The 57265-nt window shown below is 54.3% G+C and carries 53 protein-coding genes (2 of these 53 running past the window's edge); 25 read left to right on the top strand and 28 right to left on the bottom strand.

Going from position 1 to position 57265, the window contains the following annotated elements:
- On the top strand, positions 1-10 hold the 3' portion of the coding sequence (locus tag L103DPR2_RS12625; RefSeq protein WP_082466907.1) for an SCO family protein. 569 nt of this gene lie to the left of the window's left edge; 10 of the gene's 579 nt are visible here — the last part of the coding sequence; its start codon lies off the left edge, out of view; it ends in the stop codon at positions 8-10.
- A gap of 47 nt (positions 11-57) precedes the next feature.
- Here the strand turns inward: L103DPR2_RS12625 and rpoH are convergent, their stop codons facing one another.
- The 6 genes from rpoH to L103DPR2_RS12595 all read right to left on the bottom strand — a co-directional run bounded on the left by rpoH (position 58) and on the right by L103DPR2_RS12595 (position 5866).
- Positions 58-1002, bottom strand: a complete 945-nt coding sequence (gene rpoH, locus L103DPR2_RS12620; protein WP_055361395.1) for an RNA polymerase sigma factor RpoH — start codon at positions 1000-1002, stop codon at positions 58-60.
- 89 nt (positions 1003-1091) lie between these two features.
- Entirely contained in the window at positions 1092-2045 is a 954-nt protein-coding gene (locus tag L103DPR2_RS12615) for a sugar kinase (protein ID WP_231717642.1), read from the bottom strand.
- A gap of 16 nt (positions 2046-2061) precedes the next feature.
- The gene (locus tag L103DPR2_RS12610) at positions 2062-2886 is read right to left on the bottom strand and encodes an NAD-dependent epimerase/dehydratase family protein (RefSeq protein WP_055361393.1); all 825 of its coding nucleotides are present in this window, start codon (positions 2884-2886) and stop codon (positions 2062-2064) included.
- 25 nt (positions 2887-2911) lie between these two features.
- The gene (locus L103DPR2_RS12605) at positions 2912-3676 is read right to left on the bottom strand and encodes an HpcH/HpaI aldolase family protein (RefSeq protein WP_055361392.1); all 765 of its coding nucleotides are present in this window, start codon (positions 3674-3676) and stop codon (positions 2912-2914) included.
- Positions 3677-3708: 32 nt separating this feature from the next.
- Positions 3709-5046, bottom strand: coding sequence for an enolase C-terminal domain-like protein (locus L103DPR2_RS12600; protein WP_055361391.1), 1338 nt, complete (start codon positions 5044-5046; stop codon positions 3709-3711).
- A gap of 82 nt (positions 5047-5128) precedes the next feature.
- A complete protein-coding gene (locus tag L103DPR2_RS12595) occupies positions 5129-5866 on the bottom strand; it encodes a FadR/GntR family transcriptional regulator (protein WP_055361390.1) in 738 nt (245 codons plus the stop codon).
- A gap of 103 nt (positions 5867-5969) precedes the next feature.
- Here L103DPR2_RS12595 and garD point away from each other — a divergent pair, with 103 nt between their 5' ends.
- The 4 genes from garD to L103DPR2_RS12575 all read left to right on the top strand — a co-directional run bounded on the left by garD (position 5970) and on the right by L103DPR2_RS12575 (position 11407).
- Positions 5970-7517 carry a galactarate dehydratase gene (gene garD / locus L103DPR2_RS12590; protein ID WP_055362041.1) on the top strand — a complete coding sequence of 516 codons (1548 nt, stop codon included), beginning with the start codon at positions 5970-5972 and terminating at the stop codon, positions 7515-7517.
- A gap of 17 nt (positions 7518-7534) precedes the next feature.
- Entirely contained in the window at positions 7535-8488 is a 954-nt protein-coding gene (locus tag L103DPR2_RS12585) for a Bug family tripartite tricarboxylate transporter substrate binding protein (protein ID WP_055361389.1), read from the top strand.
- Between the two features lie 74 nt (positions 8489-8562).
- The gene (locus L103DPR2_RS12580; protein WP_082466906.1) at positions 8563-9540 is read left to right on the top strand and encodes a Bug family tripartite tricarboxylate transporter substrate binding protein; all 978 of its coding nucleotides are present in this window, start codon (positions 8563-8565) and stop codon (positions 9538-9540) included.
- Between the two features lie 175 nt (positions 9541-9715).
- On the top strand, positions 9716-11407 hold the full coding sequence (locus L103DPR2_RS12575; protein ID WP_055361388.1) for a sulfatase-like hydrolase/transferase: 1692 nt from the start codon (positions 9716-9718) through the stop codon (positions 11405-11407).
- 12 nt (positions 11408-11419) lie between these two features.
- On the opposite strand, the gene L103DPR2_RS12570 is transcribed toward L103DPR2_RS12575, so the two are convergent.
- The 7 genes from L103DPR2_RS12570 to L103DPR2_RS12540 are packed head-to-tail and all read right to left on the bottom strand — an operon-like array spanning position 11420 to position 19628.
- The gene (locus L103DPR2_RS12570) at positions 11420-12331 is read right to left on the bottom strand and encodes a haloalkane dehalogenase (RefSeq protein ID WP_055361387.1); all 912 of its coding nucleotides are present in this window, start codon (positions 12329-12331) and stop codon (positions 11420-11422) included.
- A gap of 8 nt (positions 12332-12339) precedes the next feature.
- Entirely contained in the window at positions 12340-13413 is a 1074-nt protein-coding gene (locus L103DPR2_RS12565) for an MBL fold metallo-hydrolase (RefSeq protein WP_082466819.1), read from the bottom strand.
- 2 nt (positions 13414-13415) lie between these two features.
- A complete protein-coding gene (locus L103DPR2_RS12560) occupies positions 13416-14207 on the bottom strand; it encodes an SDR family oxidoreductase (RefSeq protein WP_055361386.1) in 792 nt (263 codons plus the stop codon).
- A complete protein-coding gene (locus tag L103DPR2_RS12555; protein ID WP_055361385.1) occupies positions 14200-15486 on the bottom strand; it encodes a hypothetical protein in 1287 nt (428 codons plus the stop codon). Before L103DPR2_RS12555 ends, L103DPR2_RS12560 begins: the two co-directional genes overlap by 8 nt.
- Entirely contained in the window at positions 15468-17243 is a 1776-nt protein-coding gene (locus L103DPR2_RS12550) for an arylsulfatase (RefSeq protein WP_082466818.1), read from the bottom strand. Before L103DPR2_RS12550 ends, L103DPR2_RS12555 begins: the two co-directional genes overlap by 19 nt.
- Positions 17244-17246: 3 nt before the next feature.
- On the bottom strand, positions 17247-18452 hold the full coding sequence (locus L103DPR2_RS12545) for a DsbA family protein (protein ID WP_055361384.1): 1206 nt from the start codon (positions 18450-18452) through the stop codon (positions 17247-17249).
- Positions 18453-18473: 21 nt separating this feature from the next.
- Positions 18474-19628, bottom strand: coding sequence for a SphA family protein (locus L103DPR2_RS12540; protein WP_055361383.1), 1155 nt, complete (start codon positions 19626-19628; stop codon positions 18474-18476).
- A gap of 172 nt (positions 19629-19800) precedes the next feature.
- Here L103DPR2_RS12540 and L103DPR2_RS12535 point away from each other — a divergent pair, with 172 nt between their 5' ends.
- Positions 19801-20400 (top strand): TetR/AcrR family transcriptional regulator, encoded by a 600-nt coding sequence (locus tag L103DPR2_RS12535; RefSeq protein ID WP_055361382.1) that lies wholly within the window; start codon positions 19801-19803, stop codon positions 20398-20400.
- An 18-nt stretch (positions 20401-20418) separates the two neighbouring features.
- On the opposite strand, the gene L103DPR2_RS12530 is transcribed toward L103DPR2_RS12535, so the two are convergent.
- Together L103DPR2_RS12530 and L103DPR2_RS12525 are read right to left on the bottom strand one after the other, a co-directional pair.
- Positions 20419-21792 (bottom strand): DUF1254 domain-containing protein, encoded by a 1374-nt coding sequence (locus tag L103DPR2_RS12530; RefSeq protein ID WP_055361381.1) that lies wholly within the window; start codon positions 21790-21792, stop codon positions 20419-20421.
- A gap of 16 nt (positions 21793-21808) precedes the next feature.
- The gene (locus L103DPR2_RS12525) at positions 21809-22840 is read right to left on the bottom strand and encodes a formylglycine-generating enzyme family protein (protein ID WP_055361380.1); all 1032 of its coding nucleotides are present in this window, start codon (positions 22838-22840) and stop codon (positions 21809-21811) included.
- Between the two features lie 130 nt (positions 22841-22970).
- Here L103DPR2_RS12525 and L103DPR2_RS12520 point away from each other — a divergent pair, with 130 nt between their 5' ends.
- On the top strand, positions 22971-24254 hold the full coding sequence (locus tag L103DPR2_RS12520; protein ID WP_055361379.1) for an NAD(P)/FAD-dependent oxidoreductase: 1284 nt from the start codon (positions 22971-22973) through the stop codon (positions 24252-24254).
- Here L103DPR2_RS12520 and ftsY read toward each other — a convergent pair.
- Positions 24247-25269 (bottom strand): signal recognition particle-docking protein FtsY, encoded by a 1023-nt coding sequence (gene ftsY / locus L103DPR2_RS12515; RefSeq protein WP_055361378.1) that lies wholly within the window; start codon positions 25267-25269, stop codon positions 24247-24249. The two genes, L103DPR2_RS12520 and ftsY, sit on opposite strands and share 8 nt — an antisense overlap.
- 135 nt (positions 25270-25404) lie before the next feature.
- Between ftsY and rsmD the strand changes: the two genes are divergently transcribed.
- Both rsmD and coaD read left to right on the top strand, forming a co-directional pair.
- Positions 25405-26022, top strand: coding sequence for a 16S rRNA (guanine(966)-N(2))-methyltransferase RsmD (gene rsmD, locus L103DPR2_RS12510; RefSeq protein WP_055362037.1), 618 nt, complete (start codon positions 25405-25407; stop codon positions 26020-26022).
- Between the two features lie 24 nt (positions 26023-26046).
- A complete protein-coding gene (gene coaD, locus L103DPR2_RS12505; protein WP_055361377.1) occupies positions 26047-26529 on the top strand; it encodes a pantetheine-phosphate adenylyltransferase in 483 nt (160 codons plus the stop codon).
- On the opposite strand, the gene recJ is transcribed toward coaD, so the two are convergent.
- Both recJ and L103DPR2_RS12495 read right to left on the bottom strand, forming a co-directional pair.
- Positions 26526-28235: a single-stranded-DNA-specific exonuclease RecJ gene (recJ, locus tag L103DPR2_RS12500; RefSeq protein ID WP_055362036.1), complete on the bottom strand. Its 1710-nt coding sequence runs from the start codon at positions 28233-28235 to the stop codon at positions 26526-26528. The genes coaD and recJ overlap by 4 nt on opposite strands.
- 2 nt (positions 28236-28237) lie before the next feature.
- Positions 28238-29176 (bottom strand): hypothetical protein, encoded by a 939-nt coding sequence (locus L103DPR2_RS12495; protein WP_055361376.1) that lies wholly within the window; start codon positions 29174-29176, stop codon positions 28238-28240.
- A gap of 71 nt (positions 29177-29247) precedes the next feature.
- Between L103DPR2_RS12495 and L103DPR2_RS12490 the strand changes: the two genes are divergently transcribed.
- The 10 genes from L103DPR2_RS12490 to L103DPR2_RS12445 all read left to right on the top strand — a co-directional run bounded on the left by L103DPR2_RS12490 (position 29248) and on the right by L103DPR2_RS12445 (position 39564).
- Positions 29248-30525: a lipoprotein-releasing ABC transporter permease subunit gene (locus tag L103DPR2_RS12490; RefSeq protein ID WP_055361375.1), complete on the top strand. Its 1278-nt coding sequence runs from the start codon at positions 29248-29250 to the stop codon at positions 30523-30525.
- Positions 30518-31222, top strand: coding sequence for a lipoprotein-releasing ABC transporter ATP-binding protein LolD (lolD, locus tag L103DPR2_RS12485; protein WP_231717641.1), 705 nt, complete (start codon positions 30518-30520; stop codon positions 31220-31222). Before L103DPR2_RS12490 ends, lolD begins: the two co-directional genes overlap by 8 nt.
- A complete protein-coding gene (locus L103DPR2_RS12480) occupies positions 31219-32097 on the top strand; it encodes a TatD family hydrolase (protein WP_055361373.1) in 879 nt (292 codons plus the stop codon). Before lolD ends, L103DPR2_RS12480 begins: the two co-directional genes overlap by 4 nt.
- A gap of 7 nt (positions 32098-32104) precedes the next feature.
- Complete coding sequence (locus L103DPR2_RS12475) at positions 32105-32869, top strand: hypothetical protein (RefSeq protein ID WP_055361372.1); 765 nt, start codon at positions 32105-32107, stop codon at positions 32867-32869.
- A 134-nt stretch (positions 32870-33003) separates the two neighbouring features.
- The gene (locus L103DPR2_RS12470) at positions 33004-33492 is read left to right on the top strand and encodes a tripartite tricarboxylate transporter TctB family protein (protein WP_055361371.1); all 489 of its coding nucleotides are present in this window, start codon (positions 33004-33006) and stop codon (positions 33490-33492) included.
- Between the two features lie 10 nt (positions 33493-33502).
- Positions 33503-35014, top strand: a complete 1512-nt coding sequence (locus L103DPR2_RS12465) for a tripartite tricarboxylate transporter permease (protein WP_055361370.1) — start codon at positions 33503-33505, stop codon at positions 35012-35014.
- A 218-nt stretch (positions 35015-35232) separates the two neighbouring features.
- The gene (locus L103DPR2_RS12460; RefSeq protein WP_231717735.1) at positions 35233-36177 is read left to right on the top strand and encodes a Bug family tripartite tricarboxylate transporter substrate binding protein; all 945 of its coding nucleotides are present in this window, start codon (positions 35233-35235) and stop codon (positions 36175-36177) included.
- A 3-nt stretch (positions 36178-36180) separates the two neighbouring features.
- Positions 36181-37803: a gamma-glutamyltransferase family protein gene (locus L103DPR2_RS12455; RefSeq protein WP_055361369.1), complete on the top strand. Its 1623-nt coding sequence runs from the start codon at positions 36181-36183 to the stop codon at positions 37801-37803.
- A complete protein-coding gene (locus L103DPR2_RS12450) occupies positions 37800-38705 on the top strand; it encodes a DMT family transporter (RefSeq protein WP_055361368.1) in 906 nt (301 codons plus the stop codon). The genes L103DPR2_RS12455 and L103DPR2_RS12450 overlap by 4 nt, the downstream gene beginning before the upstream one ends.
- A 61-nt stretch (positions 38706-38766) precedes the next feature.
- On the top strand, positions 38767-39564 hold the full coding sequence (locus L103DPR2_RS12445; RefSeq protein WP_055361367.1) for an SDR family oxidoreductase: 798 nt from the start codon (positions 38767-38769) through the stop codon (positions 39562-39564).
- Between the two features lie 43 nt (positions 39565-39607).
- Here the strand turns inward: L103DPR2_RS12445 and L103DPR2_RS12440 are convergent, their stop codons facing one another.
- A complete protein-coding gene (locus tag L103DPR2_RS12440; RefSeq protein WP_055361366.1) occupies positions 39608-40513 on the bottom strand; it encodes a DMT family transporter in 906 nt (301 codons plus the stop codon).
- A gap of 131 nt (positions 40514-40644) precedes the next feature.
- Between L103DPR2_RS12440 and L103DPR2_RS12435 the strand changes: the two genes are divergently transcribed.
- Positions 40645-41628 (top strand): quinone oxidoreductase family protein, encoded by a 984-nt coding sequence (locus L103DPR2_RS12435; RefSeq protein WP_055361365.1) that lies wholly within the window; start codon positions 40645-40647, stop codon positions 41626-41628.
- Between the two features lie 40 nt (positions 41629-41668).
- Here the strand turns inward: L103DPR2_RS12435 and lspA are convergent, their stop codons facing one another.
- From lspA to L103DPR2_RS12410, 5 genes are all read right to left on the bottom strand, one after another.
- Positions 41669-42172, bottom strand: a complete 504-nt coding sequence (gene lspA, locus L103DPR2_RS12430) for a signal peptidase II (RefSeq protein ID WP_055361364.1) — start codon at positions 42170-42172, stop codon at positions 41669-41671.
- A gap of 12 nt (positions 42173-42184) precedes the next feature.
- The gene (ileS, locus tag L103DPR2_RS12425; protein WP_055362034.1) at positions 42185-45040 is read right to left on the bottom strand and encodes an isoleucine--tRNA ligase; all 2856 of its coding nucleotides are present in this window, start codon (positions 45038-45040) and stop codon (positions 42185-42187) included.
- Positions 45041-45177: 137 nt separating this feature from the next.
- Entirely contained in the window at positions 45178-46215 is a 1038-nt protein-coding gene (locus L103DPR2_RS12420; protein WP_055361363.1) for a bifunctional riboflavin kinase/FAD synthetase, read from the bottom strand.
- 134 nt (positions 46216-46349) lie between these two features.
- Positions 46350-47465 (bottom strand): acyl-CoA dehydrogenase family protein, encoded by a 1116-nt coding sequence (locus L103DPR2_RS12415; RefSeq protein ID WP_055361362.1) that lies wholly within the window; start codon positions 47463-47465, stop codon positions 46350-46352.
- Between the two features lie 26 nt (positions 47466-47491).
- On the bottom strand, positions 47492-48673 hold the full coding sequence (locus tag L103DPR2_RS12410; RefSeq protein WP_055361361.1) for an acyl-CoA dehydrogenase family protein: 1182 nt from the start codon (positions 48671-48673) through the stop codon (positions 47492-47494).
- A gap of 125 nt (positions 48674-48798) precedes the next feature.
- Here L103DPR2_RS12410 and purN point away from each other — a divergent pair, with 125 nt between their 5' ends.
- Positions 48799-49389 (top strand): phosphoribosylglycinamide formyltransferase, encoded by a 591-nt coding sequence (purN, locus tag L103DPR2_RS12405; RefSeq protein WP_055361360.1) that lies wholly within the window; start codon positions 48799-48801, stop codon positions 49387-49389.
- On the opposite strand, the gene L103DPR2_RS12400 is transcribed toward purN, so the two are convergent.
- A complete protein-coding gene (locus tag L103DPR2_RS12400; protein WP_055361359.1) occupies positions 49379-49633 on the bottom strand; it encodes a DUF1653 domain-containing protein in 255 nt (84 codons plus the stop codon). The genes purN and L103DPR2_RS12400 overlap by 11 nt on opposite strands.
- Before the next feature lie 41 nt (positions 49634-49674).
- Between L103DPR2_RS12400 and L103DPR2_RS12395 the strand changes: the two genes are divergently transcribed.
- Together L103DPR2_RS12395 and L103DPR2_RS12390 are read left to right on the top strand one after the other, a co-directional pair.
- Positions 49675-50931 (top strand): RsmB/NOP family class I SAM-dependent RNA methyltransferase, encoded by a 1257-nt coding sequence (locus tag L103DPR2_RS12395; protein WP_055361358.1) that lies wholly within the window; start codon positions 49675-49677, stop codon positions 50929-50931.
- Between the two features lie 114 nt (positions 50932-51045).
- Entirely contained in the window at positions 51046-52251 is a 1206-nt protein-coding gene (locus tag L103DPR2_RS12390; protein ID WP_055361357.1) for a DesA family fatty acid desaturase, read from the top strand.
- A 223-nt stretch (positions 52252-52474) separates the two neighbouring features.
- On the opposite strand, the gene rpmG is transcribed toward L103DPR2_RS12390, so the two are convergent.
- The 3 genes from rpmG to trxB form a co-directional block, all read right to left on the bottom strand.
- Positions 52475-52645, bottom strand: coding sequence for a 50S ribosomal protein L33 (gene rpmG, locus L103DPR2_RS12385; RefSeq protein WP_019425810.1), 171 nt, complete (start codon positions 52643-52645; stop codon positions 52475-52477).
- A 20-nt stretch (positions 52646-52665) separates the two neighbouring features.
- Positions 52666-52899, bottom strand: a complete 234-nt coding sequence (gene rpmB / locus L103DPR2_RS12380; RefSeq protein ID WP_055361356.1) for a 50S ribosomal protein L28 — start codon at positions 52897-52899, stop codon at positions 52666-52668.
- A gap of 266 nt (positions 52900-53165) precedes the next feature.
- Complete coding sequence (trxB, locus tag L103DPR2_RS12375; RefSeq protein ID WP_055361355.1) at positions 53166-54131, bottom strand: thioredoxin-disulfide reductase; 966 nt, start codon at positions 54129-54131, stop codon at positions 53166-53168.
- A gap of 104 nt (positions 54132-54235) precedes the next feature.
- On the opposite strand from trxB, the gene L103DPR2_RS12370 reads away from it, so the two are divergent.
- Positions 54236-56659 carry a DNA translocase FtsK gene (locus L103DPR2_RS12370; protein ID WP_055361354.1) on the top strand — a complete coding sequence of 808 codons (2424 nt, stop codon included), beginning with the start codon at positions 54236-54238 and terminating at the stop codon, positions 56657-56659.
- Positions 56660-56734: 75 nt separating this feature from the next.
- On the top strand, positions 56735-57265 hold the 5' portion of the coding sequence (gene lolA / locus L103DPR2_RS12365) for an outer membrane lipoprotein chaperone LolA (RefSeq protein WP_055362033.1). Its footprint extends 99 nt past the window's final position; the window shows 531 of its 630 coding nt (coding positions 1-531); it begins with the start codon at positions 56735-56737; the stop codon falls past the right edge of the window.

The following is a 57265-nucleotide window of genomic DNA, read 5'->3' as shown; positions in this document are numbered from 1 at the left end:
GCTTAAATAAAAAAGAGGGCCTAGGCCCTCTTTTTTTAACCTGCTGATTGCAGCTGTTTAAGCTTCAGCGTATTCCGTCAAAGCTGCCTTCATCTTCTTCATGGCCGCCACTTCAATTTGGCGAATGCGCTCGGCACTCACGCCAAACTCATCGGCCAAGTCGTGCAGTGTCATGCCACCTGAGCCATCGTCGTTCACTTTGAGCCAACGCTCTTCCACAATTCTGCGGCTGCGTTCGTCAAGGGACGCCAAAGCAGTGGCAATGCCATCGCTGGCCATCATGTCGCGCTGGTGCGCTTCAATCATGGCGGTGGGTTCGTGGTGTGCATCGGCCAAGTAAGCGATGGGACCGTAGGCCACTTCGCCATCATCTGATGGTGCGGGGTCGAGCAGCACATCGCCGCCTGACATGCGTGTTTCCATTTCCATCACTTCTTCGCGTTTGACATTCAGGTCTTTGGCCATGCTGTCAATTTGCGCAGAGGTGAGGGTGTCGCGGTGCGTGCCTGTGGCTTCATCGGCTTCGGCTTTGAGGCCTTGCTTCATGGAGCGCAAGTTGAAAAACAATTTGCGCTGTGCCTTGGTGGTGGCCACCTTGACCATGCGCCAGTTCTTCAAGATGTACTCGTGAATTTCAGCCTTGATCCAGTGCATGGCGTAGCTCACCAAGCGCACGCCCTGATCGGGGTCGAAACGTTTGACGGCTTTCATCAAACCGATGTTGCCTTCTTGAATCAGGTCGGCATGGGGTAGGCCGTAGCCCAAGTACTGACGTGCCACAGAAACCACCACGCGCAGGTGCGAGAGCACCAACTTACTGGCGGCTTCGATGTCGTTTTCGTTTTTCAGTTTGCGCGCAAACTCTTGCTCCTGCTCGGGGGTGAGCATAGGCATGCGGTTGACCGCAGAGATGTACGCATCAAGGTGCCCCAATGAAGGCACGACGGCCCATGGGTTCTTCAGGGCCAGTGCTGTGTCGGGGGATCCAGTCAGGTGTGTCATTCCAGAACTCCTATCCATAATAGACCGGATTTTAGCACTCTCTTGCGAAGAGTGCTAAATATATAACTTATTGATTTTATTGATATTTATCAATAGACCGGAGGAGAAATGAGGTCTTGTATGGCCTCAAGGGGAATCAGGGCGCCGCGATGCTGAATGACCCTTGCGGCCACTTTGTTGCCAAATTCTGCCGATAAAAGGGCGCTTTCTCCAATGAGGCGGCGGCTCAAAAAGCCTGCGGCAAATGAATCCCCAGCAGCGGTGGTGTCGATCACGCGTTCAACCCGTTCGGTGGCGATGCTTTGCCAAGGGGCGTCTGGCGTCTCACGAACCAAGGTGCTGTCTGCGCCGCGCTTGATCACCAACTCTGGCACTTCGAGTGCCTGTGCATGGCGCAAGGCATCGTCTAAATTGACATGACCAAAGACCGCTTGGTGGTCGTCCAAGGTGAGCATGGCGGTATGGCAAACGTTCAACGCTTCAAGGTAAACCTGCTGGGCCACTTGCAGGCTGGGCCAAAGCTTAGGCCTGAAGTTGTTGTCAAACACCACACGACAGCCTAAAGCGCGAACTTTTTGCAGCATGCTGAAAAGCCGCTTGCGAGAAGCATCGTCCAGAATGGCCAACGAGATGCCACTGAAGTAAATGCAGTCATAGTTGAGCGCGTTTTTTTCCAAGTCAGTTTCGGGTGCTTGAAAGTAAGCGCGAGCGGCGCTGCTTTCTCGCCAAAAGTGAAAACTGCGTTCACCATGGTCGTCCGTTTCAATCAGGTACATGCCTGGCAACTTGCCGTCAATTGATTGAATGGCATTGAGGTTGAGGCCCAAGGCTGTCCATGCCTTCTTCAGTTGTTGGCTGAGCGGATCAACACCTAAGCCTGTGGCATAACTGACTTCAATGGCTTTGGAGGATGCGCAGCGGCGTAAGTAGACCGACGTGTTGAAGGTGTCGCCGCCATAAGACAACACGCAAGGTCCAAAGCCATTGGCTTGAACTTCCAACATGCATTCGCCAATGGCGATGAATTGAAGGGGTTTGCGCACTTCCATCTTTCAGCCGTCACTCGCCGTGGGGTGCGACTTTGACAAAGGCTCCGCCTTGGTACAAAGCGGCCTTGTCATGTCGATCGATGTGTGGCTGTCTTGCTTCCACTTCGTGCCTGAACACATCGGATGAATCCAGCGGACGGTAACCAATGTGTTTGGCATGGGTGTTGTCCCACCAAGAGGTTTGGTTGTCGGACATGCCAAAGATGATGGTGTGGCCCACGATGGGGGCCGTGAGCGCCGCTACGACCAAACGCTCCAGGTCGTCAAAGCTGATCCATGTGGACAACATGCGGCGGTCTTTGGGGGCGGGGAGTGCAGAGCCAATTCGGATGCTGACGGTTTCGATGCCCCACCGGGCCCAATACATTTCGGCCAAGTCTTCGCCAAAGGCTTTGGACAAGCCATAAAAACCATCGGGCTTGGGTGGCATCTTGGTGTCAATGACTTCGTCTTGCTGGTAAAAGCCTGTGACGTGGTTGGAGCTGGCAAAGACAATGCGCTTTGTACCTTGAAGACGTGCGGCTTCGTACAAGTTCACCATGCCCACAATGTTGCTGGCCAAAATGGGTTCCCAGGCTTGCTCGGTGGAGATGCCGCCTAAATGCACAACAGCATCAACGCCTGTGAGCAAGCTTTGCATGTCGGATGCATTGGCCAGATTGGTGATTTGCACTTCTTCGCCAAGTTGCGCCGCGCCCAGATTTTTTTGATCGCTGACACGCAGTACATCGCAATAAGCTTTGAGGCGTGGCCGCATTTCTTGGCCCAATTGCCCCGCGGCACCTGTCAGCAACAATCTTGGAAAAGTGAGTGGGGAAGCTTTGGGCTTGAGCATGATGACGTTTTTGAAATGGAAGTGATCAGTCTTTGAAGCTTTGCGCCAAGGCAGTCGCACTGTCACGCAGCACGTTTTGATCGGCGCCCACCGCGACAAACATGCAGCCTTGCGCCACATAATGTTGAGCCAAGGTCACATCACCCGTGAGGATACCAGCCGCTTTGCCGCAGGATTTGATGCGTGCAATGGCTTGGTCAATCACCTTCAACACGTCAGGGTGCTTTGGGTTGCCCAAATGGCCCAAGGCTGCGGACAAGTCACCGGGGCCAATGAAGACACCATCGACACCTTCTACGTTGGCAATGTCTTCTAAGTTGTCCAAACCTTGCAGTGTTTCGACTTGCAGCAACAAGCAGAGTTCATTGCCATTGAGCTTGGCGTAATCTTTCACGCGGCCGTAGTTGCTGGCGCGTGGCGCGCCTGCATAACCGCGAACACCCTGCGGTGGATAGCGCGTGTAAGAGACCGCATCGCGCGCTTCTTGCGCGGTTTGAATGTAGGGTACCAGCAAGTTTTGAACGCCGATGTCGAGCAGGCGTTTGAAGGTCACCATGTCGTTCCAAGGGGGGCGCACGATGGGCGTGGCTGTGCCGCCTTTCATGGCTTGCAGTTGCGCCAAAATTTCGCTGAGGTCGTTGGGCGAATGTTCCATGTCCAGCAGCAGCCAGTCGTAGCCGCAATGGGCCAAGATTTCAATGCTGATAGGGCTGCACAAATGTGACCACAGGCCAATTTGTTTTTGACCGTTTTGAATGGCGTGCTTGAAGTTGTTGTGAATGCTTTGCATGGTGTGGACTGTTGAGAGTTTGCAAAAATGATTTATCGAACCATGGCTGGCATTTTGGGATTGAAGGTCCAGCCGGGAATGAGGTATTGCATGGCCATGGCATCGTTGCGCGCGCCCAAGCCGTGCTGCAAATAAAGTTGATGAGCCGCCTCCACAGCATCCATGTTGAGCTTGACGCCCAAGCCCGGCGCTGTGGGCACATCAATCATCCCGCCTTTAATTTGCAGCGGCTCTTGTGTGAGGTACTGGCCATCTTGCCAAATCCAATGCGTGTCAATGGCGGTCACTTTGCCGGGTGCGGCCGCCGCGCAGTGCGTGAACATGGCCAATGACACATCAAAGTGGTTGTTGGAATGCGAGCCCCATGTGAGGTCGTACATTTGACACAACTGCGCCACACGCACCGAGCCTTGTAGGGTCCAGAAGTGGGGGTCGGCCAAGGGGATGTCAACAGACTGCAATTGAATGCTGTGTGCCATTTCGCGCCAGTCGGTGGCCACCATGTTGGTGGCCGTGGGCAAGCCTGTGGCGCGTTTGAATTCGGCCATCACTTCGCGACCTGAGAACACACCTTCGGCACCGCAAGGATCTTCGGCATAGGCCATGGTGTTGCGATGATCGCGCAGCAAACGGATGGCGTCTTTGAGCAACCACCCCCCGTTGGGGTCGAGCGTGATGCGCGCATCGGGGAAGGTTTCATGCAAGGCCACAATGGCTTGGACTTCTTCTTCAGCGCGAATCGCGCCTCCTTTGAGTTTGAAGTCTTGAAAGCCATAACGATCTTGTGCAGCTTGTGCCAAACGCACAATGGCCTCTGGCGTCAGGGCAGCTTCGTGGCGCAGGCGTTGCCAGTCGTTGTTGGCATCGGGCTCGCTGTTGTAGGGCAGGTCGGTTTTGTGGCGATCGGCAATGTAGAACAAATAGCCCAAAACTTGAACTTGCGAGCGTTGCTGGCCTTCGCCTAGCAAAGCGGCCACAGGCACCCCTAAATGTTGGCCTAGCAAATCTAGCAAGGCGCTTTCAATGGCTGTGACAGCGTGGATGGCGACCCGCAAGTCAAAGGTTTGGTTGCCGCGGCCACCGGCATCGCGGTCTGCAAATTTTTGTTGAAGGTTGTTGAGTAAGTTTTTGGCATTGCCAATGCTTTGGCCTTCTACCCAAGGGCGAGCGTCTTCAAGTGTTTTGCGAATCTTTTCTCCGCCTGGCACTTCGCCAATGCCAGTGTTACCGCTGGAGTCTGTCAGTATCAGGATGTTGCGTGTGAAGAAAGGTCCGTGGGCGCCACTGAGATTCAACAACATGCTGTCTCGACCCGCCACGGGGATGACGCGTAACTGGGTGATGGTGGGTGTGAGTTTGGCGTGTGTCATGGTGCAAAAAATTCCACTTTAAGTCATCGTACAACTTGCATCGTTGATTCGAAATCGGCAAAACCCTGAATGGGGCAGATGTTCAGTTTGACAGTCGCGCACTTTTCTTCAAGCGATCGCGGCTGTTAGACAAATGTGTACGCATGGCGGCGCGGGCTGCTTCTGGGTCTTGCGCCGCAATAGCGTTGAAAATGCTATCGTGCTCTTGATGCACACGTCGCAAGTAGGCCAGACGATTGGCGTCTACGGGCAAAGTATTTTGCAACCTACCGCGTGGAATGGCACCTGTTCCAAGGGAGTGCATCAGGTCTTGAAAATGTTTGTTGTGCGTAGCGTGCGCAATTTCTTGGTGAAATCTGAAATCGGCCTGGACAGCATCACGGCCCGCTTCAATGGCATTGGCAAATGCCTCCATGGCATCTTGCATTGCTGCCAAATTTTCAGCATTTCGCCTCTGAGCGGCCAAAGCAGAAGCCTCTGTTTCAATGCTGATACGGAACTCTAGCAAGGCAATCACTTCATGCAAAGTGCCAAGTTGATGTGGGCTAATTTGAAATGCTGGCGCGCTGTTTTGTGGCAAGACAAATGTACCAATGCCGTGACGGGTTTCAACCAACTGTGCGGCTTGAAGCTTGGACAAGGCTTCACGCACCACTGTTCGGCTGACGCCAAACTGCTTCATGATTTCTGCCTCACTGGGTAATTTTTCGCCTGCTTGAAGGCGACCCATTCGCATGTCTGCTGTGAGTTTGTCAACCAGATCTAGGCCAAGGCTGCGTGCTTTGCGAGGCTCTTCTAAGGTGGCGATTGTGAAGGTCATCGGGTAAGTACGGAGTCTAATTAGCGTGAAGGATTACATAATTCTACTTGTACGACAAGTTAATATTTACCCTGTGACCACCACGCTGCATCCCACCATTGCCATGCACCCCGCCGATAACGTTGCCATTGTTGTCACAGCGGGTGGTTTGAAGGCGGGCGATCAGGTTCAAAAGGGCCTGAGTACCGATGCGTTGGTATTGCTGAATGCCATACCCCAAGGTCACAAAGTTGCCTTGGTCGATATTGCGGCGGGTCAAGCTGTGCTGCGATACAACGTCAATGTGGGTATCGCCAAAGTCGACATTCCTGCTGGCAGCTGGGTGCACGAGCGTTTGCTTGACATGCCTGCTGCAAGAGACTTCCAAAATTTGCCCATGGCCTCAGCGCCGCAGCCTTCCTTAGAGCCATTAACGGGATACACCTTCGAGGGCTTTCGCAATGCAGACGGCTCTGTGGGGACACGCAACATCTTGGCCGTCACCACCACCGTGCAGTGTGTGGCAGGTGTGGTGTCCCTGGCCGTGCAAAAAATCAAAGAAGAATTGTTGCCTTTGTACCCCAACGTCGAAGACGTGGTGGGCATTGAGCACACCTACGGTTGCGGTGTGGCCATCGATGCACCAGATGCAGTGATCCCTATTCGCACTTTGCGCAACATCAGCCTCAATCCCAATTTTGGCAATGAAGTGTTTGTCATCAGCCTGGGTTGTGAAAAGTTACCACCACAGCGCCTTTTGCCTCCAGGCAGTTTTCCGCTGGTTGATGAGCGCACTAAATCAGATGGGCCCGATACCATTTGCCTCCAAGATGATCAACACGTTGGCTTCATGTCGATGTTGCAACACATCACAGAGGGCGCCAAGCCACACTTAGAACGCCTCAATGCCCGACGCCGTGAAACCGTACCCGCCAGCGAATTGGTGGTGGGTGTGCAATGCGGCGGCAGTGATGCCTTTTCGGGCGTGACCGCCAACCCCATCGTCGGCTTTGCTGCTGATTTGTTGGTGCGAGCAGGTGCCACCATCATGTTCAGCGAAAACACTGAGGTACGCGATGCGGTAGAGCAGTTGACTTCGCGAGCCAAAACAACAGAAGTGGCACAAAGCATTGTGCGAGAACTCGATTGGTACGACCGCTATCTAGAGCGTGGCCAAGCCGATCGCAGCGCCAACACAACGCCTGGCAACAAAGCGGGCGGCTTGTCCAACATTGTTGAAAAAGCCATGGGCTCGATTGTGAAGAGTGGCAGCTTGCCCATTCAGCATGTTTTGTCACCTGGCGAGAAGCTCAAACCTCATCAAAAGGGCTTGGTCTTTGCGGCAACGCCTGCCAGTGATTTCATTTGCGGAACGCTTCAGTTGGCGGCGGGTATGAACGTCCATGTGTTCACCACCGGACGCGGTACGCCATATGGCTTGCAGGCTTGCCCTGTGGTCAAAGTTGCCACACGCACAGACTTGGCCAAGCGCTGGCACGACCTCATGGATTTAAATGCGGGCCGTGTGGCCGATGGCGACATCAGCATTGAAGAGGGCGGCTGGGAGCTGTTCAAGCTACTGCTCGATGTGGCCAGTGGTCGCAAAACATGGGCCGAGCATTGGAAGTTGCACAACGCCTTGGTGCTCTTCAATCCAGCCCCCATTACCTAATTCAGAAGGAGACGACAATGAAAAAATTATTGACAGGGTTGATGACTGCTTTGTGTGTCACAGGCGCGATGGCCTGGCCCGATAAAACAGTTTCTTTGGTGGTACCTTTCCCGCCTGGTGGGTCCACCGACTTGATAGCGCGGACCTTGGCGCCGAAGCTGCAAGAAAAGCTAGGCGGTAACTTCATCATCGACAACAAAGCGGGTGCAACGGGCACCATTGGCGCAGGTTTTGTCACACGGGCGGCACCCGATGGTCACACTTTGTTTGTGTCATCTTTAGGACCTTTTGTCATTGCGCCGCATTTGCTAGCCAAGGTGCCTTATGACGCGCTGAAAGATTTTGACTACATCACCATTGCGGTTCAGGCGCCCAATGTCTTGGTGGTACCGGCCAGTTCTCCGCACAAATCGATGGCCGATGTGATTGCCTTTCACAAGGCCAATCCTAACAAGTTCACCTTGGCCTCTTCGGGCAATGGCAGTAGCGATCACCTCACGGCAGAGTTGTTTTGGCAGCAAACAGGCACCACGGGCATTCATGTGCCCTACAAAGGCGGTGGCCCCGTCATGACCGATTTGTTGGGGGCGCAAGTGGATGGCTCTTTTATGAACATCAATACTGCTATGCCGCAAATATTGGCTGGCAAACTGCGCGCACTGTCTATTACCAGTGCCAAACGTTCACCTTTGTTGCCAGCAGTGCCTTCTTTGGAAGAGTTGGGCATTAAAGAGGCCAATGTGTATTCATGGCAGGCCATTGCGGCACCCAAAGGCATTCCAGCCGATGTCAAAGCCAAGTTGTACGCAGCCATTGTGGCGGGATTAAATGATCCTGCTGTGAAACCTAAATTGTTAGAGTTGGGATTTGAGATTGTGGCAAACACGCCTGAGCAGTTCACCGCGTATCAGGCCTCTGAATTTGCGCGTTGGGCCAAGTTGATTCAATCACGCAATATCAAAGCGGATTGACATCAGTTGTTTAGAAAAATAGAAAGGCCAAGTTCATAATGACCCGCAGTCAATCTCCAGAAAAGTTGTTTGTCATGATTAAAAATTCTTGGGTTGCATTAGCCTCTGCGGCGGCAATGCTGCTTAGCGGAATGGCCATTGCACAACCCGCTGCCAATTTCCCCTCCAAACCCATCAAAATTGTGGTCCCCTTTCCTGCAGGCGGTACCTCCGATGTGTTGGCCCGAATCTTTGGTCAAAAAATCACAGAAAACTGGGGGCAGCCTGTGGTGGTTGAGAACCGTCCCGGTGCCAGCGGCAACTTGGGCGCAGACCAAGTTGCCAAGTCTGCACCCGATGGTTACACCTTGGTCTTGATGGATGTGGGTAACTTGGTGATCAGTCCAGCCTTGTTCAAATTGCCTTTCAATGTCATCAACGATTTTGCGCCAGTGGCCATGGTGGCTTACTCACCACACTTGTTGGCAGTGAGCACCAAAGTGCCTGCCAATACACCTGCTGAGTTGGTGGCCTATGCCAAAGCGCAAAAAGGCAAACTGAATTACGCCGTGGCAGCGGGCATGGGCAGTGCGTCGCATTTGGCAGGTGTGATGTACGCACAGCGCAATGGCATTGAGTGGGGCTATGTACCTTATAAAGGCGGCGCCCAAGCCATCACCGATTTGGTCGGTGGCCAAGTGGATGTGATGTTCAATGGCATGGTGGCAACTTACCCGCATGTCAAAGCCGGCAAGATCAAACTGATTGCGGTGTCGGGTCTCACGCGCAACGCACAAATGCCAGACACCCCCACGGTGGCTGAATCGTTGCCGGGTTTCTTAACCGGTAGCTTTCAGGGCTTGTTGGCGCCCGCTGGTACCCCCAAGCCCATCATCGACAAGCTGCATGCAGAAATTAAGCGCATTGCTGCTTTGCCCGATGTCAAAGAACGCTTGGTGACTTTGGGAGCTGAGCCCTCCGGAATGACGCCCGAGCAATTTGCGCAGTGGGTGAAAACAGAAATTCCAGCCATGGCCAAAATTGTGAAAGATGAGAAGATCACAGTTGAATAAACCAGCAACTGCTTTCTAAGCATTCATGAAAAAAGCCTTTGCTAGAAATTGCAAAGGCTTTTTTCTTGCAACTTGTGAATCAAAAAGCAGGACCGAGGGTTTTGGAGAGCTTTTTGAAAGACCGCATTTTTGCTATATTTCCATACATTGCTGTATTGAATTTTGAGGACCTTTCATGCTGAAGAAAGTAAGTATTTTTTTAGGATTGGTTCTTGCAGCATTGGTGCTTGCGGTAGGGGGGCTCTACGCCAAAGGCGGTTCAGCCGAAGTCTTGTTGTGGGTGGTCAAAATCTTTTTGCGCCATGAGGACGCCCCCAACAGAGAAGTGAAGTGGGCCGTCCCAACTGCACCGACTGCAATTGCTGGCAATCCTCAAGCCGGTTCCGAAAGAAAACCACCCAACATCATTTTGATTGTGGCCGACGACTTGGGCTACAACGACATCACTCTGAACGGTGGCGGCTTGGCCAAAGGCACAGTGCCTACACCCCATATCAACAGCTTGGCGCAGCAAGGCGCCAATTTTGAAACCAGCTATTCGGGCAATGCCACCTGTGCCCCATCGCGTGCCGCCATGATGACGGGTCGCTATCCCACACGCTTTGGCTTTGAGTTCACGCCTACGCCCAAACAGTTTATGAAAGTGATTGGGCATTACAAAGGCCCCAATCAACTCTACGATGCCATCTACCATGCAGAGCGCGAAAAAGATCTGATCCCTTACGAAACCATGGGTCTGCCGCGTTCCGAAATCACGATGGCCAAGATGCTCAAAGGGCAAGGCTATCGAACTTTGCATGTGGGCAAATGGCATTTGGGCGATGCCACCGAATTTAGATCGCACGTGCATGGCTTTGATGAGGCATTGTCCTTCCAACATGCCAGCTCACTTTACTTGCCTGAGAACGATCCCAATGTGGTGAATTCAAAGCAAGAATTTGACATCATCGACCGCTTTCAATGGGCCGCCGGCAGCTTTGGCATGCACTTCAATGGCGGTGAAGCTTTCAAGCCCAAGCGCTATGTCACCGATTACTTAACCGACGAAGCCGAAAAAGCCATTGAAGCCAATCGCAATCAACCCTTCTTCCTTTACTTGGCATACACCGCACCGCACACGCCTTTGCAAGCCACCAAAGAAGATTACGAAGCCTTGTCACACATTGAGGATCACACGCTGCGTGTGTATGCCGCCATGGTTCGCAACCTGGACCGAAACATTGGCCGGGTTCTTCAATCACTCAAAGACAAAGGTCTTGACGACAACACCTTGGTCATTTTCACAAGTGACAACGGCGGCGCGCATTACGTAGGATTAGATGGATTGAACAAGCCATACCGCGGTTGGAAGGCCACCTTCTTTGAGGGCGGTATTCGCGTGCCCTTGTTCATGAAGTGGCCTGCCGGAATTCCCAAAGGCGTTAAGCCACAACTGCCTGTGAACCACATGGACATTTTCACAACCGTTGCGGCAGCGACAGGTGCAAAGTTACCGGCAGATCGTCCCATCGATGGCATCAATTTGTTGCCGCAGCTGAGCAAGCCTACCGACAAAGGACCCGACCGTACGCTGTTCTGGCGAACAGACACTTACCGAGTGATTCGAAAGGGTGACTGGAAACTGCAAGTAGCGCAGAACCCCCGCAAGGATTGGTTGTTCAACATGGTCGTCGATCCCACCGAGAAAAATAACCTGGCCGACAAAGAGCCAGACCGAGTGGCCAGCATGAAGAAGGAACTTGAAGCCTTCAATGCCACGCAAGTGAAGCCCAGCTGGCCCTCCATGGCGGAAGCAGCCATTGCCATCGATAAAAACCTGCGCGAAAAAATGGTGCCAGGCGACGAGTACGTGTACTACGGCAACTGACCGCAACTGGCTTTAGTTTGCGCGGATAAAGTCCACCAAAGCTTGGGCGACTTCAGCGCCTTTGTCTTCTTGGACAAAGTGGCCCGCACCACGAATTTGGGTGTGATTTTGTCCGGCAGCACCGGGTACAAATTTTTGCCAAATCTTTTCGCCGCCTTTGGTGACAGGGTCGCGGGTGCTGAACAAGGTGATAAAAGGTTTTTTCCAAGCCTTGTACATGTCCCATGCGCGCTCGTTGGCTTCTCTGGCGGGATTGCTGGGGTCAATGGGTACCAAGGTGGGAAACACTCTGGCACCTACTTTGTAGCGGCTGCTGGGGTAGGGTGCATCGTAGGCTGCCACTGCATCATCGCTCAGCCCCTGTGCGCAACCCGCGCGAACAATTTTGCCAATGGGAAACCATGGGCTGTACATAGCGAAAGCTCGCCAAATGTGAAAGGCCGTGGGAATTTTTTCTTTACCAGTGGGCAAGCCACCATTGCTGAGGGCAATGCGGTCAAATCGCTCGGGCATTTCAGCCACCATGCGCAAGCCAATCAGTGAGCCCCAATCTTGGCAGAATAAAGTGATGCCGCTCAGGTTTTGCGTTTCAAGCCAAGCACTCATCCACTGCACGTGGTTGTGATAGGTGTAGTCACTGCGGTGCACAGGTTTGTCGGTACGACCAAATCCCACCTGGTCAGGTACCACCACTCGGAAGCCTGCGCTAACCAAGACGGGAATCATCTTGCGATACAAAAACGACCAAGCGGGTTCGCCGTGCATCAACAAAACCACAGGGCCATCGCGTGGGCCTTCATCGATGTGCGCCACTCGCAAGCCGCCAATGAGTGTGTAGTGGGGTTGGTAGGGAAAGTCCGGCAGGTTTTGAAAGCGTTCTTCGGGTGTGCGAAGAAAGTCTTGAACGACGGGGAGTTGACGCATAAGTACCTTTAAAACCGGTTGCTGGTTTGAATCACTTTTTGGCCTGCAGGCAAGCTCAACATGTCGCCATCTTTGGCTACCTGAATTTTGCCCTTGAAGATTTCGGCAGTGCCCTTCAAGAACACGTCCACCAAGCCGGGCAAAGGCAGTGGCGGTGCGACGTGGTTCAGCAACAAGAAGTTCACATTGGCCTTGCTGGCAATGGTGGCGGCTTCCTGCGGTGTGGTGTGGTAGTTCACGATGTCTTTCATGAGTTGCTCTAACTTGTCACGCTTGGCTTCGTGTGCACCTTCTTGCAAGAAGGTCATCAATTCGGTCGACATGGCTTCATGGACCAACAAGTCAACGCCTTGTGCTTCGCGTTGCACATGTGCTGAAGGCGTGGTGTCACCACTGATGACCATGACGCGATCTTTGTAACGAATTTGATATCCCACTGCAGGATGAATCGGTGCATGGGACACACTGAAAGCGGTGATGCGGGTGTCTGCGTTTTCAAACACCACGGTGGCTTTGTCGTCTTGCAATCCAAACGACTTGGGGATCGCGCCAAAGCCTTTGTTGGGCAAAACGGCATCGCCGTGATGAGCCACGCGATAGCCTCGGTCTAGGCTATAGGCTTGCAAGAAACCATTCACCACTGTGTCAATGCCTTCGGGACCATAGACAGGTACAGGTTCAGAATTGGGCTTGGACACCCAACGCTGCAACAGCAATTCACCCAAGCCATCGATGTGGTCTGAATGAAAATGCGTGATGAAAATGCCATCAATCAAGCCCGCATTGAAGCCCATCTTGTTGATGTTGCGAGCGCTTGTGTTGCCACTGTCAAACACGAACATTTGTTTGCCTGCCATGACCAGTGTGCAAGGCCCGCCACGCTTGTCATCGGGCATCGGTGAGCCAGCGCCACAAACGGCCACATGCAAGCCATCGGGCAAGTCGCGCATGGGATCACTGCCTAAACGCTGGGCGGCCACGCGTTTGGCAATGGCCAAGCTGATGGGTGCACGTGCCAAGTACAAGCCCGCCACCAACAGTCCAAGCGCCATCAAAGTGATGGCGGTTTTTTTCATTCGCATGTTCAAACTCCCAAAATTCTGGCCAAACGAACGCCAAAGCCTTGAATCCAAGGCGCGACGTACCGCAGACGTGGCCTCTTGGCTTCCGATGCCTTCACAATGGCATTCACAATGCTGCGCGTGGTTTTGGCTTCAAGCCAATTGAAGGTGATGCGCTCTTGCTTTTTCATGGCTTCAGCTTGGTGCGCAAAATAAGACGAGGGCCCCATCCATGCGTACTTGCTGTCGGTCATGGCTTGGTTAAAGCCGGTGTGAATGGCGCCAGGCTCAATCACGGTAATGTGAATGTTCTTTTTCAGTTGGTCCATCTCGGCGCGCAGGCCAGCCGCTGCGGCAGACAACGCAAACTTGCTCATGCTGTAGGGCATCAAAAAGGGCATGGGCACTCGTCCCGCAATGGAACTGATGAACAAGACAGTGCCGCTTTCGCGTTCAATCATCTGACGCAAAGCCACTTGCGTGAGCTCTAAAGTGGCAAACAAATTAACTTCAAACAATTGACGCACGCGCTGCATGTCCACTTCTGCCAAAGAGCCCGATTCACCCATAGCGGCGTTGTTGATCAGCACATCGACGTGGTGTTGTGCAAGCAATGCCTGGTCCTCTTTCAAGGTGATGTCCAGTTTGAAAGCTTCTAAAAGAAGGCCTTGTTCGTTGGCAGCCTGCTTCAAGTTCAAAGCTTGCGCCTCAGTTTGCGTGGTGGCCAATACCCGGTGGCCTCTTTGAGCCAGAGCAAAAGCCGTGTCTTTGCCAATGCCTGTGCCTGCGCCGGTAATCAGAATGGTTTTAGTCATGAGGTGCGATGTGTATCCGTGTCAGTCGGTCCATGGAGGACCAGTAAACGTCGCGTTGCCAGCCTGCACTGGGAAACACCACGCCTTGCATCAAGCCACCTGTGTCGGTGCGCGATTTTTCTTGGCCAGTTTCGATGTCCAAAATGACCACTTGCTCTTTGAAGCGCTGGTAATCGTTGACACACAGTTCGCCTGTGTCGGCAAACAGCAGCATGTGACTGGCCGCGCCAAAATTTTGTAGATGCCAAAGGTCTTCTAATTCAAGCTGCGTGTCATGCTCGGAATTCCGACGGATGCGCCATGCGCGCAGATGGCGATTGGCCGAGTCAAAGGCCACCACAATTTGCCGCGTTTCATCGACCAAGGGCGGATTGGTGATGGCGCCACCTTGGATGCCGCTCACTTCCCAATGCTGGTGAACGCTTGAATCGGTGAGTGACACACGGTGCAGCCGGTTGGGCATGTCATTTTGGCCCGCACCCAGCATGCTCATCACGTAGTTGTGCGCGCCGTTGTCCATGAACCAGGCATCGTGTTCTGTCAGCACCAGGTCCCAGCCATAGCTTTGCTTGGCATCTTTCAAGTAGTGACAAGACCATGTGTCATCTTGGACCAAACACAATTGCGCTTCTTCCCAGTGGTAGCGCAACACAGAGGTGGTGCCCACTACGTAAACCGTATTGCCTTGTGCACTAAGGCGAGCAATCGAGGGCTCAGAACAATCCATGTCGGAAGACATGCGTTCGAGGGTGTCTGGATGCAGGACGCTTAAGCGCGCGGGTGTTTTGTCAGAGATGTTTTTGGTCACCACCAGGCCATTGGCCAACACCACAAAGCTGTTGTAGGGCTCATTGATAGGCAGTTGTTTTGAATGCAGTAACTCACATTGCCGGTTCAGCAGATGTGCATGCCGCCCATACACCACCAACACATGACCGTTGCTGAGAACGGCCATGCCGCCTGGCCACATCGGCCCACCTGGCAATCGTGGCGATTGGACTCTGGTGGCCAGAGTGATGGGATCGATCAAAGCGACTTGCGCGGAAGTGGCTAAACCGAAATGCGATGCAAGGACAGAATGCGTGAGCAAAAAAACTTCACCAGGCCCACCCAACACCGTCATGGTGGAGAGATGGGTGCGTCGTGAGGTACTTTGAAGGTTTTCGTGGGCTTGGAGGTTCAAGCCTCTGGCACCCTGCAATGCTTGCAATCTGCTTGGGCCTGCATCTTCGCAAGGCCAAGGGCTGTCAAAGTAGCCGCTTAACGCCTGCGTCGCCATAGCCACACCCCGCTGAGCAAAAGCAACACACCCAAACCTGCCAGGTGCCATTGGTAACGTGGCCAGTACACAAACACCAACGAGTTGATGATCACTTGTTGAATCGGGTCATAGCCCTCGGGCATCGGCAGTACGCCATTGGCCTTGGCCCATTTGGCGTAATCGTTTTGCAGGCTTTGGAACAGCTCTGGCATCTCGTCTTTTAAGTCCCGTGTCTCACCGGGGTCCGTTGCGATGTTGTAGAGATGCCATTGGCCATCTCCCACTGGTGCCAAATTGCTCAGCAATTTGTAGTCACCTTTAAAGACGGCGCGATTGCCAGACAGCTCATAACCCAACACTTCCTCTGGGCCGCGAACCCGTGTGGCTTTGCCTTGAAGGATGGGCAGCAAACTGTGACCCGTCAGCGGATAAATGGTTTGACCTTTGTAAGAAGTGCCGGGGTGCTGTACACCCGCCAAATCAAGCAAGGTGGGGACGATGTCGCTGACGTGTGTCAGGCTGTTTTGGACCGACTGTTTGTGGGCGGCAGGGATGCCAGAGATGATTAATGGAACCCGGATGCCACCTTCGCCTGCAAAAAACTTGTACGTATTCAAAGGTGCTGTGGCAGCGCGTGCCCAGTTGGGGCCAATGATGCTGTAAGCGCCTGGACTACCAAGCCGATCGATGTCGCGGTTGTAATGTTGGTCCAGCCACCAGCGGCCAACCGCCAAGGCGTAGGGATCGGATGCTTCTGCACCGTTGTCTGACATGAACACAAAGACGGTGTTGTCGTATTCTCCGGTTTGCTTCAAGTGCGCCATCAGGCGGCCAATGTGAAAGTCCATGGCCTCTGCCATGGCGGCATAAACTTCCATGCGGCGTGCTTGGTAAGCTTTGTCTTGCGGGCTGAGGGAGTCCCAAGCGACATGCGTAGCGGGCAAGGCAGCCATGGGTGTGTTGGGCGGCACCAAGCCCAACTCGATGGCCTTGTTGCGGCGCTCTTGACGCAACACATCCCAACCTGCGTTGTAGCGGCCTTTGTATTTGTCGATGAACTCTTGGGGCGCTTGAAGCGGAATGTGATTGGCTTGGAATGCCAAGTAAGCAAAAAACGGTTTGTCCGATTTGGCATCCGTCTTCAAGTAGTCCAAGGTTTTGCTGACGTAAAACTCTGACGAGTAAAAAGTCTTGGGCATTTGCGCTTCACGCCCGTTGTCGTACCAGTACACCTTGTCGGTCAAGTCCAAATACAACTTGCCAGTTTCCCAGTTGTCCGAGCCACTGTCGCCCATCACCAAGGAGCGATCAAAGCCACGGGCAGGCGGTAAGTTGTGCGGCTCCTTGCCGACATGCCATTTGCCTGCCGCGTAGGTGCGATAGCCTTGGTCTTGCAACAGGCTGGCCACGGTGACCACGCGTTGGTTTAAAACGCTCAAGTAACCGGCGCGTCCCACATGCGATTGGGGAATGGTTTCGCGCATGTTGCCCACGCCATTCAGGTGGTTGTCTACACCGGTCAACAACATTGAGCGCGTTGGCGAACACGATGCACTGACGTGAAAGTTAGAAAAGCGGGTGCCCGATTGCGCCAATTGGTTCAAATGCGGCGTGTTAATTTCACTGCCAAATGCACCGACATCGCTGTAGCCCCAATCGTCGGCCAATAAAACCACAATGTTGGGACGTTTCGCCCATGCAGGCGCACAGATGGCCAGGGTTGCGGCGGCGAAAATGCTCAGCCATGTGTGGCGGGTACTGCAAATCAATGACATGGTTCAAGCGGGTGTTGGAGGGTCAAACTCAGCGTGCATGGCTTTTTCGATCACCCAAAAGCGGTCTTGCCCCCACACAGCTGTTTCTTCGAATCGGAAGGACGGCACGCCCCACAGGCCCATGGCCAGCATGGCTTGTCTGTTTTGCTCGGCCACAGCACGCCAATGCGCGTCATTGGCTTTGCTTTTCAGGATGTCTTTGGCAGCTTCCCAATTCAGGCCTGCGCGCCCGACCATGATTTTCAAATGCGCGTCTGTGCCGGCATCCAAACCTTCAGACCAAACGCCTTGCATGAAGGATTGAATGTAGCTTTCAGCCAATTGGTGCATTTGGGCAAAAGGGATCAGAGCCAAACCGCGTTCGGTGGGCTTGCCAACAGGATCGTTCAAGCGGCCAAAGGGCACGTTCTGAAGGTGTGCTTCTCGCGCTGTATCTAAGCTGATGTATTTTCTTTTTTCGGCGGGGACGGGCAGACCGCGCATCACCATGGGCAACACGTATTTCAAATTCACTTGCACGCCATTGGCTTTGGCCCAGTCAAACACTTTGGCCACACTGATGGCTGAGTAAGGGCTTCGCAAAGAGAAGTAGAAGTCGATGCTGGTGCCTTCAGGCACATTGCGCAAGGGCTGGTATTGCTGAGTGACAAAGAGGGGTGCGCTGCGCTGTTGGGGGTGCGATTTTTTTTGCGTCGACAAACCCAAATCGGTTAGACGCGATTCAAGGTGGTGCAAGCGGTCAATGCCCCAATACCATTCGCCTTCGTAATAAATCATGCCACTGAGGTAGTGGCCCCAAGTTTTGCGCAAGCGATGAGACGCTAACAGTGACTCGGCGGTGGGTTTGGGCGTGTGAACAGGTTCGACGGCCTCAGGAAAACGCAAGCCGTAGTGAGATGCCAAGCGTGATGCGTCAAGTTGACTGTATGCCTTCAGCATTTCACGTTCAGGCACCGCGGAGTCATCCGGCTCGCCCACCACATGCTGCAAGATGGAGACGGCATAGCGCGACTTCAGCAGCGGTATGGCCTGCGCCAACAATTGTGAATAGGGATCGTCGACCTGATGGAAAAAGTGCAGCACATGGGGCCGACTTTGCGATTGTCTTTTTTGTTCTGCTTGACGGCGCAGGGCCAACAATCTTTCGCGAGATAAAAAACGTTGGCTGATGACGGGCATCAGCCAACTTTTTAAACTGCGAAAGGACATGGCGTCAATTCACTGAAGGGCTTACCAAGCCTTCACAAAACGCAATTGCAATGACTTGGCCACGATGGCGTTGCGGCCACCAAAGTTGTCGCTGTATTGCAAGTTGAAGCCGGCGTCTTTACCGGGCAACTTGAAGGAGACAAAAGGTCCGACACCATTGGTTTTGTAGCGATTGCCGCCCAGCGTGGCGCCGCTGCCTGTGTCGTCAGAAATTTGTTGAATAGAGAACACATTCACGCCATAGGCCCAATCGCCACGAACTTTGACAATACCGCCTTCGCTGTAAATGAAGTTGCCGCTTTTGTAATCGGTGTCTTTGTTGCGCGTGTTCATGCCATAAGAAACGCGACCTGCAATGGTGACGCCAGAGTCCCATGTTTCATCCGAGTGCTTGGGGTTCAAGTTGTACGTCACGGCCACACCGGGACGCAAGGTGTAGAAGTTACCAAAGCCTGGGTTGGGGCCACGATTTTTATCGTAAGAGCCTGTGGGGACAAACAAGGAAACGCCTGCGGCCACTTTGAGTCGATCGACGTGACGAACCCAAACCGTCGACAACTCGGTATCGCCAACGCCAGAGGTCTCAAGATTTTGATTGGCGCCAGCTGCCAAAACTTTGGCCTGAACCAGGGCATTGGCTTGCGCGGCACCCGCATTGAGTTGGCCTACGATGGCAGCGCTCAAAGGAGGTGTTGTGGCTGCGGGAGTCAATGTGCCTGCAGGTTGCGTCACCACAAAGGTGCGCTTTTGCTGGATGAAGGGCACGTTGATGGCAAAGGCCACGTGACCATCGCCATATTTACCTTCGGTGAGGTAACCACCCACCAAATTCAATTGTGTTTGATCTTGATTGAAGGCCAAGCTGCCTGTTGGGAACGCCACTTTGTAAGGCAGTGCTGGATTCAATTGAATCGGTGCAATAGAAGAGGGCGCAACATTGTTGCCATTGGCATCGGCAATTTTGTAAATCTGCAATTGCGTCAGGCTGGCGGTGCCAAAAAAACCGGGGTTGTCGGCCGACGCCGCAATCTCACCACCAAATGCACCCACAGGGGCTTGACGCAGTTTGTAACTTTCAGCAGCTTGCGCATTCAAGCCGCAGGCTAGGAGACAGACCCATGGCAATGAGGCAAGAATGTACTGGCGAGGTGTTGCTTTGTGCATGGAACGAATCATGGGTGTCTCCAAAGAATGTGGGTGTAAGTCAGTACACTTGTGTATTGACATTTCACTCTAGCACAGCAAAGATCAAACATGTTTAGGGTTTTCGCTAGCGGCTCCCAATAAAGAGGTCCGATCGGCGAGTGTTGCAAAATATCTCATGACTTCTATGGCCAGCCAACCACCAATGAATCGAAAACCCACAGCCCAAGAAGCATCGCGCCTGACCCGGGATGATTGGCTGGACGAGGCTTTCAAAGCGGTGGTGGATGGCGGCTTTGACAACGTCAAAGTCCTTTCCTTGGCCGAAAAACTCAAAGTGACACGTGGCAGTTTTTATTGGCACTTCACCGACCACGCCGATCTGATCAACAGTTTGCTGATGCGCTGGAAAGTGGCGCAATTGGAGTTGGACGCCAAATTGAAATTGCAGCAAAGCGGTGACGCGCTGAAGGATTTGGACTTGGTCGTGGATGCTGCTTTTCTTCAGGCGGGTTCCGAATTGGAAAACTTGCGTTTTGAACAAGCCATGCGCGCACTCAGCCATCACAACCCAGTGGCAGCGCAATTGTTGGTTGAGGTTGATGCCAATCGCATGGACTTGTTTCAGTCCAAATTTTTGGTGTTGGTGAAAGATGCCACCAAAGCGCGTGATTTGGCAGCGCTGCTTTATTTGTCCATTGCAGGAGGCTTTCAAGCATTAAGCCGTCCGGCCAATCCTCCCAACATCCGCGCCTATTTTCGAACACTCATTTCACATTACTTGGTGGCCAAACAAGTGAACTGAGGTTCGGCGCGCTTTGCATCAGTGCAGACGCTCAACGGCGGGCATTTTCCAGCCACCATTCAGTGCATCGTCTTTCGGCAAATAAAGGCGGGCATTGAGCAAGAAAGGCGCTTGATCTTTCACGGGCAGCCAATTGCTGCGCTTTGCAGGGGTGTCAGGCGCTTGCGCCTGTATCCAAATGTCCAGTGAGCCATCGGCATTGAAGCTAAGTGCATCTCTGTCGCCCAAGGCATAGCGCTTGAGGGGGTTATCGATCAAAAACTCATCCGCACCGTAAGCGGTGATGGACCAGAAAGCTTTGACGGGTGGCAATTGATTGGCCTTGAAATGCAGGCGGTAACGTTGATCGCCCATCAGCTGTTTGCCTTCATGGTCCAAGCTGGTATTGGGGTACAGCGCATCTTGCGGCAGGTTGGCGCCTAAACCCACCATGGCCACTGCAGCACGTGTGTTGTAGTCGGTACCATAGGCACCCAGATTCAAGGGCGGGGAGGACCACGTGCCATCGGTGGCTTTGGTGCTCAAGACCTTGTGTACTTTGTAGTCGGCCAGCCAGCGGCCCAGCGCAAAACATGCTTTGTTCAAGGCATTCAAACGGACCGCTTGGCCTGGGACCAATTGCACAGCGGCCAAACGTTGCAGCATGGGCGCATCGTCTGCGGAGGCAGGGTTGGCCACCATCAAGCCCATCAAATGCTCGTAAAAATCTGCCGTGGCCATGTTGCGCATCTGCACAACAGGTGGCACAGCGGGCATCGTGCTGCGCTGCCATGCATCTGGCGTGCTTGCGTTGGGCTTGTTGTCAGGCCCTAATTTTTTCAATCGCAATCGGTCTTGCAAACGGTGAACTCTTGCATAGTCGGCCACGCCATTTGTTTGCGTGCGGCCAATCAGCCAGACCATGTCGGTTGGGGATTGGAGCCTTTGCATGCCCACAGGAACGTCACCTTGCCATCCGGGGCCGGTCAACAAATAAGTGGCTGCAGCCGTTCCACTGGTGCGCGTGCCTGGTGATGCAAACACGTTGGTCCAAGCGTCCATGAACGGCATCAATTCGTAACGTTCTGTGTTGGCGGGCATTTCAAACACCCAGGGTCCGTCTTTCATGCTGATGAAAGCAGTGGTGTACAGCGTGTCAACGTTGGGGCGAACCACATCCTTGAAGTTGGCATCGGGAAACTGTCTCACCAAGCGCAACTGGTTTTCGGGTCCGATGAACTGGCCACTGTGCACGCGTGTGGTTTCCATCATCACCAAGGGGTACCCGTACAAATATGCCTCGGCACCCAACATGATTTTGTCTTTGAGCAGGGCTAGCAAGGCTGCGATCACGATCACCGTGCCAAGCATGAAGACCCCAACGCGTTGGCCAGTTGATTTGACAGAGTACATGGATGTGGGCTTTTCTTCAGGGTTGCAAGATGGTCCTAAAACCCAAATGGCTCACGGCCAAATCTTCTTCTTGCGGCTGCCGGGAACCTGCGCGGTAGCGCATGCAATAGTTGGGGGCGCACAAGAAGGAGCCCCCTTTGATGACGCGGGCTTGCGGCGTGCCTGCTTTGAACACCGGTGGTTGTTGTGCGGCATCGGGGTCCAAGCCTTGACCCTTCGCTGGGGTCGATCGCTCAGCCACAAACACATCGGCCGTCAGTTCCCACACGTTGCCAATCATGTCAAACAGGCCCCAAGCATTGGCACCATAACAGCCTACAGGGGCAAGGCCAGCAAAGCCATCTTCTGCAGAATTGGCCATGGGAAAAATACCTTGCCACGTGTTGGCACTGGCCGGTTGGTCGTGCTGACTTGGCAATTCATTGGCGCCTGCACGCGCGGCCCATTCCCACTGCGCCTCAGTCGGCAGGGTGCGGCCTTTCCATTTGGCATACGCCAATGCGTCTTCGTAAGTGATGTGAACGACTGGAAAATGCCCATGCTTTTCGATGCTTGTGGCAGGCCCTGCGGGGTGTTGCCAGTTGGCCCCAGGCACGTATTGCCACCATTGACTTGGATCGTCACCCCGCGTCAGTTGGCTCGGCATTTTGAAAACCACCGCGCCTGCTTGGCGCATGACTTCGGGCAAGCTGGCGTGCAGCTTGGGGTCCACCGGGCGCTCGGCCACGGTGACATAGCCCGTGGCTTTGACAAAGTCTGCAAACTCTTGGTTGGTGACTTCGGTGCGGTCCATCCAAAAGCCTTTGACTTGCACATTGCGCACGGGCTTTTCTTCGGCATACACGCTGTCGCCCATGTCGAACTTCCCTGGTGGAACCCACACCATGCCAGGGTGAGGTGCCTTGGCATCGGGTGCAGGTAAATCACATTGCAATTTGCCGGTAGCAACAATTTCTTTTGTGTCGGCAGGTTTAAATTGCCAAGCCACAACTGCGATCAATGCGACGCAAAAGCCACCCAACCACAAATACAAGCGCGACTTCTGCATTCAGTTCAATCCAATCCCAATTCAGTGAGGGCACTATAAAGCCCGATGCTTTGACTGTAAACCTGACAGCGCGGTCATCGTGAGGTTTTGTCGAAAGTGATTCATCAATTTTTTGAAGCAAAATGAGCCCATGAATTTCTTCGAGACCAGTCGGCAAGTCACAGTGCTCGGTGCGGGCATGGTGGGCGTGTCGTGCGCGTTGGCTTTGCAGGCCAAGGGTTGGCATGTCACCTTGGTCGATCAGCGCAACCCTGGCGAAGCAACTTCGGCTGGCAATGCGGGTGTGTTGTCGCGCAGTTCGCTGTTGCCCTTTAATCGTCCTGGACTTTGGCAAAGCTTGCCGCGCATGCTGCTCAGGCCGGGCCCCAGCTTGCAAGTGCGCCCCAGTGCTTTGGCGCACTTTGATTTCATGTGGCGATTTTTGTGGCATGCCAGACGCCAATCGTTTGACATCACCACCGTGGCATTGGATGGCTTGATTCAGTTGTCTGCCCAGACCCACAAAGCGTGGTTAGCGCAGTCCGCTGTGCAGCATCGATTGCGCGAGAACGGATGGCTCTGGTTGTTCCAAAACGATGCAGCATGGCGTGGCAGTGCCTTTTCGCGAGAAGTTTTGCAAGAATTTTCGGTGGCTGCACAAGCGCTGCATGGCCAAGACATTCAATCTTTAGAGCCCCACCTTTCAAGCCAATTCCAACATGCACTGTGGATTCAAGATGCATCTTCAGTCGACAACCCGGGAGAGGTGGTCAAGGCCTATGCCAATCAGTTTGTGAAACAGGGCGGTGTATTCCATCAATCCGAGGTGCGCGCATTGCAGAAACAGCCACAAGGTTGGCAATACTTAGATGCCAGTGGTTCTTCCCACTGGGCACCCAACGTGGTGTTGGCCATGGGGCCATGGTCCGAGAGTTTGCTCAAGGCCAGTCAGTTTCCATCCGACTTCAAAGCCCACATGGCCTTTGAGAGGGGGTATCACCGTCATTTCAAACCCGTGGCAGGCGTGACTTTGCAACGGCCGGTGTACGACACGGCAGGGGCTTATGTGCTGTCGCCCATGGTCAATGCCGAAGGGGCGCCAGTCCTCAGAATGACCACTGGTGTGGAGTTGGCGGGGCGCGATGCAGCCCTCAACCCTCAGCAATTGGAAGCTGCAGAAAACGCAGCGCGACGCGCCATTCCACTCAAAGAAGCGGTAGAGGGTTCCGATTGGCTGGGCTCACGTCCCACCACGCCCGACAGTCGACCCGTGATTGGCGAGATGCCGCAGTGCCCGGGCTTGTGGCTTGCATTTGGTCACCAGCACATCGGCTTTAGCACGGGGCCGGGCACCGGTGTGTTGTTGGCTGAGTTGATGGCTGGCGAAAGTACCAGCATCAACCCTGAAGCTTTCAGTCCAGCGCGTTTTAGTTGAGCAAAGCCTGCGCAAATTCATGCGCATCAAAGGTTTGCAAATCGTCGAGTTGTTCGCCCACACCAATGAAATAAACCGGAATGGGTTTTTCGCGGGCAATGGCGCACAGCACGCCGCCTTTGGCGGTGCCATCCAGTTTGGTGACGATCAAGCCCGTCAGACCCAAGGCTTCATCAAAAGCTTTGACTTGCGTGAGCGCGTTTTGCCCCGTGTTGCCATCGATCACCAGCAGCACTTCGTGGGGTGCTTGCGCATCGGCCTTTTGCACCACACGTTTGATTTTTTTCAACTCTTCCATGAGGTGGAGTTGTGTCGGTAAGCGACCTGCTGTGTCGACCAACACCACATCTCGGCCACGTGCTTTGCCTGCAGACACGGCGTCAAAGCTGACGGCCGCAGGATCGCCACCTTCTTGGCTGATGATCTCCACCGTATTGCGTTGCGCCCACACCGCCAATTGCTCGCGCGCAGCAGCGCGGAAGGTATCAGCGGCAGCCAATAACACGCTGGCGCCTTGGTCTGCCAAGTGGTGCGTCAGTTTGCCAATGGAAGTGGTTTTGCCAGCACCATTCACACCTGCCACCATCAGCACCATGGGTTTTTGGTCGCCAATTTGCAATTGTTTTTGCAGCGGCATCAGCATGTCGGTGATGGCGTCAATCAAAAGTCCTTTGACGGCGGAAGGGTCGGTGGCTTTAGCGGCTTTGACGCGCGCTTTCAAATCATTCAACAAAAACTCTGTGGCCTTCACCCCTGTATCGGCCATGAGCAAGGCGGTTTCTAATTCTTCGTACAGCGCATCGTCAATTTGGGTGCCTGTGAAAACGGCGGCAATGCTGCCCCCTGTTTTGCGCAGACCTGCTTTGAGTTTGCTCAGCCAAGATTGACGAGCTTGCGGGGCTACTTCAGCGGCCACCACAGGCTCAGAAGGTGCTTGCAGCGCCTGCGTTTGGGGCGCAGATGGGGGCGCTTCGGCAGCGTCTGGTTTGGGTTTGGAGCGAAAGAAACTGAACATAAATGGGCGTTGTCTAAGTGCCCATTCTAAGTAAAACGCCAGACTCTCTCAAAAAAGCATGACTGACGGGGCTTCTGTGTGTTTTTTTGCGCGATGCGTGAACTGACCTGCATCAAGCGTTTAAGCTTGCCACCTATGAGAACCAAACCCCTCAACAAGACTCCCACCGTGGCCAAGGCTGTCACAGGATCGCCCTCGCACGAGTTGCGAATCATTGGCGGCCAATGGAAACGCAGCAAAATCAAAGTCATCGACAAACCAGGTCTGCGGCCCACGCCAGACCGTGTGCGTGAAACCTTGTTCAATTGGTTGGGCCAAGACCTCACGGACTGGCGCTGTGTAGACGCCTTTGCGGGTACGGGTGCACTGGGTTTTGAAGCAGCTTCACGCGGTGCCAAGTCTGTGCTGATGTTGGAACAAGACGCCCAATTGGTGGGCTTGTTGGGTGAAACTCAAAAACGTTTGTCGGCCACAGCAGTGCAAGTTCAAAAAGGCGATGCCATGATGGCCCTTCAGCGCCTTGCGCCCGGCAGCCTCGATGTGATCTTTCTAGACCCCCCCTTTGACGGCGCTCATTTTGAAAAAGCCTTGCAGGCCTCTGCCCAAGCGGTGGTGCCCGGCGGGTGGGTTTATTTGGAAGCGCCTGTGGCATGGCAGGCTGAGGCGCTTGCCAACTGCGGTTTGCAGCCCGTCAAATACATGAAGGCGGGTGCTGTGCATGCCCATTTGCTACAACGGCCCATCGAGGGATAATGCCCTCATTGATCAGGAGTTCACATGAGTCGCTCAGTCACTGCCGTTTATTCTGGAACCTTCGACCCCATTACTTTGGGTCACGAAGATGTGGTGTACCGCGCTGCGCAAATGTTTGACAAGGTGGTGGTGGCGGTGGCTGCTGCGCATCACAAAAAAACCTTGTTCAGCTTGGACGAGCGACTGGCCTTAGCCAAAGACGTGACCCAAGATCTAGGCAATGTTGAAGTGGTGTCGTTCACAGGCTTGCTGTGCGACTTTGTGCACAGCCAAGGTGCTCGCGTCATTGTGCGCGGATTGCGTTCGGTCACCGATTACGACTACGAAACACAAATGGCCGGCATGAACCGCCACTTGGCGCCCGAAGTAGACACCATCTTCTTGCACACCAGCGCTTCAGTTCAGCACATCAGCAGCACCTTGGTGCGTGAAATTTCGACGCTCGGTGGCAAAGTGGACGGCTTGGTTTCGCCAGCGGTGCTGAAGGCACTGCAAGCTAAACGTTAAAGCTCCGCAGCTTCCACCATGAAGCGAACGCGTTTTTGGCCTTGCCATTCGTCCACGTCTAAGCGGTAAGCCAACTTCACACGCGCAGGCAGTGGCTCAATGCGGCCAAACCAAATGCCATCCACAGGCTGACCTTGGTGTTTGAGTTTCAAGGCCAAATGTTTTTCGCCTACCAAGCGTTGTGACACCACTTCCACCTCGTCACTGAACACCGGTGGTGCAAAGCCTTGGCCCCACACTTCCTTGTGCATCACATCGACAAACTCGGCGCGGCGATATTGCGCATCCAAGGGGCCATCGGTTTCCAGTTTGCGTTGCAATGTGGCGGGCGACAAAAGTTGTGCAGCCACCTCCATGAAGCAAGCTTCAAACAATTCCAAATGTTCTTCTTCGATGGTGCAACCCGCCGCCATGGCGTGACCGCCAAAGCGCAACAACAGGTGAGGGTGTTTCTTGACCATCAGGTCAAGGGCATCGCGCAAATGAAAACCTGGAATGGAGCGACCTGAGCCTTTCAGCTCGTGCTCTTTGCCTGGTGCATTGCTGGCCGCAAACACAAAACAAGGCCGGTGAAATTTGTCCTTGATGCGCGAGGCCACAATGCCCACCACGCCTTCATGAAAATCGGGGTCGAACACGCAAATGGCGGGTGGCGGTTCTTCACTGTCGTCCATCAAAGACTCGGCAATTTCCATGGCCTGCTGGCGCATGTCGCCTTCAATATCGCGGCGCTCACGGTTGATGCTGTCGAGCTGACGAGCCAACTCATCAGCGCGTGCTGCATCGTCGGTGCTCAGGCATTCAATGCCCAAAGTCATATCAGACAGACGACCCGCTGCATTGATGCGTGGGCCCAGTGCAAAACCAAAGTCAAAGGTGGTGGCCACGCGTGCATCACGACCTGCAGCCTTGAACAAGGCCAACATGCCAGTGGGCATGGCGCCCGCGCGAATGCGCTTCAAGCCTTGCGCCACCAAGCGGCGGTTGTTGTTGTCCAGTTTGACCACATCGGCCACGGTGCCCAAGGCCACCAAGGGCAAGAGTGCATCCAGTTTGGGCTGTGTCTCGGCTGTGAACAGGCCGCGCTTGCGCAGTTCTGCGCGCAACGCCAGCAGCACATAAAACATCACGCCCACACCGGCCAAAGCTTTACTTTCAAAACTGCAGCCTGGTTGATTGGGGTTGACGATGACATCGGCGCTTGGCAATGTGGCGGCAGGCAGATGGTGGTCGGTGACCAACACTTGCAATCCCAAAGCTTGCGCTTGTGCCACGCCTTCCATGCTGGCGATGCCGTTGTCCACGGTGATCAACACATCGGCGCCTGCTTGTTGAACGCGCTGTGCAATGGGGGCCGTGAGGCCATAGCCATCGACCACACGGTCGGGCACGATGTAGCTCACGTGTTGCGCACCCAGCATGCGCAAGCCGCGCAGGCCAACAGCACAAGCCGTGGCGCCATCGCAGTCGTAATCGGCCACGATGCACAGACGTTTTTGAGCGGCGATGGCATCGGCCAACAAGTTGGCTGCAGCTTCTGTGCCTTTTAAGGTCTGGGGGGGCAAGAGTTTGGCCAAACCATCGTCAAGTTCATCTGGACTTTGAATGCCCCTAGCGGCAAACAAGCGGGACAGCAAGGGGTGAACACCGGCTTGTTCCAGCGTCCACGCTGTACGCGGCGGTACATCGCGCGTCAAAATTTGCAAACTCATTGGGCAGAAACTCCGGCGGTGAGTGCACGCAACTCGGCTTGCACTTTGAGAGGGGACAGCCTGCGCTTCAAAGATTGAAGCCAGGATGGGGGGTGTGGGCGATAGTGCCGCCAATGCGTTTCACTGCACAAGGTGATCGATGCAATGCCCGAAGGCGCAGATTGGAATTGATGGCCCATCCATGTGTCGAGCACTTGCCACTGCGCAAGCCATGCCTTGGTGTTGCCGCTGACAGCTGCTTGTTGCAGGTCCATGCGAAACGCAGTGATGTCATTGTTTGGATAAAGTTGTTCTAGTGAGCGATGAACCCAAAATGAGTTCACAGCCCAGCGTCCTTCTTGGCTTCGCAAATCATTCACGGGGTGTTGGTACAGCAGCATTTGCATTTCACTTTGCAAGCGCTGTAGCGCGCGCGCGTGGGGGCCTTGTGGCAGCCAATCCTTGATGTGTTGTCCTGCGACTTTTTCCAAGGAAGCGAAGGGCATGTCTTTGAGCAAGGGACCCGTGGCGCGCCAAATCAGAGGGCTCTCGTAGGAAAGGTGCAGACCATCTTCTTCAAAATAGGGCTTCACAGCAGCTAGCAGTTGTTGCGATTCCTCTGCGCTGAGCTGCATTTCGGCAGGGTTCAGCAACAAAACTTCGTTCATGCCCACTTGCCAGTGACAAGGGGTGATCAGCGCTTCCTCTCCCCACGAAGGGGATTGATCCCACAAAGTGGGGACATTTTCATGGGGCAGGAGTGGGGCGGTGGCTTCGACTTCTGCGTCTGATTTGGCAACGCAAGTCATGCCTTGCAGGACTTTTTCCAAATGAGGCAAATACAATGTGTCCAAAGCTTGCTGCAAGGGGGAGGCGTGGCTGCTGGCATAGGCAATCACCCAATGTGGGGGGCCTGCAGCAGCGGGGCTGTTTGACAAAGGCAAAGCGTCGTTCATGCCTGTATTGTCAGGGATGACACAATCACCCTGTTGCAGGTCTGATATGACACGCTTGAAATGATGAAGGCATGACACTCAAACTACCGTACGAATTGGTTTTAGGTTGGCGCTACACCCGCGCAGGCCGCGCCACGCGTCGCAACGGCTTCATCTCCTTCATTTCAGGGGTGTCCATGTTGGGCATCGGTTTGGGCGTGGCCGCGTTGGTCATTGTGCTATCGGTCATGAATGGCTTCCAAAAAGAAGTTCGCGATCGAATGCTGAGTGTGGTGTCCCACATTGAAGTGATCTCGGCCGATGGCGGTGCCCTCGAAGATATGGAAGGCACTTTGAAACAAGTCAAAGCACATCCGCAAGTGATGGGCGCGGCCCCCTTCATTGCCGCGCAGGCCCTGTTGGCCCGCGGTGAAGACATGAAGGGTGTGTTGGTGCGCGGCATCGACCCCGCCTTAGAGCCAACGGTGGTGGACCTGTCGGTGGCCTCTCAAGGATTCAACAAGGGCATGCCTGGCATCCAAGCCTTGTCGCCAGGCAAGTTTGGGGTGGTTTTGGGCGTCGATTTGGCGCGGCAGTTGGGACTGCGCGTTGGCGACCCCGTCACCCTCATTGCCCCGAACGGCCAGGTCACACCCGCGGGCGTCTTGCCGCGCCTCAAACAAATGGAAGTGGTGGGCCTGTTCAATTCTGGCCATTACGAATACGACTCGGCGCTGGTGATGTTGCATGTGGCCGATGCGGGCAAAATTTTCAGGCTCGAAGGCCCCACAGGCATTCGTTTGAAAATCAAAGATTTGCATGAGGCGCGTGCGGTGGCCAAAGAACTTGCACCGGCCTTGCCGATGGGCATGGCCGTGCGCGATTGGACGCAACAAAACCGCACGTGGTTTGCTGCTGTGCAGGTTGAGAAACGCATGATGTTCATCATCCTGACCCTGATTGTGGCTGTGGCAGCGTTCAATTTGGTCAGCACCTTGGTCATGACGGTCACTGACAAGCGAGCCGACATTGCCATCTTGCGCACGTTGGGGGCCAGTCCCCAAAGCATCATGGGCATCTTCATGGTGCAAGGTGCGATGGTTGGCGTCATTGGCACCTTGGGTGGCATGCTGTTGGGCTTGTTGATTGCCTTCAACATCGATGTGATCGTGCCTGCCTTAGAGGCCGTGTTCCAAGCCAGTTTCTTGCCCAAAGACATCTACCTCATCAGCCGAATGCCCAGCGATCCGCAGATGAGCGACATCTTGCCTGTGGTGCTCATTTCTTTGCTCTTGTCTTTTGTCGCCACGGTGTATCCCAGCTGGCGTGCCAGCCAAGTCAATCCTGCGGAGGCTTTGCGTTATGAGTAATTCAGCAAGCCCCATGTCAACAGCACAAGCCGTTTTGGAAGTGCGCGGTTTGAGCAAACGCTTTGCCGAAGGCGGTCTCGATGTGTCCGTCTTGCAAGAGGTGAACCTGACAGTGGGTGCTGGTGAAACGGTGGCCATTGTGGGAGCCTCGGGTTCTGGCAAAAGCACCCTGATGCATTTGATGGGCGGCCTCGATCAGCCCACCCAAGGACAAGTGTTGTTGCAGGGTCAAGCGTGGACGCAATTGAGCGCCGCAGCGCAAGGTGCTAGGCGCAACCTGTTGCTAGGCTTTGTCTACCAGTTCCACCATCTCTTGCCCGAATTCACTGCGCTTGAAAACGTGGCCATGCCTTTGTGGATTCGCCGCACAAACAAGGCGGAGGCCGAGCAAGTGGCCATGAAGTGGTTAGAGCGTGTGGGGCTTGATCACCGTGCATTCCACCGTCCTGCTGAATTGTCGGGTGGCGAACGTCAACGCGTGGCCATTGCCCGCGCCATGGTGACGCAGCCAGCCTGTGTGTTGGCCGATGAGCCAACAGGCAACCTTGACCGCAACACCGCAGAAGGTGTGTTCGATGTCATGTTGAACACGGCGCAAAGCCAAGGCACGGCCTTTGTCGTGGTGACGCACGATGCCCATTTGGCGGCTCGCTGCAGCCGTGTGTTGCGATTGGACAGGGGCGTGCTGCAGCCATGACCGTGCAGTGGATTGACAGCCATTGCCATTTGGATGCCCCAGAGTTTGCGCACGATCGCTTGGAAGTTTTAAAGCGTGCACAAGCGCAAGGTGTTGCGGCTTGTGTCATGCCTGCCGTTCAGGCCAAAGACTTTGAACCACTGCGTCAATTTGCACGCAGCACGAATCAGCCCTACGCATTGGGCATTCATCCTTTGTATGTGCCTCAAGCCCAAGTGTCTGACTTGGCTTTGTTAGAACAGCATTTGCAATCGGCTTTGTCTTTGAATGAAGAGGGCACTGCAAGCGATCCACGTTTGGTCGCCTTGGGTGAAATCGGCTTGGACTTTTGGGTGCCCAGTTTGTGCGAGCCTGCCATGCGAGACAAGCAAGAATTTTTTTACAACGCGCAGTTGAAGCTGGCCAAAAACTACAAGCTGCCTGTCATCCTGCACGTGCGAAAGTCGGCCGATGCGCTGCTGAAGGGATTGCGCCGATGCCAAGTTCAAGGTGGCATTGCCCATGCGTTCAATGGCAGCTTGCAACAAGCGCAGGTGTTTGTTGAACTGGGTTTTGCATTGGGCTTTGGCGGCGCCATGACCTACGAGCGCGCCTTGCAATTGCGTCAATTGGCCACGACCTTGCCTTTGGATGCCATCGTGTTGGAAACCGACGCACCCGATATTCCGCCGCATTGGCTTTACCGAACCCAATCCCAGCGACAATCAGAGGGCTTGCCGCAAGGACGAAACGAGCCGAGTCAGTTGCCACAAATTGGCGCCGTGCTGGCGCAACTGCGTGGCGCGCCAATAGAGCATGTGGCTAAAGCCACTGTGCAAAACACACTGCGTGTCTTGCCGCGCCTTCAATCGATTTCATCTTTAAGCCCCCATTAGAGCCTTTATGTCCGTTAAAAAATCCAAAGCCATCGAACTGCCAGAAGTGAACTTCTCAGAGCACGGTGACTCGCGTTATTTGCACTTGGGTACGCCTTGGATTCAAGGGGCCATGAACATCAAAGAGCCCTTTGAATTAGAGCTTGAATATGTGCAGCGCATGATGGCCGGCTTGTTGTTTTTAAAAAGCGCGTCGGTGGCTGGCAGGCATGCCATGCAGTTGGGTTTGGGGGCGGCCAGCCTCACCAAGTTTTGTTACAAGAAGCTCAAGTGGACTTGCACCGCCATCGAACTCAACCCCGGCGTTTTACATGCCTGCCGTGGCTGGTTCAAATTGCCAGAAGACGGTCCACGCATGCGCGTCATCATTGCCGATGCTGCGCAAGAAATTCAAAGCGATGAATGGCTAGGCACAGTCGACATCTTGCACGTGGACTTGTACGACCACGAGGCGGCCGCACCTGTTCTGGACTCCGTTGCGTTTTATCAAAACTGCCGTGCCTTGCTTACAGACGAAGGCACCATGGCGGTCAATTTGTTTGGCCGCACCTCCAGTTATGAAAAGAGCTTGGCCAAGATGGCAGAAGCTTTTGGGGAGGATGCCTTGTGGGCTTTCAAACCCACCCGAGAGGGCAACACGGTGATCTTGGCGCAACGCACGCCCAGCAGGCCCAAACGCGATGCATTGCTCACGCAAGCAGAAGCCATTGAGAACCGATTTGGCCTGCCCGCCACCAAATGGCTGCGCGTTTTCAAACCGCTCGTGAAATAAAAAACCCTCAAACCTAGGGTTAACCCAAACGTTTGGGCCCTTCATTGACCTTCTGTAGGTGAAATCCACATCCGGTTTGCGGTGGTTTAGGTTCAGAATCCCGCCATCCCAAACTTTTTTGGAGGAGTGTCCCTGTGAAAATCAAAAGTTCGAAAGACTTTTTCTCCGGTCTGATGTTCACCGTTGTCGGTGCTTCATTTGCCTACGGAGCAACGAGTTACACCATTGGTACCGGCGCCCGCATGGGCCCTGGCTACTTTCCGCTGCTCTTGGGCGTGATCTTGGCGCTGTTAGGTGCTGCGATTTTGTTCAAGTCGTTGGTGGTTGAAACCCCTGATGGCGAACCCGTCGGCAAATGGGCTTGGAAGCCTTTGTTCTTCATCATTGCCGGCAACTTGTTGTTTGGCGTGCTGTTGGGCGGTTTGCCCAGCATCGGTTTGCCAGCCATGGGTCTGATTGCAGCCATTTTTGGCACCACCATCGTGGTCAGCATGGCCGGTGACGAATTCAATTTCAAAGAAACCATCGTGTTGAGCGCCATTTTGTCAGTGATGAGCTATGCAGCTTTCATCATGCTGCTCAAACTGCAGTTCCCCGTGTGGCCAACTTTCATCAGCGGCTAAGGAGTAATCAATGGACTTGTTCACTAATTTGGCGATGGGTTTTGGGGTGGCTTTCACCGTCCAAAACCTCATTTACGCTTTCATCGGCTGTTTGCTGGGCACCTTGATTGGTGTGCTTCCAGGCATTGGCCCCGTGGCTACCATTGCCATGCTTTTGCCCGCCACTTACGCATTGCCCCCTATCGCGGCATTGATCATGTTGGCCGGTATTTACTACGGCGCGCAATATGGCGGTTCTACCACTGCCATTTTGGTGAACCTGCCGGGTGAATCTTCTTCTGTGGTGACCGTGATCGACGGTTACCAGATGGCCCGTAAAGGACGTGCAGGTCCCGCATTGGCTGCTGCTGGTTTGGGCTCATTCTTTGCCGGTTGCGTGGGTACTTTGATTTTGGCGGCTTTCGCGGCGCCATTGACCGAAGTGGCCTTCAAGTTCGGTCCTGCCGAGTACTTCTCGCTCATGATTTTGGGCTTGATCGGTGCGGTGGTGTTGGCTTCTGGCTCCTTGCTCAAAGCGGTGGCCATGATTGTGCTAGGCCTCTTGATGGGCTTGGTCGGTACTGACGTTAACTCTGGCGTGGCCCGTTACAGCTTCGACATTCCTGAACTCACAGACGGCATTGGTTTCATTACCATTGCCATGGGTGTGTTTGGTTATGGCGAGATCATTGCCAACTTGTCCCAACCTGAAGACAAGCGCGAAGTGTTCACCGGAAAAGTGACAGGTTTGCTCCCTACGGGTGAAGATTTCCGCAACATGATTCCTGCGGTGTTGCGTGGCACGACCATTGGCTCATGCCTTGGCATTTTGCCAGGCGGTGGCGCTTTGCTGGCTGCTTTTGCCGCTTACACCATCGAGAAGAAAACCAAACTCCGTCCCGGCGAAGTACCTTTTGGTCAAGGCAACATCCGCGGTGTGGCTTCGCCTGAAGCTGCGAATAACGCCGGTGCACAAACCTCATTCATTCCTTTGCTCACATTGGGTATTCCACCTAACGCTGTGATGGCCTTGATGGTGGGTGCCATGACCATCCACAACATTCAGCCTGGCCCGCAAGTGATGACCAGCAACCCTGAGTTGTTCTGGGGCTTGATTGCTTCGATGTGGATTGGTAACCTGATGTTGATCATCTTGAACTTGCCACTCATTGGCATCTGGATCAAGCTGCTCACAGTGCCTTATCGTTGGTTGTTCCCTGCCATTGTGCTGTTCTGTGCCATTGGCGTGTACTCCACCAACAACAACACCTTCGATATCTGGTTGGTGGGTGCCTTCGGTGTCATCGGATACTTGTTCATCAAGTTGGGCGTAGAACCTGCACCTTTGTTGCTCGGTTTCATCTTGGGCCCCATGATGGAAGAGAACTTGCGCCGTGCATTGCTGCTGTCTCGCGGTGACTGGTCCGTGTTTGTGACACGCGGTTTGTCTGCCAGCTTGCTTGCAGCCGCAGCGGTGTTGCTCATCATTGTGCTCTTGCCGTCAGTCAAATCGAAGCGCGAAGAAGCCTTCGTCGAGGATTGATTCACACGCGTTGTGAACTTGAACGGCACCTTCGGGTGCCGTTTTTCATGGGACTTCTGAAAAGTGACAGCCTTGGTTGAAGTAGGTTCACATTTTTCCTGCCACAATGTTCTTCTTCATATGACATCGGAAATTTCATCATGCAGTACAAAATGAATTTGAAACGCCGTCAAATCTCGGCTTTGGGAATGCGAACTGCGCTGTCTGCAGCTGTGGTCATGATGGGCCTGGTGGGTGGTGCATCCACTGCAGTCGCCCAATCAACCACTTACCCCACCAAACCCATCCGCTTGGTGGTGCCCTTTCCAGCAGGTGGCGCAACCGATATTTTTGCGCGTACCTTGTCGCAGAAGTTGGGCGAAAAATTGGGCACGTCGGTGGTGGTTGAAAACAAACCTGGCGCAGGTGGCACCTTGGGCTCGGACATCGTGGCCAAGTCCACGCCTGATGGCTATACCTTGTTGCTGGCCACTTCCAGCACGCACTCCATTGGGCCCAACCTCAACCCCAAGATGCCCTACGACGCTGTGCGTGATTTCACGCCCATTGGCCAGGTCGGCAACGCCCCCAGCATCATGTTGGTGCCCAACAGCTCGCCTGCCAAAACCATTCAAGAATGGATTGAGTTGGCCAAGAAAAATCCTGGACGACTCAACTATGCCTCCAGTGGCAATGGCACCATCGTTCAGTTGACGGCTGAGCTGTTTAAATCGCAGGCAGGTTTGTTTGTGGTGCACATTCCCTACAAAGGCACCGCCTTGGCCATGCCAGATCTCATCAGTGGCAAAGTAGATGTTTTGTTTGACTCCTTGCCAACAGGTTTGCCACACGTCAAAGATGGCCGTTTGCGTGCCTTGGGTGTGACTTCAGCACAAAGGACCAACATGGCGCCTGGTTTGCCAGCCATCTCAGAAGTCTTGCCTGGTTATGAATCCACCACATGGTTTGGTTTGTTTGGGCCACAGGGCATGCGGCCAGATTTGGTCTCGCGCGTCAACACGGCTGCGATTCAAGCCCTTAGCGATCCAGAAGTCAAAGACAAATTACAGCGACTGGGCATTGAAGCCATTGGCACATCGCCAGCTCAATTCACCACCATGTTGGCTGCAGAGTCGGCCAAGTGGAAGAAGATCATCACGGAACGCAAAATCACTTTGGATTGAAACATGAACTTTGATTTCAGCACCCCTTATGCTTCTGCGCGCTTGCCGCAGTTTGCGCGCAATGTTGTTTCTACTTCGCATCCATTGGCAGCGCAAGCTGGTTTGCGCATGATGCTCAAAGGCGGCAACGCGGTCGATGCCGCCATTGCAGCAGCAGCGGCCATCACCATCACAGAACCTGTCAGCAATGGTTTGGGTTCTGATGCGTTTTGCATTTTGTGGGATGGCCAAAAACTGCACGGCCTCAATGCTTCTGGCCCTGCGCCACAGGCTTGGACGCCAGAGTACTTTCACAAAAAATATGGCACCGATGCGGTGAACCCGCCCAAGCGCGGTTGGGACTCAGTCACCGTGCCTGGCGCCGTGGGCGCATGGGCCGCTTTGAGTGAGCGCTTTGGCAAATTGCCTTTTGCAGATCTGATGGAGCCTGCCATTGAAATTGCAGAGCGGGGTTATTTGTTGCCTGTGGTGGTGCAGCAAAAATGGGAAGCCGCCACGCCCCTGCTGCAATCTTTGCCGGGTTTTGCAGAAGGATTTTTGCCTTGGGGTCGTGCACCCAATGTGGGTGAATTGTTCCAGTTCAAAGCTGCGGCGCGTGGTTTGCGCGCCATTGCCGAAACCAAGGGGCGTGCCTTCTACGAAGGTGAAATTGCTGAAGCCTTGGTGAAGTTTTCAAATCAACATGGCGGTGCCATGACGCTACAAGACTTGGCGCAGTACCGCCCTGAATGGGTCGAGCCCATTTCGCAAAATTACCATGGCTACACGCTCAACGAAATTCCACCCAATGGCCAAGGCATTGCTGCTTTGATTGCCTTGGGCATTTTGGAAAACTTTGATTTGCCCAGCTTCAAAGTGGACGGTATTGAATCTCAGCATTTGCAAATCGAAGCCATGAAGTTGGCCTTTGCCGATGTGTACCGCTATGTGGCCGATCCGCGCAACATGGAAGTCACGCCCGCGCAGATGCTCGACCCCGCCTATTTGAAGAGCCGCGCCAATCTCATTGACATGAAGAAAGCGCAAGATTTCAAGGCGGGCAATCCGGTGAAGGGCGGTACCATTTACCTCACGGCTGCCGATGAAAACGGCATGATGATCAGCTTCATCCAAAGCAATTACATGGGCTTTGGTTCCGGCGTGGTCGAGCCCACGTACGGCATCAGTTTGCACAACCGTGGCTTTGACTTCAGCACCGATCCCAAAGGCTTGAACCCAGCCAATTTGGTCGCGCCAGGCAAGCGACCTTTCCACACCATCATTCCAGCATTCTTGTCGAAAGACGGCCAGCCTGTCATGAGCTACGGTGTGATGGGGGGCAGTATGCAACCGCAAGGTCACATGCAAACCTTGGTGCGCATGCTCGACTATGGACAAAATCCGCAGGCAGCGTGCGACGCACCTCGCTGGCGCTGCAACAACGGCCTGTCCATCAATGTGGAAGCGTCGATGGACCGCAACACGGTGCAGGGCTTGAGTGACTTGGGTCATGAGCTGGCTGTCATCAACGACTCCTACATGGACTTCGGTGCTGGCCAATTCATTTGGCGCATGGGCGATCCCAAAGTGCAGGGTTATGTGGCTGCCTCTGACCCGCGCCGAGATGGGCAGGCGGTTGGCTTTTGAGCGAAGCAGCCAAGTCCAAATTCACATCGGGCCTGTTGCTGGCAGCAGCAGGCTCAATTGCTTTCAGCGGCAAAGCCATCATCGTGAAATTGGCCTATCGGCATGGCGTCGATGCCATCACCTTGGTCATGTTTCGCATGCTGTTTGCCGTACCGTTTTTCATCGCCATGGCGTGGTGGGCAGGGCGCGGCAAAGAACCCCTTACGCGCAGCGATTGGCTAGGGGTATTGGGTTTGGGTTTTTCAGGCTATTACCTGTCTAGCTTTTTGGATTTCTTGGGGCTGCAATACATCAGTGCTTCATTTGAGCGGCTTATCTTGTACCTCAACCCCACCTTGGTCTTGGTGCTAGGTTGGGTGCTGTACAAGCGCAAAATTTCATATCGCCAAGGCGTGGCCATGGCGGTCAGTTACAGTGGTGTGCTGTTGGTGTTTGGCCATGAGGTGTCCTTGGTCGGCGAGCATGTGGCCTTGGGTGCGGCCTTGGTTTTTTCAAGCGCCATCACCTATGCCATTTACCTCAGCTACAGCGGTCAAATGGTGCAGCGTTTGGGTTCACTGCGTTTGGCGGGCTTGGCCACCACGGTGGCTTGTGTTTTGTGTATCGTTCAATTCGCGATACTCAAACCAGCCGCTGCTTTGGACGTGGCACCCGAGGTCATTTGGCTGTCCATGCTCAACGCCACAGCTTGTACCGTGTTGCCCGTATTGATGGTCATGATGGCCATTGAGCGCATCGGTCCGGGCTTGACGTCGCAAATTGGCATGATTGGCCCGATGTCGACTTTGACCATGGGGGCCTTGTTGTTGAATGAGCCCTTCAATGCATGGACCCTCATGGGAACCGCATTGGTGTTGGGTGGTGTATTTTGGGTGACGCAAACGCCCAAAGTTGTTGAATAATTTTGAGTCTGCAATGCGCCAAAACGCTTGCGGCAATGTGCATTAATTTTGGAGAAAATAAATGGATTTAGGCATCAAAGGTAAATGGGCATTGGTGGGCGGTGCAAGCAAAGGCTTGGGCTGGGGTTGTGCACGTGCGTTGGCTTTGGAAGGCGTGAACGTGGTCATGGTGGCACGCGGTGCAGACGTGCTCAACCAAGCAGTGGCCGATTTGCAAAAAGAAGCGCCCGGGGTGACCCTGATTCCTGTGGCGGCAGACATCACCACTGAAGCGGGTCGTGCAGCTTTGTTTTCGGTGGCAGGAGGTCCTGGCAAAGACTTTGACATCGTGGTGACCAACGCAGGCGGCCCACCGCCCGGCGACTTCCGCAATTGGGACCGTGAAGCTTGGATCAAAGCGGTCGATGCCAACATGCTGACGCCTATTGAGCTGATCAAGGCCACCATCGATGGCATGGCCGCGCGTGGCTTTGGCCGCATCGTCAACATCACGTCCAGTTCGGTCAAATCACCGATTGATATTTTGGGCTTGTCGAACGGTGCCCGCAGTGGTTTAACGGGTTTTGTGGCTGGCGTGGCGCGCACCAAAATTGCAGCCCAAGGCGTCACCCTCAACAACATCTTGCCCGGCAAGTTTGATACCGATCGCATTCGCACCACCGTCGAAGCCACAGCGCAAAAGACGGGCAAAACAGTGGCCGAAATTCGTGCGCAGCAACAAGCCGTGGTGCCCGCAGGTCGTTATGGCACGCCGCAAGAGTTTGGCGCTTTGTGTGCCTTCATTTGCAGCCAGCAAGCCTCTTACATCACCGGTCAAAATTTCTTGACCGATGGTGGTGCTTATCCCGGTACTTACTAAGTCAGCAAAAATGCGCGCTTCAGGCTGAGGCCTTTGAAAGGTTTCAGCTGGCGCGCCTTGACGACACCACAATGCCGCTCACAATGAGGGCAAACGCCAGGGCGTGATACACCTTGGGCAAGTCGCCCAAGAACACGCTGGACATGATGGCGGCAAACAAGGGTGTGAGGTTGGCAAAGAAACCGGCCACTGCAGGCCCAGCAGTTTGCACACCCAAGCCCCAGCATCGATAGGCCAACACAGCAGGGCCGATGGCCACAAACGCCAATGCGGCGTACAAAGGCATGCCCCAAGTGATGTGCGCATCGGTCAGCGCCCATTCAGCACCTGTGAACATGCCGGCCCATCCCAATCCAAATATCACTTGCGCCATCAGAAATGCAGCCCAGTTGCTGCGAATCTCATCGGGCTCATTGCGTTGCGTCAAAAGCCAGCTGTACATGGCCCAACAAGCCACAGCCAGCAAAATGTAAATGTCGCCCACCACAAACTGCACTTGAAAAAGCTGTTCCCAATCGCCGCGCGACAGCACCACCAAAACGCCAGCGATGGAGAAAGCAGCGCCAAGCCATTGGGCGGCTCTGACCGGCGTCTTGAAAAACAAGGCGCCAATGGCCAGCATGAACACGGGCGTGCTGGCCGCCACCAAAGTGACGTTCAAGGGTGTGGAAGTTTGCAGCGCCAAATATTGCAGCGCGTTATAGCAACCTACGCCAAGCAAGCTGAGCAAGGCAAACCGGCGCCAATTGGGCCACAAGGGGCTACTGGGCTTCAGCAATTGCCATGTCAGGGGCAACAAAATAAAAAAGGCGATCGCCCAGCGCAAGAAGTTCAGGGTGATGGGAGGCACCAATTCACTGACCAGTCGACCGACCACTGCATTGCCTGCCCAGAGGAGGGGTGGCACAGTGAGCATCAAAGCCGTACCGGGTGAGAGTTTTTGTGTCATGCCCGTGACTGTAACGTCAACTGTGTACCCGACTGCGAGGGCAGGGACATTCAATTCGTGGCAAAGTAGCGGTCAATGTGAATTGGCTTCACAAGCCAGTCGCCAACGATTTCATTTTTAAGGAGATACGCATGAGCTTAGCCGTCCAAATTGACCAAAACGGTGGTCCTGAACAACTCAAATTGGTCGATGTCACAGTCGGCCAGCCTGGTCCCGGCGAAATTCGAATTCGCCACAAAGCCATTGGCCTGAACTTCATTGACGTTTACCAGCGCAGCGGTTTGTACACCTTGCCCATGCCCCTCAAGTTGGGCATGGAAGCCTCCGGCATTGTGGAAGCCGTTGGCGAGGGCGTGACGCACCTCAAAGTAGGCGATCGCGCAGCCTATGCCAGCCAGCCTCCAGGCAGCTACTGCGAAGAGCGAGTGATGCCCGCCAAGTGCGTTTGCAAACTGCCCGACGACATCTCTTTTGAAACTGGCGCCGCCATGATGCTGAAGGGTCTGACAGCGCAATACTTGCTCATGAAAACACGCCCTGTTGAAGGCCTGCAAGCGGGTGACCATGTGTTGTTCCATGCTGCTGCAGGTGGTGTTGGCCTCATTGCTTGCCAATGGGGCAAGGCCTTGGGCTTTCGCATGATTGGTACTGCGGGTTCTGATGCCAAGTGCCAATTGGCCATTGCCAATGGTGCTGAGCACTGCATCAACTACAGCACAGACGACTTTTTGGCGCGTGTGAAAGAGATCACGGGTGGCAAAGGTTTGAAAGTGGTTTACGACTCCGTGGGCAAAGACACCTGGGACAAATCACTCGACTGCTTGCGTCCCTTCGGCTTGATGGCCACCTTCGGCAATGCCTCTGGTGCGGTGCCACCTTTTGCGCCTGGCGTGTTGGGCACCAAAGGTTCTTTGTACGTCACACGTCAAACATTGTTCAGCCACATCACCACACGTGAAAGCACACAAGCCATGGCCGATGATTTGTTTGCGGTTGTGCAGAGTGGCAAGGTCAAAATTCACATTGATCAAACCTTCCCATTGTCGCAAGTGCAAGAAGCGCACAAAGCTTTGGAAGCCCGCAAAACCACAGGTTGCACCATCCTCACTTTGTGATGCGTCCCTGACATCAAAAAGGCACCCGAGGGTGCCTTTTTTATTTGCCGCGGCGAACTCGCAGCAACTCGTCCAGTATCAGTAAGCCAGCGCCAACGGTGATGGCGCTGTCGGCTACGTTAAAGGCAGGGAAGTGCCATGTGCCGTAATAGAAATCTAAGAAGTCAATCACATGGCTGTAGAGCAAACGATCGATCACGTTGCCAACGGCGCCACCTAGCAACAAAGACAAGGCCAAGCAAAACAAAGTTTGACCGGCATGCATGCGAAGCAAGTAAACCATCACGCCAGCTGCAACCACACCCAGTCCGGTGAAGAACCAGCGTTGCCAACCCCCGGCATCGGCCAAGAAAGAAAACGCTGCACCCGGGTTGTGAACGCGAACCAAATTGAAAAAAGAAGTGATGGGCAATGCCTCACCCAATTGGAACGCACCCACCACTGCAATTTTGGTCAACTGGTCCAGAATGAGCGTGATGAGCGCAATGCCCAACCAAAGCCAGACGCCTGACCCGGATGTGAATGCACTTTTGGATTTGGCCATTTCGCAGCTGACTTAAGCGAACAAACGCTTCTCGCCCTCGCCATGCAAGTTGCTGTCGCAACGGCCGCACAGCGTGGGGTGGGCTGGGTTCACGCCCACGTCAGGGGCGTAATGCCAGCAGCGATCGCACTTAGTGTCTTCACTCACGGCCACTTTGGCCACCAGGCTGTCGCCGGCTTCCAAGTTAAGTTGAGAAGTGATGAACACAAACTTCAGGTCTTTGCCCAAACTGGCCAACAAGGCATGGTCTTCGGGGCCGGCTTGCAAGGTGACAGCGGCCTGCAAAGAGGCGCCCACTTTGCCATCGGCACGCAAGGCTTCAATGTCTTTGTTCACTTGATCGCGAATTTCGCGAATGCGGGTCCACTTGGCCAGCAGCGCTTCATTGGGCGTACCCAAATCGCTGAAGGTTTCCATGAAGATCGATTCTGAGCCGCCAAAGTTTTGCCAAGCTTCTTCAGCGGTAAAGCTTAAGAACGGCGCCATCAAGCGCAGCATGGCATGCGTGATGCGATACAGCACGGTTTGTGCGGAGCGGCGTGCCAAGGATTTGGGTGCGCTGGTGTAGAGACGGTCTTTGAGCACATCCAAATAGAACGCGCCCAAATCTTCAGAACAGTACACCTGCAACTTGGAGACCACAGGGTGGAACTCGTAGTCTTTGAAGTGCGACAGGATGTCGGCTTGCAATTGCGCTGCACGGCTCAGGGCAAAGCGATCGATCTCTAACAAGTCGGCATCGGCCACTGTGTCTTTGGCGGGGTCAAAGTCGCTGACGTTGGCCAACAAGAAACGCAGGGTGTTGCGAATGCGGCGATAGGCATCCACCACACGCGCCAAAATTTTGTCGTCGATGTTGAGGTCGCCAGAGTAATCCGTTGAAGCCACCCACAAGCGCACAATTTCTGCGCCCATCTTGTCAGTGATTTCTTGGGGCGCCACCACATTGCCCAAGCTCTTGCTCATCTTGCGGCCTTGGCCGTCGGTGGCAAAACCGTGGGTCAACAAACCTTTATAAGGAGCACGGTCGTACAACGCACAACCGAGCAACAAAGAGCTGTGGAACCAGCCGCGATGTTGGTCGTGGCCTTCCAAATACAAATCGGCTTCGGGGCCTGCGTCATGGAAGGGGTTGCGATCGTACGCATCTTTGTGGCTGCCGCGCAGCACGTGTTGGAAGGTAGAGCCGGAATCAAACCACACTTCCAAAATGTCGGTGCTCTTGGTGTAGTTGGGCGCATCGGCGGCGCCCAAAATTTCTTCCGCCGTCACGCGGCTCCAAGCTTCAATGCCGCCTTTTTCAACGATGCCGGCCGCTTGGTCCAAGATCTCCATGGTGCGGGGGTGCAACTCACCTGAGTCTTTGTGCAAGAAGAAGGGCACAGGCACGCCCCAGCTGCGCTGACGAGAGATACACCAGTCGGGGCGGTTGGCGATCATGTCGCGCAAACGGGTCTTGCCGTTTTCGGGATAGAAGTGGGTTTGGTCGATGGCATCGAGGGCCAACTGACGCAAAGTCTTCGGAGCCTTGTCTTTGGTGAAGACACCAGGGCCTTCGTCCATGCGCACAAACCACTGGGCAGCCGCGCGGTAAATGACAGGCGTTTTGTGGCGCCAGCAATGCGGGTAGCTGTGGGTGATGCCGTAAGTGGCCATGAGGCGATTGCTTTCGCCCAACACTTCGATGATGCGGGGGCACGCTTTCCAAATGTTCATGCCACCAAACAAAGGCAGGTCTTCAGCGTAGCTGCCGTTACCTTGAACAGGGTTCAAGATGTCGTCATAAGCCATGCCATTGGCCACGCAAGAGTTGAAGTCGTCCACACCATAAGCGGGTGAGGAGTGAACGATGCCGGTGCCGTCTTGCGCACTGACGTACTCGGCCACATACACGGGCGAGAAACGTTGGTAGCCTGCGTGCACGTCGTACAAAGGATGTTTGAAGTTCAAGCCGCCCAATTTGTCGCCGGTGGTGGTGGCCACCACTTGGCCTTCAAGCTTGTAGCGCTCTAAACATTTCTCGACCAAGGATTCAGCAAGAACCAACGCGCCTTTTTCGGTGTTCACCAAGGCGTAAACCAATTCAGGGTTCACATTCAATGCTTGGTTGGCTGGCAGGGTCCATGCGGTGGTGGTCCAGATCACAGCAAAGGCGGATTTAGGTTGACCTGGCAGTTCTTGTAAACCAAAAGCCTTGGCCAATGCGGCGTGGTCGGCCGCTTCAAAGGCCACGTCCAAGGTGTCGCTTTTTTTGTCGGCGTATTCAATTTCAAATTCAGCCAATGAGGAGCCGCAATCGAAGCACCAGTAAACCGGCTTTAATCCGCGGTACACAAAGCCACGCTCGATGACGCGTTTGAAGGCGCGGATTTCACCGGCCTCATTGGCAAAGTCCATGGTGCGATAGGGACGTTCCCAATCACCCAAGACGCCCAAGCGTTTGAAGTCTTCGCGCTGTTGGTCAATTTGCTCGGTGGCAAAGGCGCGACTCTTGGCTTGCATGTCGTCGCGGCTCAATTTGCGACCATGCAATTTTTCAATCGCGTTTTCAATCGGCAAACCGTGGCAGTCCCAACCGGGAATGTATTGCGCATCAAAGCCCGCCAATTGCTTGGACTTGACGATCATGTCTTTGAGCACTTTGTTGAGGGCGTGACCAATGTGCAATTTGCCGTTGGCGTAAGGGGGGCCGTCGTGCAACACAAACAAGGGTGCGCCTTTGCGCGCCACACGCAGTTTTTTGTACAGACCTTGATCGCTCCAGGCTTTGGCCCAGGCTGGCTCACGCTTGGGCAAGTCGCCGCGCATCGCAAAGGCGGTGTCGGGCATGTTCAAGGTGGCGCGGTAATTTGTTTTTGGTTCAGACATGGTCAAACGATTCAATCTTCAAAAGGGGTTTGCAATGAAAACCTGCAGTGTGTTGATTTCACAAAATCCAGGTTTGGATCACAAAGAAAGTGCAGGCATTCACAAAGCTGCACATCAGGTGAGGGGCGTGGCGAGCGTCAAATTCGATCGCGCGATGTTTGGCGATGGGTTTGACCATGACGGGATGCAAAAAAAGCACGCGCATCATCACAGTCCTTGGCGATGCCCACAGTCAGGGCTTCCAGGCTGTCGTATTTGAGTTCGTCGTGTAATTTGTGCAAGAGGTCCACGCGGATGATTTTACCGTAGCCACCCTCGGCTCCGAGGCTGGTGGGCCAATCGAGGCAATGGGTCTCTAAAAGAACCCGGCCACCATTCACATCATTGGGGTCTAAAGAGGGGCGAATGCCCAAATTGGCCACCCCCGGCACGGGCTTTGGCGTTAAGCCGTGCACTTCGACATTGAAAATACCGCTGGCCGCGGGTTTCCAGTGGCTGAAGCGCAAATTGAGGGTTCTAAAGCCGTCTTCGGCGCCTTCTTTGGACGCGCCAAGGCCGCGGCCCAGCTTGCGGCCGTGCACCACATGGCCGCTCACGCTGTAAGGCCGACCCAAAAGGCGCGCCACAGCCTCCATGTCGCCTCGGCCAAGGGCATCCCGCACGGCGGAGCTCGAAACGCGCAGGCCATGCACCTCGTAGCTGTTCATGCGGGCCACGTCAAAGCCTTGTTGCTGGCCTGCTGCGTCCAGCATGGCGTAATCGCCTGCGCGTTTGGCGCCAAAACGGAAATCGTCGCCCACCAACAAGTACTTCACGCCCAAGCCTTTCACCAAAACCTGTTGGATGAAGTCCTCAGGGGTTTGGCTGGCCAGGCGGTCGTCAAAGGGCAGCACGACCGCTTGGTCAATGCCACAGCGTTCCAGTTCTAGCAATTTGTCGCGCAGCGTGGCAATTCGGGCTGGCGCCAAGTCGGGCTTGTTGTGCAATTTGGCGAAAAAGTCGCGGGGATGGGGCTCAAAGGTCATCACACAGCTGGGCACACCGCGGTGCGCAGCTTCATTTTTCAAGAGCGCAAGCATGGCTTGGTGGCCGCGGTGGACACCGTCAAAATTACCAATCGTCAAGGCACATTGGTTTGCCCTGTCTGGATGGTTAAAGCCGCGAAATACCTTCATGCCTGAGATGTGTGATGCTCGAATTCAATGGGCTCTATTGTGACCCAGTTAAGGGCCATGAAAAAACCGCCACAAGGGCGGTTTGTGACCAAGCCAAAGAATTGCGCAAACAAGGCGATGGCAGGGTAAGGGGTTTAGGCAAAAACGCCTGCAGTGTCCTGCATGCTGTTGGACACTTCGCCCAAGTGGTGGAGTGTGTCGCCAAAGGTCATTTCGAGTTGCGTCAATTTCTTGAAGTAGTGGCTGACGATGTACTCGTCCGTCACGCCAATGCCGCCGTGCAATTGCACAGACTGCTGGCCCACAAAGCGCATGGAATTGCCCAGCTGGTACTTGGCACGGGCCATGGCTTGATGGCGTTCGGCCGCAGGGGTGTTCAGTTTGAGGCTGGCGTAGTAGCTCATGGAGCGGCCCAGTTCCAATTGCATCTTCATGTCGGCCACGCGGTGGCGCAGTGCTTGGAAAGTGGCAATGGTGGTATTGAACTGCTTGCGGGTGTTCATGTAGTCCACGGTGATGGCCATGGTTTTGTCCATCACGCCCACTGCTTCGGCGCACACACTGGCAATGCCAATGTCGACGGCGTGGCTGAGGGCGGTCTGGCCGTCCAGGGTCACCAAGCTGGCTGGCGTTTGGTTGAGTGTCAACTCAGCAGCACGCGCGCCGTCTTGGGTCACATAACCCGATGTGGCAGAACCCTTGGCGCCTTTGGCCACCAAGAACAATGCCAGTTTGCCTGCGGCCATCGCGGGCACCAAAAAGGCGTCGGCATGATCGCCTGCCGCCACCACACTCTTGGTGCCTGTGATGTTCCACTGGCCATCTTGTTGCTGCGCTTGCGCGTCGCACTTGCTGATGTTGTAGCGAGACTTGCGCTCTTGATGCGCCAACACGACGATGGCTTCGCCGCCTGCAATTTTGGGCAACCATTCGGCTTTGATGGCATCGGGTGCATAGCCTTCTAAAACAGCACCTGAAATCAAGGCTTGCTGAATGGGTTCCATCACAATGCCGCGGCCCAGCTCTTCCATCACCACCATGCCTTCAACAGGGCCCATGCCCATGCCGCCGTGGTCCTCGCTGATGTACAGGCCGCACAGGCCTAACTCGGCCAGTTCGGTGTAGGCTGCGCGGTCAAAACCGCCAGCGTGTGTAATTTCGCGGCGGCGGTCAAAGGTGTAACCCTTGTCCACCCATTTACGGACTGCATCGCGCAGTTGTTCTTGGTCGTCTGAAAAATCGAAATCCATGATCTGTCCTTGTATGGTTAACTGAATTAACCCAAAACGGTTTGAGCCACGATGTTGCGCTGCACTTCATTGCTGCCGCCGTAAATCGTGGTTTTGCGCAAGTTGAAATAGTTGGCGGCCAAAGGTGCATTCGACACCTCGTGGCCAGGGAAATCGCCTTGCCAACCTGCATCCATGGCTTCGAAGATAAAGGGCAGGCTGTAAGGACCGGCGGCCAGCATCATGAGTTCGCTGTAGCGTTGTTGAATTTCGCTGCCCTTGATTTTCAAGAGGCCTGCAATGTCGAGGGAGTTCTTGCCAGACTTCTCGGCAGACAAGACACGCAACACCAACATTTCCAAAGCCACGATGTCCACTTCCAATTTGGAAATTTCATCGCGGAAACGCATGTCGTCGTAAACACCTTCAGTTTTGGCGATGCGCTTCAGGCGCTCGAGTTCACGCTTGGCACGGTTCACATCGGCAATGTTGGTACGCTCGTGGGCCAACAAATGCTTGGCGTAGTTCCAGCCTTTGTTTTCTTCACCGATCAAGTTCTCGGCCGGCACTTCCACGTTGTCGAACCAAACCTCGTTCACTTCGCATTCGCCATCGAGCAATTTGATGGGGCGAACGGTGATGCCAGGCGACTTCATGTCGATCAGCAAGAAGGAAATGCCGGTTTGGGGCTTGCCTTCGTTGCTGGTGCGAACCAAGCAGAAAATCCACTCGCCGTATTGACCCAAGGTGGTCCATGTTTTTTGGCCGTTGACGATGTACTTGTCGCCCACACGTTCGGCACGTGTTTTGAGGGAGGCCAAGTCGGAGCCGGAACCTGGCTCTGAGTAACCTTGGCTCCACCACACTTCGCCGCTGGCGATGCCAGGCAAGAAGCGTTTTTGTTGTTCAGCATTGCCAAAGGCCATGATGACGGGGGCCACCATCACAGGGCCGAAGGGTACAACGCGCGGTGCACCGGCCAAGGCGCATTCTTCTTCGAACAAATGCTTTTGCACCGCCGTCCAACCTGGACCGCCAAATTGCTCAGGCCAACCCCAACCGAGCCAGCCTTTTTTACCCAAAATTTTGGCCCAGCGTTGCATGTCATCGCGGGTCAAGCGCATGGCGCTGTGGACTTTTTGAGAAATGTCGGCGGGTAAATTTGCCTTAACCCATGCGCGAATTTCCTCGCGAAATGCGAGCTCTTCGGGTGTGAATGCCAAATCCATGAAATGTGTCTCCGGTCAAAGCCAGTGATTGAAGAAAAGCCGTTTTTAGCACGACCGTGCGCAAATGCGCTGTCTTGGCTGCGACAAAACCTTATTTAGGCTGCGTGAGCAGGGATAATCCTAGGGTGAAAAAGATTGTCATTTTGATTTCAGGTGCCGGCTCCAACATGGCGGCCATTGTTCAAGCAGCGCATCATCAAGGTTGGGCGCAACGTCTGGGGGTGCAGATTGCGGCCGTGATCAGCAACAAGCCCGGCGCTGCTGGGCTCGATTGGCTTCGCAGCCAATCAGCGTATTCGGCCATTCAAACTGATGTTCTGGAACATACCCAATTTGATTCTCGCGAAGCCTTTGACCAGGCGCTGATGCAGCGAATTGACGCACATGCGCCAGATTTGGTGGTGTTGGCGGGCTTCATGAGAATTCTGACCCCTGGCTTTGTGGCGCATTACGCAGGCCGTTTGATCAACATCCATCCCTCTTTGTTGCCTGCTTTTACGGGATTGAATACCCATCAACGTGCCATCGATGCGGGCTGTAAATTTGCTGGCGCCACAGTGCACCAGGTGACATCCGAGTTAGACCATGGACAGATCCTGGCGCAGGCGGTGGTGCCCGTGTTGCCAGGGGATACCGCGGATGATTTGGCGGCACGTGTATTAACGCAGGAGCATTTGATTTATCCGGCTGCCGTTGCTGGCTACTTCAAGCCGTAGGGCGCTCTTCACCCACCCAAGCAAATCTTGGTTGCACCACGCCATTGATCTCGACGGTTTCGTTGAACATGGCGGCAGGGCGGACCCACATACCTTGTTCGCCGTAAAGCGCTTTGTACAAAGTCATGGGCTCCAATGACTCGCTGTGACGCACGGTGCCTAGCACTTGGTAGAGTAAATTTTTGTAATGACGGTAGTAGCCGGGGCGGGTGGTGATCAGGGGCGGTAAGGTTTCTTCTTGCATGAAGTCTCTCGAAGTGGTGCAGCAGTGGGACAATAGGGACTATGCATCCTAAAGCCCTGTTAGACGCCTGCGCCGAATTGGTCAGGCTCACCCTCCAATTTAACCATCCCGCCGATGCGGTGGTCTCTAGATTTTTTCGCGACAACCGCAACTTGGGTCCGCGCGAACGCGCCACATTGTCCGAGACAGTGTTCAAAGTCTTGCGCCAAAAATTGTTGTTTGAGCACATGGCCCGATCGGGCAGTGGCCCCAAAGAACGTCGTTTGGCCATCTTGGGTTTTGCAGGCCCGCGCGACTTTGTCAAAAGTGCCTTGAACGACACCGAAAAAAAATGGCTCGACATGTGCGACAGCATTCAGCCGTCCGACTTGATGTCGCAGCACATTCACAACTTGCCCGATTGGCTGGCGCGTCCGCTCAAGGAACAAGTGGGCGATGAATTTGAAGCTTTGGCCAAGAGTTTTTTAGAGTCTGGTACTTTGGATTTGCGCGTCAACGATCTGAACGAAAAACGTACTGAAGTTCAAAAAGAATTGACGGCTGCAGGCATCGTTTGCGAGCCCACCCCTTTCTCACCTTGGGGCTTGCGTTTGCAAGGTAAACCTTCACTGGCCAAAGTCAAAGCTTTTGAGCGCGGTGCTGTGGAAGTTCAAGACGAAGGCTCGCAATTGCTGGCGCTGCTCTTGGACGCACACCGCGGCGAAATGGTGGTGGATTTTTGTGCAGGTGCCGGCGGTAAAACCCTGGCCATCGGTGCGGCCATGCGCAACACCGGACGCTTGTATGCCATGGACACCTCTGCACACCGCTTGGATGCGTTGAAGCCGCGTTTGGCGCGCAGTCAATTGTCCAACGTGCATCCGGCTGCCATTGCCCATGAACGCGATGATCGTGTGAAGCGCTTGGCCGGCAAGATTGACCGTGTATTGGTCGATGCACCTTGCTCTGGTTTGGGCACTTTGCGCCGCAACCCAGATCTCAAATGGCGCCAAAAGCCCGAAGGCATTGCCGATGTGACGGCCACACAAACGGCCATTTTGGACAGTGCCGCGCGCTTGCTCAAATCAGGAGGACGCTTGGTCTATGCCACTTGCAGCGTGTTGCCTCAAGAGAACGAAGAGATTGCCAATGCTTTTTCTGCGGCCCATCCTGATTTTGTGCAATTGCCAGTGTTGGATGAGTTGAGTCGCTTGAAGGTGGCCCATGCTGAAAACTTGTGCAATGGCCCTTTTTTGCGCTTGTGGCCTCACCGTCATGGCACCGATGGTTTTTTTGCGGCCATCTGGGTCCGAAAGTGAAATCCAAAGGCTTCATTTTTGAAGCGCTTTGTTGAATTGACTTTCAAATTGAATTCGAAAATCTTAAAATACTAGGATTGCCTGTCAGGGCATCTTTACATAGAAAGCGACTGCATGTTGTTCATCGACTCTGCTGCATTTGACGCAACCCTCAACTGGTTGGCCAATGGACTCTTAGACTTTTCTGGCTGGCAAGTTTTCTTTGTCATTTTGGGACTGACCCACGTCACCATTGCCAGTGTCACCATCTTCTTGCACCGTCACCAGGCTCACAGAGCATTGGACTTGCACCCCGCTGTGTCGCATTTTTTCCGTTTCTGGTTGTGGATGACCACCGGCCAAGTGACCAAAGAGTGGGCGGCCATTCACCGCAAACACCACGCTAAGTGCGAGCAAGCCGAAGACCCTCACAGCCCTCACGTGCACGGCATCAAAACTGTGTTGTTCACGGGTGCTGAGTTGTATCGCAAAGAATCCAAAAACAAAGAAACACTCAGCCGTTATGGTCACGGCACGCCCGACGACTGGATGGAGCGCAATGTGTATTCGCGTTTCTCTTGGCAAGGCGTGGCCCTGATGTTGATCATCGATGTGGCTTTGTTTGGCTTCTTAGGTTTGACCGTGTGGGCCGTTCAAATGGCTTGGATTCCCATCACTGCTGCCGGCATCATCAACGGTGCAGCGCACTATTGGGGCTATCGCAACTTCGAAGCAAGCGACGCCAGCGCCAACATTTCACCTTGGGGCATCTTGATTGGTGGCGAAGAGTTGCACAACAACCACCACACCTACCCAACGTCTGCCAAGTTGTCGGTCAAGCCCTATGAGTTTGATTTGGGTTGGACTTACATCTGCATCTTGCAGTTCTTTGGTTTGGCCCATGTGAAGAAAACACCGCCCGTCTTGGCTTACGGCGAAGTCCGACCTGTGGCAGACGAAAAAACATTGGAAGCCCTGATTGCCAACCGATACGAAGTGATGGCCGGTTACGCCCGCCAGATGCGCAGCGTGTTCCGTGAAGAAGTGGCCAATGCCAAGTTGGATGCAAGTGTCTTGAAAATCGCCTCACGTTGGATTCACCGCGATGGCGACAAGGTCCCTGCAGAAGCGCAAGCACCTTTGAGCGCCACTTTGGCTGCTTACCCTGTGTTGCAAAAAATGCTGGCCATGCGTGAAGAACTCCGCCAAATCTGGCTCAACACCTCACACAACCGCGAACAGTTGGCCTTGGACCTCCAAGCCTGGTGTAAACGAGCCGAAGAGAGCGGCATTGCTGCCTTGCGCGATTTCTCCACGCAACTGCGCGCCGCTAGAGCGTAAGAATTTAATTGGGGTCAGATCAACATTAATTCCCAATCTAAAGGGCATGAGGCAAAGGGGGGCTGAACGATTTCTGGTACTCCAGTATGAGGAAGCCCCCCTTTGCCTCATGCCCTTTAGATTGACAGAATTAATGTTGATCTGACCCCAATTAAATTGGCTCACGCAAGGGCCAGAAACAAAAAAGCCCGCATCAGCGGGCTTTTTGTTGGGTCAAGCTGAATTACTTCAGTTTGATTTCCTTGTACTCAACGTGCTTGCGAGCTTTTGGGTCGAACTTCATGATCGACATTTTCTCGGGCATTGTTTTCTTGTTCTTGCTGGTCGTGTAGAAGTGACCAGTACCAGCTGTAGATTCCAGCTTGATTTTTTCGCGTCCGCCTTTGCTTGCCATGATGGTGCTCCTGTTAGGGTTTAGGCTTGACCGCGTTCACGCAGGTCTGCGAGAACGGCATCAATGCCATTTTTGTCGATCAGGCGCAAAGCGGCGCTGGAAACGCGCAGGCGCACCCAACGGTTTTCGCTCTCTACCCAGAAACGGCGATATTGCAGGTTCGGCAGGAACCGGCGCTTGGTTTTGTTGTTGGCGTGGGAAACATTGTTTCCGACCATTGGGCCTTTGCCCGTTACGTCGCAGACGCGTGCCATGTGGACACTCCGATACTTTTATAAACAGCTGGTGCCTGATCAGTTTTGCGAAGCCAGCGATAACGCTTGCTTGCACAACTTAAGGCGCTCCAGCCTCACCTCGCCAGAAGGGTGGCGGTAACCCATTTTTGAAGACGCCCCTACAGGGACTGTTCAGCAAAGCCTTGGATTATAGCCAGCTTTTTGGGCCTCAGCCAAGCAAAAAGCGCCAAAAACCAAGCTGCCAAAGCTTGGGGTGGTGCAAAACCACCCCCAATTTCAGCGGATCAAGCGCCTTCTTGCTCCAAAAAGCGCTGGGCATCCAAGGCGGCCATACAGCCCGTTCCGGCACTGGTAATGGCCTGGCGATACACGTGATCTTGCACGTCACCCGCGGCAAACACGCCGGGCACACTGGTCATGGTGGCAAAGCCTTTCAGGCCGCTTTGGGTGACGATGTAGCCATTGTCCAAGGTCAGTTGGCCTTGGAAGATCTCGGTGTTGGGGGCGTGGCCAATGGCGATGAAGCAGCCTTTGAGTTCCAAATCTTGCAAAGAGCCGTCTTTGGTGGACTTCAAGCGCACACCGGTGACGCCAGTGTCGTCGCCCAAAACCTCTTCCAGGGTTTGGAAGGTTTGCAACACGATTTTTCCTGCCGCCACTTTGTCCATCAGCTTGTCGACCAAGATGGGCTCGGCTTTGAACTTGTCGCGGCGGTGAATGAGGTACACCTTGCTGGCAATGTTGGAGAGGTACAAAGCCTCTTCCACAGCGGTGTTGCCACCACCCACCACGCAGCACACTTGCTCGCGGTAGAAGAAGCCGTCGCAAGTGGCGCAACCTGACACGCCGCGCCCCATGAAGGCCGTTTCAGAGTCCAGCCCTAAGTATTTGGCGGAAGCACCAGTGGCAATGATCAAGGCATCGCAGGTGTAAACACCGCTGTCACCCGTCAATGTGAAAGGGCGCTTGCTGAAGTCGACCTTGTTGATGTGGTCAAAAACGATTTGCGTGTTGAAGCGCTCTGCGTGCTCCAAGAAGCGTTGCATCAAGTCGGGTCCCTGCACGCCATGCACGTCGGCGGGCCAGTTGTCCACCTCGGTCGTGGTCATCAACTGCCCCCCTTGGGCAATGCCAGTGATCAGCAAAGGCTTCAAGTTGGCGCGGGCGGCGTACACGGCAGCGGTGTAGCCGGCAGGGCCAGAACCGAGGATCAAAACTTGGGCGTGTTGGGTGGGGAGTGTGTTGGACATGATGGGAATCTTGCTGAATTCGGGAAAACGCTAAAACGACATTGTAAGAAGCTTGGCAAACACCTGTTTGACAGGGTCTATCGGGTAAGCTTCAGGGTTAGACCATGACATATTCACTTCGCACCCTTACCAACGCTGCCGGCACCTCCGAAAACGACTCGTCATCAGGCTTGTCAGAAGGTACTGGACTGATGCGTTTCACCCAAGAAATCGTCCTGTTCATGGGCGCCGCCTTGCTTTTGGTCTTGGCCTTGGCCATGTTCAGCTTCAGTCCCAAAGATCCCTCTTGGTCGGGTTCCGGCTTAGGGGGGCCAGTGGTCAACTGGATGGGGCTGGTTGGCGCGTGGTTGGCCGATGGCATGTATTTTTGCTTTGGCTACTCGGCTTGGTGGCTGGTGGCTTTGTTGGGACGTGTGTGGCTGAATGCTTGGGCCGATTGGTTGCGCGGCAACGAGCCCGCATTGGCGCAAGTATCTGAAGAAGAAGCCTCCTGGAAAACGCGCTTGGTGTTTTGGCTGGGCTTGATCGTGCTCATGTCCGCCAGCTGTGCCTTGGAGTGGGCGCGCCTTACACGATGGGATGCGGCCTTGCCCGGCACCAGTGGCGGTGCACTCGGTTATGCCGTCGGAAATTTTTCTTTGAAATGGCTGGGCTTCAATGGTTCCTCCTTGATTGAGGTGGTGTGCGTTGCGCTGGGTATGGGCTGGGCCTTCGGTTTCTCTTGGGGCCAAGTGTGCGAAAACTTAGGTGCCAAACTCGATGGCTTGATGCAGTCACGCCAAGTGAAGCGCGAAATGGAAGAAGACTTGGCCATGGGCCAACAAGCCTTGCGTGAACGCGAGCAGCTTCAATCCAAATTGCCCGTCGAGCCGCAACTGCACCCCTTTGAAAACGAGTTTGAAGAGAAGCCTTTGTTTGCAGCGGCAGGTGTTGCTGCGCCCGTATTTGCAGAGCCCGTCGCACCCATGATCATTGAAGCGCCAGTGGTCGATGTGCCGCGCAGCGAACGCGTGGTCAAAGAACGTCAGAAGCCTTTGTTCAACGAATTGCCCGACAGCAAATTGCCGCAGGTTGATTTGCTCGACAGCCTGACGCAGCGCCAAGAAGGCGTGGCGCCAGAGACGCTGGAGATGACCAGCCGCATGATTGAAAAACGCCTCAAAGATTTTGGCGTCGAAGTGCGCGTGGTGGCGGCCATGCCTGGCCCTGTGATCACACGTTACGAAATCGAACCGGCTACAGGCGTGAAGGGTTCTCAAGTGGTGAACTTGGCCAAAGACTTGGCCCGTTCGCTCAGCCTCATTTCCATTCGCGTGGTCGAAACCATTCCTGGCAAAAACTACATGGCTTTGGAATTGCCCAATGCCAAACGTCAGTCCATCAAGCTCAGCGAAATTTTGGGCTCGCAGGTTTACAACGAAGCCAAGTCCTTGCTCACCATGGGCCTTGGCAAAGACATCGTGGGCAATCCTGTGGTGGCCGACTTGGCCAAAATGCCGCACGTGTTGGTGGCCGGTACCACAGGCTCTGGTAAGTCGGTGGGTATCAACGCCATGATTTTGTCCTTGCTCTACAAAGCAGAGGCGCGAGATGTTCGCTTGCTCATGATCGACCCAAAGATGTTGGAGATGTCGGTTTACGAAGGCATTCCCCACTTGTTGGCCCCTGTGGTGACCGACATGCGACAAGCAGCGCACGGACTCAATTGGTGCGTCGGCGAAATGGAGCGCCGCTACAAGTTGATGAGCAAAATGGGCGTTCGCAATTTGGCCGGTTACAACGCCAAGATTGACGAAGCCACCGAACGCGAAGAATTCATCTTGAATCCTTTCAGTCTCACCCCCGACGATCCCGAGCCGCTCAAGCGCTTGCCCCACATCGTGGTGGTGATTGACGAGTTGGCCGACTTGATGATGGTGGTGGGCAAGAAGATTGAAGAGCTCATTGCGCGCTTGGCCCAAAAGGCCCGTGCCGCAGGCATTCACTTGATCTTGGCCACTCAACGTCCTAGCGTGGACGTCATCACGGGCTTGATCAAAGCCAACATTCCCACGCGCATTGCGTTCCAAGTCTCCAGCAAAATTGACAGCCGAACCATTCTGGACCAGATGGGTGCAGAAGCGTTGCTCGGTATGGGTGACATGTTGTACATGCCCTCGGGAACAGGTTTCCCTATTCGTGTTCATGGCGCCTTTGTGAGCGATGAGGAAGTGCACCGCGTGGTCAGTTACCTCAAGACACAAGGCGAACCCGATTACATCGAGGGCGTCTTAGAAGGTGGCACCACCGATGGTGAAGACACCGGTTATGGCGACAGCGGCGATGCCGAAAAAGACCCCATGTACGACCAAGCCGTTGAAGTGGTGCTCAAGAACCGCAAGGCCAGTATTTCCTTGGTGCAGCGCCACCTCAAGATTGGTTACAACCGCGCAGCTCGTTTGGTGGAAGAGATGGAGAAGGCCGGCCTGGTCAGTTCCATGAGCAGCAGTGGTCAGCGTGAAATTTTGGTGCCTGCGCGCACTGAATAAGTTTTTTGTTTCACTTTAAATCTGATCATGATTGCCTTACGACGATGCATCGGATTTGGCTTGTTGGCCTTGCAGATGGCAACGTTTGCAATGGCCCAGTCTTCTGCCGATTCATTGGACGCTTTGAGCCAATTTTTGAAGCAAACAAACAGCGGCCGTGCGCAGTTCACCCAAGTGGTCACTTCACCGGCCAAGGCCGACCAAGCGCCGCGGCGTAAAACCTCATCGGGTACTTTTGAATTTCAAAAGCCTCAACAATTTCGCTTCGCCTATCAAAAACCCTTTGTGCAAACCATGGTCTCCGATGGTCAGTCGCTGTGGTTGTACGACGCCGATTTGAACCAAGTCACGGTTCGCAAACAAAGCCAATTGCTCGGTCAAACGCCCGCTGCGTTCATTGCGTCCTCGGGTGATTTGAAATCGCTTCAAGCCGAATTCAATTTGAAAGCCGAACCCGAGGCAGAAGGTTTGCAGTGGGTCAAGGCCACACCCAAACAATCTGACGGTGCGCTGCAAGCCATCCGCGTGGGCTTGAAGCCAGCTGGCAGCACATCAACCCCGCCTGTCTTATCGGTGCTGGAAATTGTCGATGGCTTGGGGCAAACC

Source organism: Limnohabitans sp. 103DPR2 (genome assembly GCF_001412575.1).
In the GTDB taxonomy this organism is placed as follows: domain Bacteria; phylum Pseudomonadota; class Gammaproteobacteria; order Burkholderiales; family Burkholderiaceae_C; genus Limnohabitans_A.
Note: the sequence above shows the minus strand (reverse complement) of the source record. Positions and strands in the feature narration are given on the sequence as shown.

Bases quoted from the DNA above. Each gene is read 5' to 3' on its own strand.
- rpoH (WP_055361395.1), bottom strand. From the start codon at position 1,002: ATGACACACCTGACTGGATCCCCCGACACAGCACTGGCCCTGAAGAAC.
- L103DPR2_RS12610 (WP_055361393.1), bottom strand. From the start codon at position 2,886: ATGCTCAAGCCCAAAGCTTCCCCACTCACTTTTCCAAGATTGTTGCTG.
- L103DPR2_RS12605 (WP_055361392.1), bottom strand. From the start codon at position 3,676: ATGCAAAGCATTCACAACAACTTCAAGCACGCCATTCAAAACGGTCAA.
- L103DPR2_RS12600 (WP_055361391.1), bottom strand. From the start codon at position 5,046: ATGACACACGCCAAACTCACACCCACCATCACCCAGTTACGCGTCATC.
- L103DPR2_RS12595 (WP_055361390.1), bottom strand. From the start codon at position 5,866: ATGACCTTCACAATCGCCACCTTAGAAGAGCCTCGCAAAGCACGCAGC.
- garD (WP_055362041.1), top strand. From the start codon at position 5,970: ATGCACCCCGCCGATAACGTTGCCATTGTTGTCACAGCGGGTGGTTTG.
- L103DPR2_RS12585 (WP_055361389.1), top strand. From the start codon at position 7,535: ATGAAAAAATTATTGACAGGGTTGATGACTGCTTTGTGTGTCACAGGC.
- L103DPR2_RS12580 (WP_082466906.1), top strand. From the start codon at position 8,563: ATGATTAAAAATTCTTGGGTTGCATTAGCCTCTGCGGCGGCAATGCTG.
- L103DPR2_RS12575 (WP_055361388.1), top strand. From the start codon at position 9,716: ATGCTGAAGAAAGTAAGTATTTTTTTAGGATTGGTTCTTGCAGCATTG.
- L103DPR2_RS12570 (WP_055361387.1), bottom strand. From the start codon at position 12,331: ATGCGTCAACTCCCCGTCGTTCAAGACTTTCTTCGCACACCCGAAGAA.
- L103DPR2_RS12565 (WP_082466819.1), bottom strand. From the start codon at position 13,413: ATGCGAATGAAAAAAACCGCCATCACTTTGATGGCGCTTGGACTGTTG.
- L103DPR2_RS12560 (WP_055361386.1), bottom strand. From the start codon at position 14,207: ATGACTAAAACCATTCTGATTACCGGCGCAGGCACAGGCATTGGCAAA.
- L103DPR2_RS12555 (WP_055361385.1), bottom strand. From the start codon at position 15,486: ATGGCGACGCAGGCGTTAAGCGGCTACTTTGACAGCCCTTGGCCTTGC.
- L103DPR2_RS12550 (WP_082466818.1), bottom strand. From the start codon at position 17,243: ATGTCATTGATTTGCAGTACCCGCCACACATGGCTGAGCATTTTCGCC.
- L103DPR2_RS12545 (WP_055361384.1), bottom strand. From the start codon at position 18,452: ATGTCCTTTCGCAGTTTAAAAAGTTGGCTGATGCCCGTCATCAGCCAA.
- L103DPR2_RS12540 (WP_055361383.1), bottom strand. From the start codon at position 19,628: ATGATTCGTTCCATGCACAAAGCAACACCTCGCCAGTACATTCTTGCC.
- L103DPR2_RS12535 (WP_055361382.1), top strand. From the start codon at position 19,801: ATGAATCGAAAACCCACAGCCCAAGAAGCATCGCGCCTGACCCGGGAT.
- L103DPR2_RS12530 (WP_055361381.1), bottom strand. From the start codon at position 21,792: ATGTACTCTGTCAAATCAACTGGCCAACGCGTTGGGGTCTTCATGCTT.
- L103DPR2_RS12525 (WP_055361380.1), bottom strand. From the start codon at position 22,840: ATGCAGAAGTCGCGCTTGTATTTGTGGTTGGGTGGCTTTTGCGTCGCA.
- L103DPR2_RS12520 (WP_055361379.1), top strand. From the start codon at position 22,971: ATGAATTTCTTCGAGACCAGTCGGCAAGTCACAGTGCTCGGTGCGGGC.
- ftsY (WP_055361378.1), bottom strand. From the start codon at position 25,269: ATGTTCAGTTTCTTTCGCTCCAAACCCAAACCAGACGCTGCCGAAGCG.
- rsmD (WP_055362037.1), top strand. From the start codon at position 25,405: ATGAGAACCAAACCCCTCAACAAGACTCCCACCGTGGCCAAGGCTGTC.
- coaD (WP_055361377.1), top strand. From the start codon at position 26,047: ATGAGTCGCTCAGTCACTGCCGTTTATTCTGGAACCTTCGACCCCATT.
- L103DPR2_RS12495 (WP_055361376.1), bottom strand. From the start codon at position 29,176: ATGAACGACGCTTTGCCTTTGTCAAACAGCCCCGCTGCTGCAGGCCCC.
- L103DPR2_RS12490 (WP_055361375.1), top strand. From the start codon at position 29,248: ATGACACTCAAACTACCGTACGAATTGGTTTTAGGTTGGCGCTACACC.
- lolD (WP_231717641.1), top strand. From the start codon at position 30,518: ATGAGTAATTCAGCAAGCCCCATGTCAACAGCACAAGCCGTTTTGGAA.
- L103DPR2_RS12480 (WP_055361373.1), top strand. From the start codon at position 31,219: ATGACCGTGCAGTGGATTGACAGCCATTGCCATTTGGATGCCCCAGAG.
- L103DPR2_RS12475 (WP_055361372.1), top strand. From the start codon at position 32,105: ATGTCCGTTAAAAAATCCAAAGCCATCGAACTGCCAGAAGTGAACTTC.
- L103DPR2_RS12465 (WP_055361370.1), top strand. From the start codon at position 33,503: ATGGACTTGTTCACTAATTTGGCGATGGGTTTTGGGGTGGCTTTCACC.
- L103DPR2_RS12460 (WP_231717735.1), top strand. From the start codon at position 35,233: ATGATGGGCCTGGTGGGTGGTGCATCCACTGCAGTCGCCCAATCAACC.
- L103DPR2_RS12455 (WP_055361369.1), top strand. From the start codon at position 36,181: ATGAACTTTGATTTCAGCACCCCTTATGCTTCTGCGCGCTTGCCGCAG.
- L103DPR2_RS12445 (WP_055361367.1), top strand. From the start codon at position 38,767: ATGGATTTAGGCATCAAAGGTAAATGGGCATTGGTGGGCGGTGCAAGC.
- L103DPR2_RS12440 (WP_055361366.1), bottom strand. From the start codon at position 40,513: ATGACACAAAAACTCTCACCCGGTACGGCTTTGATGCTCACTGTGCCA.
- L103DPR2_RS12435 (WP_055361365.1), top strand. From the start codon at position 40,645: ATGAGCTTAGCCGTCCAAATTGACCAAAACGGTGGTCCTGAACAACTC.
- lspA (WP_055361364.1), bottom strand. From the start codon at position 42,172: ATGGCCAAATCCAAAAGTGCATTCACATCCGGGTCAGGCGTCTGGCTT.
- ileS (WP_055362034.1), bottom strand. From the start codon at position 45,040: ATGTCTGAACCAAAAACAAATTACCGCGCCACCTTGAACATGCCCGAC.
- L103DPR2_RS12420 (WP_055361363.1), bottom strand. From the start codon at position 46,215: ATGAAGGTATTTCGCGGCTTTAACCATCCAGACAGGGCAAACCAATGT.
- L103DPR2_RS12415 (WP_055361362.1), bottom strand. From the start codon at position 47,465: ATGGATTTCGATTTTTCAGACGACCAAGAACAACTGCGCGATGCAGTC.
- L103DPR2_RS12410 (WP_055361361.1), bottom strand. From the start codon at position 48,673: ATGGATTTGGCATTCACACCCGAAGAGCTCGCATTTCGCGAGGAAATT.
- L103DPR2_RS12400 (WP_055361359.1), bottom strand. From the start codon at position 49,633: ATGCAAGAAGAAACCTTACCGCCCCTGATCACCACCCGCCCCGGCTAC.
- L103DPR2_RS12395 (WP_055361358.1), top strand. From the start codon at position 49,675: ATGCATCCTAAAGCCCTGTTAGACGCCTGCGCCGAATTGGTCAGGCTC.
- L103DPR2_RS12390 (WP_055361357.1), top strand. From the start codon at position 51,046: ATGTTGTTCATCGACTCTGCTGCATTTGACGCAACCCTCAACTGGTTG.
- rpmG (WP_019425810.1), bottom strand. From the start codon at position 52,645: ATGGCAAGCAAAGGCGGACGCGAAAAAATCAAGCTGGAATCTACAGCT.
- rpmB (WP_055361356.1), bottom strand. From the start codon at position 52,899: ATGGCACGCGTCTGCGACGTAACGGGCAAAGGCCCAATGGTCGGAAAC.
- trxB (WP_055361355.1), bottom strand. From the start codon at position 54,131: ATGTCCAACACACTCCCCACCCAACACGCCCAAGTTTTGATCCTCGGT.
- L103DPR2_RS12370 (WP_055361354.1), top strand. From the start codon at position 54,236: ATGACATATTCACTTCGCACCCTTACCAACGCTGCCGGCACCTCCGAA.